The sequence below is a fragment of the Priestia sp. JV24 genome, from assembly GCF_025910025.1.
Taxonomy (GTDB): Bacteria; Bacillota; Bacilli; order Bacillales; family Bacillaceae_H; genus Priestia; species Priestia megaterium.
The window spans coordinates 57,672-115,342 of sequence record NZ_JAPCIN010000007.1; the positions used below are offsets into that span (position 1 = coordinate 57,672).

Sequence of the window (57,671 nt, forward strand, 5' to 3'; positions counted from 1 at the left end):
TTTTTCATTAACAACTAAAGTTCCTAGCTTCAGAGTATCTGCTTCTTTTTCAACAGGAGGCGCTGATGCAGGATGGCGAAGCCATACGCGAATGCGTGCAAAAAGCTCCTCAATTTGAAAGGGCTTTGTAATGTAATCGTTCGCTCCTAAATCTAGTCCGCTTACCTTATCAGGAAGGGCGTCTCGAGCGGTTAATAAGATAACGGGCGTTTGATCATCATTTGCTCGAATGCGGCGCAATACTTCGAGTCCGCTCAGTTCAGGAAGCATCACATCTAAAAGCAGCAAATCCCAATCGTGTTCTTGAAACTCTGCCAATCCTTCTGTGCCCGTATAAGCCATGCCGGTTTCATAGCCTTCATGTTCAAGCTCGAGCTGAATTAAACGAGCAATTTTGCGCTCATCTTCTACAATTAAAATTCTGCCTTTACTCAAAAAAATTCCCCCTTGTGTCTATGTATAGTTGCGTACATTATAGCACGGAGAGATTCGGGGTGTATAAAAACAGCCGGAAGTTAAGCCGGCTGCTGATTTGTTGAAAGAGGAATGTCCAAGGTAATGGCAGTGCCTTTATGAAGAGCAGATTTCACTTCAATATGCCCTTTATGAAGCTCGCAAATGGCTTTTGCGATGCTCATGCCAAGTCCAGCACCCTCTGTTTTTTCGGTTGTATTTGTGCCGCGGTAATAGCGGTCAAATAAATTTTTCTGTGTTTCTTCATCCATTCCAATTCCATCATCTTGAATCGTAATCAAGACGCGGTCACTTTTTATCACGGTCGAAATTGTAATGGTAGTGTTCTTAGGGTTATGTTTAATAGCATTAAAAATTAAATTATCAAGCATTCGTTCAAACCAGCGCGGGTCAGCTTGAGTAAAAGGTTGAAGATGAGCGGGCACATAAGAGAAGTGAACATTTTCAATGGTTCGATCGTTAACGAATTTTAAAACAATATGCTGAAGTAATTGATGAACATCCACTTTTTTTGTTTCTAAAACAACCACGTTATTTTTAAGCTTAAAAGCCAGTGAAAAATCCTCTACAAGCTCCACCATGTATTCACTTTTATCACGGAGTGTTTGGCCAATTTCTTTTAACTCTTCTTCGTTCCAATTGTAATGGCCGCTTTCAAGCATATGCCCATATCCTTGAATCGTCGAAAGAGGTGTGCGCAAATCATGTGATATTCCCGTCATCCATTCTTCGCGAGTAGTTTCTAGCTGTTTTCGTTCTTTTTCAGCTAAGCTAAGCTGCTCCGCCATCTCATAAAAAGCTGTGATTACTTCTGAATACAGGCGATATTGAAAACGTACTTTTCCATTCTTCCGAAAGACGCGCTTCCGCTCTTTTTCTGTTAGCACTTCTGAATAGTTTCCGCTTCCCATACGTCCGAGCCAGCTGGTGAAGAGAAGTAAGGGCCCGCCGTAGCGAAAAGCGTTCCAGATGGAGAAGGTGATAGTTGCTATAAGAACAGAAACAGCCACGATAATGGAGATCATCCAAGCTTTTCGAATAATAGATTCATCAGTTATACTGTGGTGATTATTGGGAGTGTAAAAAATCCATGAAATTTTCTTCTTCGAGTCATGGAATACAGTAGCTGTTGAATCATATTTATCTTGTTCAATTTTTCGGGAAATAATTTCTAAAGGATCGTAACTTGTTTTTTCTTTAGACATTCTAATTGAAGCTAAGATATCACCTTTATCATTTAAAATTTGAAGCGAAGCATTTTTTTCTTTTAATGCCTTCTTGATAAGAGGAATATCGCTTTTTGGAGGCACACCTTCCTTATTATAGTTAGCATACATAGCATATAGCTGGTCTTTTAAATCACTTTTATAGCCCAAAATATAATAAGTAGGTGTAGTCAAAAAGGTATCAAGTTCTGTTACTACATTATAGTCTTTAAACTTTTTGGTTTTATCCATTTCTAATAGCTCTGAAAGACCGTAGTGCTTGGGTAAGTCTTTTGGGGAGTTGACTTCTCCAATTACTTTTCCTTGTTTGTTCAGTACTTGGTACCATAGTCCTTCTTGTTTAAGCTGTTTTGCTAAATCATCTGAAACGGTTGCTTTTCCACCTTCAACTGTTGTATCCCCGGTTAACACGCTAAGTGATCCAGAGGGTAAGTCTCTTTTGATATCTTGCTTTGAAAGGTAATAAGCTAGAAACATTAAAGCGCAAAAAAGAACGCAGCAAACACATGCAATAATCGCAATAAACTGAAATGAAAAATGAAAGGTCAACCTTCTTTTAATGGATTTCATAGCGCTTTTCCGTTCACTAATTTATACCCAAGCCCTCGTACCGTAACTAAATGTTTTGGGTTGCTAGGATTATCTTCAATTCGTTCTCGAATTCTTCGAATATGCACGGTTACTGTATTATCGTCTACAAACTGATTATATCCCCAGACGGCTTCAAGAAGCTGTGATTTAGAAAGAACAATATTCATATTTTTACAAAAGTGAAGAAGCAATAAAAACACTTGGGCGGGGCAAGAAACCGTTTGACCATCCACAATGAGTTCTCCTGCCGATTCATCTACAGTAAAACGATCAAACTCATAGCGATTTGACGATTGTGGTTCCGTTCTTATAAAAGTTCCTTCAGTCAGCACTTGCTTTCTGCGCAGTCGTGCTTTAATTCGTGCCGCAATTTCTAAAGGATTAAACGGCTTAGTTACGTAGTCGTCTCCTCCCATGGCGAAACCCGTTAGTACGTCCAGGTCGGATACTTTGGCTGTTATGAATAAAATATACGCGTTTGAGAGCTCACGAATTTTAGGACAGATATCAAATCCGCTTTGATCGGGAAGCATTACGTCCAACAAAATAATATCAATTGTTTGATTATGTAAAACATCCAGCGCTTCTTGAGCGGTGTGAGCTTTATAAATTTGGTTGAATCCTTCTTTTTTTAATACTGTCTCCAGCATTTTGACGATGGCAACTTCATCATCAACTAGCAATATAGACGCATCTTCCAACGTAAATCACCTCTGTTTCATTTCATACGTATTCGATTTTAGCATAAGAACATTACGAAAAGATTAACAAAATTGGAAAATGTTAAGGAAAAGATAATCTCCTGGTTATTTTCTTGAAAACTTCATTTCATATACTAAATGCACAGACACATAGTAAAGGAGTTAAAAGGATGAGTAATGATTTTAGGCGGGTTAAAGTAATTGATAGTATGAGAGGATTCAGCTTGTTTGGTATTTTACTAGCGAATATGCTGATTTTTCAATATGGCATTTACGGAAAGGATATGATTCATCTCTTCTCGCTATCACCAAGTGATTCAGCAGCCTATGTCTTTTTAAAAGTCGCGGTAGAGGAAAGTTTTATGCCGATTTTCACCTTTTTATTTGGCTATTCAATGGTGAAGATGAAAGAAAGCTTAGAAAGAAGGAAGCTAGGCGTAAAAAGGCATTTCTTTCGCCGTTTTCTTCTGCTTCTAGGGTTTGGCTTACTGCATGGAGTGTTTTTATGGGAAGGAGATATTCTTACGTTTTACGGAATGATGGGAGTATTTTTACTACTTTTCTTTTTAAAGCGTAAAGCCAAAACACTTTTGGTGTGGGTATCGATTTTGCTGGTCCTTACAGGAGCAGCCGGATACGGTTCATTAAACGATAATATGTATCTTCTTAGCGATAAACAAACGCTTACGACATATGTAAAAGATACGATTCATGTGTATGGAAGTGGAACTTATGAACAGATTAAAGACCACCGCAACAATGTTGATCCGATGAATATAACAGGATATAAATTTGCTTTTGCCTTCTTGTTTACGCCATTTATAATGGGCGCTTTGTTTTTATTTGGTATGTATGCAGGAAAGAAAAAGTGGTTTTACGATGTTTCAGCTAATCAAAAACAGTATGGCCGTTGGGCAGCCGCGCTGATTCCGCTTGGCTTGCTGTTAAAAGGGACTATGTACGTATGGCCAGATGCTAATTGGGCTGGTTCTACACATATGTTAGGTGGAAGTCTTCTATCTCTTGGTTATATTGCAGGCTTTGCTTGGTTATATGCAAAATACGAGAAGTCATTTTTGATAAAGGCTTTTGAAAGTGTAGGCAGGATATCGCTTAGTAATTATTTAATGCAAACGGTCATATGCACGACGATTTTTTACGGTTATGGATTAGGTTATTTCGGAAAGCTCGGCATGATTGCAGGGATTTTTGTCTGTATAGGTATTTACGGAATTCAGCTTATCGGCAGCTATATGTACGTACAAAAATTTCAAACTGGACCGGTGGAGAAGCTACTGCGTATATGGACAAATTTTTCTTGGAGTGGAAAGCCCAAAGAAAAAAAAGCTTTACCGGCGGAAGTAAATCATCCTTTTGTTGGATGATAGCAGTCAAACTTATTTAAAAGGAGATTTTGGAAATGTGGGCTATTAGTTTAAAAGAGTTTCAAAGCTTATTTAAAAGTATTAAATCAATTATCGTTATCTTAATCGTATGCGGTGCTTCCTATGGAATAGCCCATATAGTTAGTCAACTTGGAGGTCAACTGACGAGTGCACAGATTCAAGATGGAGCCAACGGGGGAATTTTGGTGATGCTTCTCGGGTTCGGACCTTTATTTATTTCAAGTCTTTCTCATAATGTTATTAATCAAGAAATTAAGACAAGAACAGCAAGGTTTTTAGTTACCAAAACATCAAGAGAGCGTATTGTACTAGGGAAATTCTTAGGTATTTGCTGTTTCTGGCTTGTTTGTATCTCTATTTCATTTCTACTGATTGCGTTTATTTCGCATCATTTTTCTTTTTATATATTTTTAGAGTGCCTGCTATTCACCGTTTGTATCATTTCATTTGTTTTAATGCTTTCAGCTTTAATGCCAAGCCCAACTCATACTATGTTTTTATCAATTATTTTATCGTTTGTTCTACCGGTACTGAGCGTGTGGAGCATATTTTCATCAAAAGCGTACATTGCATGGTTTAAGTATGTGACACCCTACTACTATTTAAAGCTGGAGAAAGGGTATCTAACAGTTCTTCTTATTTTTGCAGCACTTTGTTTATGTACGGCACTTTGGAGTTTTAAAAGGAGAGAAGTATAATATGTATGCTATTGAAACAAGTAAATTAACTAAAAAATATGGATCTAAAACAGTTGTTAACGGTATTAATTTACAGGTATCACAAGGGGAAATTTACGGATTTTTAGGAAGAAACGGAGCAGGAAAGTCTACATTTATTAATATGCTTACCGGCGTTTCATTTCCTTCAGCAGGAGAATTTACGCTGCTGGGACAGAGTGATATTGATTTAGAGCTTCAGAAGAAAATAGGTGTGCTTCCTGACTATGCTAACTTTTATGATGAGATGACAGCGCTCAATCATTTGCGCTATTTTTTAAAGGTAAACGGCCATCGTTTTTCGAAAGAATACTGTAGTAATGTACTGAAGAAAGTAGGACTAGAAGGACATGAGCATCAGAAAGTTGGAAAGTTTTCATTTGGAATGAAAAAGAAGTTAGGAATTGCTCAAGCAATTGTAGCAGACCCAGATCTTATCTTTTTAGATGAACCAACTTCTGGAGTAGACGTTGAATCTGCTCTCCACATTCATGAACTAATAAGAGAACTCCAAAATCAAGGCAAGACAATTTTTATGACGTCTCATAATTTAAATGAAGTTGAGAAGATTTGTACACGTGTAGCGATTATGAAAAATGGGGTCATTTTAATAGAAGGTACAATGGAAGAGCTGCGCTTTCAATATCAAGCGAAAAAAACGGTGATGATCAAACATGATCCTTATCCAAACAGTCACAAAGAATACATTCAACAGTTTTTCCGTACGTTGAGTCCCGAAGTTGAATACCATCACATGTACACAAAAGTGATGCTTCAAAAAGAAAGAAATATTCCTCTTATTATTCGCGAATTGATTCAATGCGGCATCGACATTTATCAAGTTCACGTCGAAGAACCTTCTTTAGAAGAGATCTTTTTGCAAAAAAATATTGTGGATCACTCACAGGTGAGTTAATAGGCGAAAGGCGTTGATTTACTACTGAGCTTGAGTACATTATTTATAAATACCAGTTAGGAAGCTTCTGACAAAAACATGTTCATTTTCTCAAGAAACTGATAAGATAGCTAATGACATTTAAAAATAAGAAAGGATTTCGATTATGTTATCAGCTATTAATTCAGTAGATTATACCATCTTCCACGCGGTGAATCAGTATGCCTCACACGTAAAGCCTCTAGATTCGCTGATGGTATTCTTTGCAGATTATGCCCAGTATGTACTTATCGTTTTACTCGGCTTGTTTTTACTTATTAATAAAAACGGCAGCCGTGTTGTAGCATTTCAAGCTTTGTGTGCTTGTGCAACAGGAGTCATTATCAATAAAGTGATTAGTTTATTTGCTTATCGAGATCGTCCGTTTATCTCTCACCACGTGAATCAGCTCATTGATCACGCCGCGAATTCTTCATTTCCAAGCGATCATGCTACATCTGCATTAGTTATCACTTTTACCATTTGGCTGCATTTCAAACGCTCAGGACGCATGTGGGTTATAATAGGTGCACTTATTGCATTTTCACGCGTATGGGTTGGCGTTCACTATCCATTCGATGTGTTAACAGGAGCTATTTTAGGATGCGTGCTGGCGCTGTTTATTCATTATGTTATTTTTAATACGAAAATCATGAGAGCTATTACCAATCTGTCTATTTTTCGAAAATCAGCTTATGACAGGCAGTCTCAATATTATTAAGAAAAAGTCGCACATATGCGGCTTTTTTTATTGGGAAATTTTTAATGTATTTAATACTTGTTTTTTAAAATTAAATTGTGTACAATTAAATCACAGAAACGATAAATGAAAAACTTTTAATACAATTACTAAAAAAGAGGAGAGATTTATACATGAAAGCTTTATATGAAACAACAGTTGTTAACACAGGTGGAAGAACAGGAGAAGTTCACTCTTTAGATAACATCTTTAACTTAGACGTGGCAACACCGCCAGCGCTTGGTGGAGAAGCAACAACAGCAACAAACCCAGAGCAGCTATTTGCAGCTGGATACAGTGCTTGTTTCAACAGCGCGTTAGAATTTATGTTGAAAAAACATAACGTAGAAATCAAAAGAAGTGAAGTGAAAGCTACTGTTCAGCTGCTTCCTGATAAAGCTGATCAAGGAGTAAAAATTGGAGTAGCGCTTGAAGCTCATATCGAAGGCTTAGATTTAGAAACAGCTAAAAAATATGTAGACCTAGCCCATTCATACTGCCCGTATTCAAAAGCAATCAGCGGTAACGTAGACGTAATGGTAGAAGTAGTTTAATTGCTTTAAAAAGCCCTGCTAAGCATGTAAAGTTTAGCAGGGCTTTTCTATTTGAATTTTCTCTATTCATTTGTAAGCGGTACTAGTATAATGAAGAAGAAAATGAATTATTCGCACAGTTTAGGTGCTCTTACATAGCGTAAGAGGTAACAGGGAATCGAGTGCAAATCTCGAGCGGTCCAGCCACTGTAAGCAGGGAGTTTTCTATCTTATCGTCACTCAAAACGGGGAAGGCGGTAGAAAATGATGATCTCAAGCCAGGAGACCTACCTATTCTGTACACTTGACTCTTCTAGGAAAGAGGCGGTGTATCAAGGTACGCAGTGAGCAATTGCTGTTTATTTTCATATGCCGACACATCCTCAATTTCTATAGAATTGAGGCTTTTTTACGTTTTATTTTAAAAAAAGGAGTGTAGGAAATGGAAGGTTTATCAGTTTTTTTACTTGTCTTTTTATTAGGAATCAGGCACGGATTGGATGCAGATCACTTAGCTTTTATTGATGGCCAGACTCGATATAATTGGCGAATGGGCAGCCGTTTTGCCCCGTGGGTCGGAACGCTGTTTTCACTAGGTCACGGAGGAATGGTGGCCGTCACGGCCGGGATGCTGGGCGTGATGATGAAGAATTTTACGTTTCCATCGTATTTCGATCATTTTGCATCTTGGGTATCCATTATCTCTCTCTTTCTAATCGGGACATTAAACACATATCATTTGCTTCGAACCAAAAATAAAGAGGAAGAGTTTCAGCTGAGCGGGTTAAAAGGGAAGTTTATTCCGAAAATCGCAAAAGGAACAACGAATCCTTTTTTAATTATTCTTGTAGGAGCATTGTTCGCTTTAGCAGCCGAAACGGTCAGTCAAACGGCCGTGTGGTCTCTAGCTGTAGGGAACGCAGGCAAGTATACGCCGCTTTTGTTGGGACTAGTGTTTATGTTTGGTATGATGCTAACAGATACAATCGATTCATTGATTGTACATAAAATGGTGAATGAATCGAGTAAATTTGGACAATCTGCTTCTCGCTTGATGGGCTGGGTTATTGTTGTCCTCGCGTATGGTGTGTCGTTCTATTTAGCATTCACTTTCTTTAACCCATGGGCCGAAGTAAACTTTGAAATGGTTGGCATTATTCTGTTTGTTTTTTTAGTGTCTATGTTTGTTTTTGTGAGTGTGAAGTCAAAAGGGAAAAATATTAAAATAAATGTCAATTAGTCAAACGAAAGCTTTAATCTGTTGAAGATTGAAGCTTTTTTGTATGAATTTGTTGAAGTTTATGGCTATTTTCGGTCGGTTATGAATAAGTTAAAGTATTATCTGTATTTAAAGGATGGAAAATTGTCTGAAAACCATTATAATTAAGGATAATTTAAGATCGTTATGTGAAACGTAGAACATAGTTATACGTACGATAAATAAAAGCATTTAATGCAAGCAGCAGGGGTTGTTTGGAGGAGGAATTGATTTGAGTCAGGTAATGGTAGAACAAAGTGTATTTAGTTATTTAAAAGAACACGAACAAGAGATGCTTGAAGATTTAGTCGGATTTGTGAAAAAAGAATCACCGTCCTACAGCAAAGAGCTAGTAGATCAGTGTGGAATGTATTTAACGCAGCTATTTCAAAAGCGTTTAGGGGTAGGGTACGAAATCATAGAAGAAAAAGAAGTAGGAAACCATTTGAAATTTACGATTGGAGAAGGAGAAAAGCAGCTTTTAATTATCGGTCACTTTGACACGGTATGGGAAAAGGGAAGGCTGAGTCTAAGAACAGAGGGAAACAAGCTGTACGGTCCGGGAATTTTAGACATGAAAGGCGGCATTGTCCAATCTATATGGGCGATTAAAGCGATTCAAGAGCTTGGCTTATCGCTCGATAAAAAAATTGTGTTTTTCTGCAATTCGGATGAAGAGATTGGGTCAATTTCTTCTAAAAAATACATTGAAGAAGAAGCACAAAGAAGTGAAGCAGTGCTAGTAGCGGAACCGGCGGTGGCGGGTTCAGGTGCGTTAAAAACGTCGCGCAAAGGAGCGGGGATTTTCACCGTAAAAGTATGGGGACGAGCAGCACACGCGGGTAATCACCACAAAGAAGGAATCAATGCGATTGAAGAGCTGGCGCGCCAAGTGATTTTTCTGCAGAGCTTAACTGATTATGAAAAAGGTACAACGGTAAACGTTGGGACGTTTACCGGCGGCAGCGGTACAAATGTAGTGCCGGAATATGCAGAAGCGCACGTGGATTTACGTGTTTCTACAGAAGAAGAAGCAAAACGCATGACGGATATTATTTTGAATTTAACACCCATTTTAAAAGGGATTAAGCTCGAAGTAACGGGAGGTATGAATCGTCCTCCGATGGTCAAGTCTAAACAAACGGAAGAGCTATTTGAATGCGCTCAGTCAATCGCGGCGAAACTGGGTATGAAATTGGAAGAAGCAGCTGTGGGCGGGGGAAGTGATGGCAATTTTACAGCGGCCATTGGCGTTCCCACGTTGGATGGATTAGGAGCATGCGGAAAAGGAATACATGCGGAATATGAACATATTCAAATTGATACGTTGTCCGAGCGTTCTTCTTTATTTGCGAATTTGCTGCTGCAAATATAAAAAAAGCCCGCCTCAAACGGCGGGGACTAATCTCAAAGCTTATATTGGGAGAGTATAAGCGTTCTTTTTTTATTTACTGCTTTCTTCTTGAAGAGAAAAGGCAGTTTCTTTCTTTTTGAATACCACTGCATCAAGAGCAAGGAACTGGCTTCCTGCAAGAAATAAGTGAGCAGACATGGCAATTAAGGCAATATCAAACTCAAACCCGCCAACAAATCCGCTTTTAAGCTTGGCTGTAAAAATGGCGCCAAGCATAACTGCCACAAATAAAGCAGATACGACTCTTGTTGCTAGGCCAAGAATAATAAGAATCCCACCTACGAGTTCAATGGTTGCAACAATATATGCCATGAAACCAGGGATTCCTAAGCTATCGAAGAACCCTACTGTATTTTCAATCCCGCCTTGCCATTTTTGAAAGCCGTGTACTAAAAATGTAAAACCTAATACTAAACGAATAATAAGTGAACCAATTTCGACGTTTTTATTCAATTTACTTCCTCCTTTAAGTGTATTTGAAAAACACTACATTATGTAGTGTAAAAGCCCGAAAAAAGAAATGTAGCAATTAAATCAGAAAGTCTTTCTTATTTGGATAATTTTACAACATTATGAACATCACACTACAAATTGTAGTGTGATGTTTGTCCTCAGTCAAGTGAAAATATAAAATTAGACCATTTGGCATACGAAAATTTTCTGAAGAGCACTTGAAAAATCCTTTAATTATGTACAATTTAGTCCCTTATTTTCAATCTTATTCTCCAACATGCTATACTGATGGCGGAGGTGTGACGATGCGTTTAGAAAATAAAAGAGTTATTGCGCTTGTTAGTGCAGACTTTGAAGATCTAGAACTATGGTATCCAGTGATGCGTCTTCGAGAAGAAGGAGCAGAAGTACATTTAGTTGGAGAAAAAGCAAACGAAACGTACATGGGGAAATACGGTGTTCCAGCCGTATCGGACTACGCGTTTAAAGATGTTGATCCAGCTGAATATGACGCTATTTTAGTACCTGGGGGCTGGGCGCCGGATAAACTGCGCCGCTATCCTGAAGTAATTGAAATGGTTCGTCATATGGATGAACAGCAAAAGCCAATCGGCCAAATCTGCCATGCAGGATGGGTATTAATTTCTGCAAAAATCTTAGATGGTCGAAACGTAACAAGTACGCCAGGAATCAAAGATGATATGGAAAATGCGGGAGCTATTTGGCATGATGAAGCAGTCGTAATCGACGGCCACATTATTTCAAGCCGCCGTCCGCCAGACCTTCCTCCTTATGCAAAAGCATTTGCTGATGTACTAGCAGAGCAATAAGAAAAAAGCCGAAACCACATTGGTTTTGGCTTTTTTATAAGATCCGCTAAAAAAAGAAATGATAAAGTAAATAAAAAAGTATCATTAAAAAAGCGAGCAGATGCATCTGCTCGCTTTTGTTCGTGTTTCTTATCAGTAACTTGCTTTTGCAAGTGTAAAAACAAAATGATTACTTTCTTTATAAAATCCATGATTACGGTTTTTGTATGTTTCGTTGTTGTTAGGGCACAATTAGCATTGATTGTGCTTGCATGGATTTCATCCATTGCCGCGGTTTGTTTTTCCACATGATCGATTAACCTAAACGACGCAAGCCCTACCTCTCTTGCATCCTTACGGCTCCGAAGCCGATCCAGTGTGAATAAGTTTTGTTCAAAGACATGTGTCGAATGCCAGTATTTTTACCTTGCATTGTACGATACATCCTTTCAAGTTACTTTCACTATGTCCAGCTCTTAAAGAAAAGCCAGAAATATAAATATAACACCTCAGTTGATCTATGTCAAATAGAAAATGTGATTTTTTCACGTGAAACAATTGCAGCTAAAACATGGTTAAATAAAGGGATATCTTTTTTATATGGAAGAGTTTTTTGATACGATAAGTTAGAGGAATCCTAGAGGAGGATGAAAAATGAATAAAAATGAACAGTTTCGAAATGATGTATTGAGAAGTGTAGAATCATTAACATATGAACAATTAAATCAACAGCCAGCATCTAATACATGGAGCGTTATGCAAGTATTAGAACATTTATATTTGATGGAGCGCATGATTGTTTCACGTGTAAAGGATCAGTTAGAAAACGGTGTGGATCAGCCGACTGAAGATAAGCCGTTTCATTTAGCGGTAGACCGTTCGCGAAAAGTAGATGCACCGGCTCAAGTTACGCCTTCTAATGAAAAGCAGACATTAGAAGAAATGAAGAGTAAGCTGGCAGAATCAAGAGCAGCTTTAATAGAGCTAGAGGAAACAGCAAGTGAAGACAAGCTAAAGCAAAAATCATTTCCACACCCTGTGTTTGGGTTAATGGATTTAAAGCAGTGGATTGATTTTATTGGCTATCATGAAAAGCGTCATCAAAAACAAATAGAAGAAATCAAAACAGCAATTGGTGCATAAAAAAACAGGCAGTCCGCCTGTTTTTTTATTTTTGGACCAAAATAGGATAGTCCGACATCATCCAAATACCAACACTATATGTTTGGGGATTATGATTCCCTACGGTAGAGCCTGTTTGAATCGTAAACGAGAGTTGCAGAGGATCTTGATCGTAATAAATAGTTTGCTTGGTGGAAGGGGAATAAAGGCGCTTCGGAGGGATTTTAGGAACCGTATCCGTCGTGTTAACAAAACAGCGGCTATTTGAAACAAGATTTGTGTATGTTTGAACGAATTGAGGATCACCTACTCGAGGAGCTCCGTAGTTGTACATTGTAACTTCCGGAAAAGATGCGTTTGTGGCGACATCTAAGGCATGAAGAGCAGCGAGTGCACCACCTAGGCTATGCCCTGTTATATAAAGTGGCTTGGGGGTAAGGGACTGATATGTTTCAAAAATTTCATCACGGCATGATTCGTAAACGGCTAAAAAACCTTCGTGGACGAGACCGGCTTGTTGATTGTATGGATAAGGGCGCTGCCGAATGCGAGCATCAGCAATCCAGTCTGCCTCAGATTGAGTTCCTCGAAATGCAATTACGATAGAGTCATCAGATTCTAAAATAAAACCAAACCATTCTTGCACCCCTACGGCAGAAGCTTTAAACGATTTAATAAGCCGGTAGCCTTCAGGTACATCAAATGTGCCTCCCTGTGCGTATTGCTTATAAGCTAAGACGCACGCATAAAGAAGGTCTAGAGCTAAAGGACGATAAAATAAAGGCTCTATTCTCATCATTGTTTTTCACACCTTCTAATAGAAAATAACTCCTATAGCCTATGTGTTCCTGAGAAGAAAGGTGCAGATACCTCTCTTTTGAAAGCGATAATTACGGAATGTAAACGGTTTATCGTTGGATGTTTTTGAGGATTTTACAAGTTTTTTTGTATATTTTAACTAAAAATTAGTTTTAATTTAGAGTTTTATTGTTAAAATTTATAATTTAACTTATAATTTAAAATAGTCTGAATCTAAAATAAGGGGGTTATCGTTTGGAGCAATTTGTAACGAGTTTGAATAATGTGCTATGGAGCACGCCTGTTATTTATGGGTGTCTTGCGATTGGCCTGTTTTTCTCAATTTTAACGAGGTTTTTGCAGGTGAGACACTTAAAAGACATGATTATGCTGATGTTTCAAGGTAAAAGTTCAGAAGCAGGAGTTTCTTCCTTCCAAGCCCTGTCTCTAGCGCTGTCGGGACGAGTCGGAACAGGAAACATTGCTGGAGTTGCGACAGCTATCGCGTTTGGAGGTCCAGGGGCTGTATTTTGGATGTGGGCTGTTGCTTTTATTGGTGCTTCTAGTGCATTCATCGAATCAACACTTGCTCAAATTTATAAAGTTAAACAAGATGGCCAATATCGAGGTGGTCCAGCGTACTACATTGAAAAAGGAACAGGTATGAAATGGTATGGCATTTTATTTGCTATTGCAGCACTTGTTGCGATGAGTATCTTAATGCCGGGTGTTCAGTCTAACTCCATCGCGCTTGGAATCGACAACGCATTTGGCGTTAGTCCAACGGTTACAGCAGTAGGATTAGTTATTATTCTTGCTTTTATTATCTTTGGAGGCGTTAAGCGTATTGCAGGAGTGGCCCAATTCGTTGTACCTTTTATGGCACTTGGGTATATTATTTTAGCTCTTATTATTATTGCCATGAACATTTCCGAGTTGCCGGGAGTTATCGCTCTTATTTTTAAAAGTGCTTTTGCATTAGATTCTGCTTTTGGAGGAATTGTTGGTTTAGCTGTTTCTTGGGGAGTTAAGCGAGGCATCTATTCAAACGAAGCAGGACAAGGTACAGGGCCTCACGCAGCAGCTGCAGCAGAAGTTTCACATCCGGCGAAACAAGGTCTCGTACAAGCTTTTTCGGTTTATATTGATACACTGTTCGTTTGTTCAGCAACAGCGTTTATGATTTTATTCACAGGCATGTACAACACGGAAGGACCAGGCGGTTCATTTATTATTTCAAATTTACCGGGTGTAGAAGCAGGACCTGGATTTACACAAGCTGCTATTGAAACAGTGTTGCCGGGGTTCGGAGCTGGGTTCGTGGCAGTGGCTCTATTTTTCTTCGCGTTTACAACGATTATGGCTTATTATTACATTGCTGAAACAAATATTGCTTATCTAACTCGCGGAAAGAACGGAAAGTGGGCTATGTTTGCATTAAAGCTTGTCCTGCTGGGAGCTACGTTCTACGGGTCAGTTAAACAAGCATCACTAGCTTGGGCGTTAGGTGATGCGGGACTTGGTATCATGGTATGGCTAAATTTAATTGCTATCTTAATTTTAGCTAAGCCTGCGTTAGTTGCATTAAAAGACTATGAAGCTCAGAAAAAACAAGGGGTAGACCCTGTGTTTGATCCCGTTAAACTAGGAATTAAAAATGCAGACTACTGGGAGAAAGAATATAAGAAAGATGAGTCACAAGTTTCGTAAACAAGAAAATCCTCACATATGTGAGGATTTTTTTATGAAGAAAGCGAGACAGATGAGTTATTTAAGTTATATCGATCCTTCAAACAATGAATACGGTGTAGTTCTTCAAGCAGATGGTGAATTGCAAGCAGTTCGTAAAGCATTGTTGTTTCTGTTGAAAAAGGGTGATCCCCTCTGTTTTCTTCCTGCTTATGTGCCCAAAACCTTTGTTTTAAAGTCAAAACAAGCGTTTGATGATGCAAAGAGCTTTTATATTGTTCATTTTGTAAGACGTTATGAAAGGAAATGAATGTATCCCATATTACTTGATGTCTTGCACTTTGCAGCTGATGAGCAGGCAAGTAAATTAAATTACCAATATGGTAGACAAGCTGCCTCATAAGAGAAAGTTTCTTATATTCATAGTGGAATTTTCTCATAGCTGTACGAGTGAAATGATGAAACTTCCATTCTTTCCGCTGATACTCACAAAGAGTCTCAATTTTTTCAATTTCAGCGGAAAGCTGCTGAAATTGAAGCTTTGTTTGTTTATGACAAGCATGTACTTGGGAAAGTTCGCTTCCTCTTTGCTGTAGAACGCTGCTCATTTGTTTTGAGAGATTTTGAATTTTCCTCGTAATAATCGGTGTATAATTAGGAGGAAGAACGATGATATTCACAAGTGAAGAAGTAAGCAGCCCAATACTGGTGGTCGCTAAGCGAATTAAAAACGAGATAAAATAATGGTCGTGCACAATCGTCAGCATAGCCACTCCTGTTAGCGTAGCAACGAGTGTTCCTGCATGCAAACGCAATTTAGAACAGGATATAATAGTAGAAACAGCAACAAGCATATAGGTAAGCGGCGTCACTCCTAATAGGAATGTGTAAAGCATGGCAAAAGCAGCTCCGATTGCTGAAGCAGGAAAGCGGATGAACGCTTTTTTAATAGAATCGGCAGCTGTTGGTTCAATCGTAACAATAGCTGTAATAACAGCGAGCATATATGGCCAGCCGATAGACTGGCAAATGAGTGCAGTCAAAAAAACGGCAATGCCTGTTTTAATAATACGACCGCCTAAAAAATTGAATTTTTTTATGTAAATCATTATACATACCTTCTTTAAAACAGTTAGTAGTTTAATTATAAGGCATATTAAGGTGATAGGAAAACACGTCTTAAAAACTAGCTTTTAAAAAACGAATAAATATACTATAATTTGTTTAAATATTTAAAAGAGGAGTACGACTAATGAAACAATTAATAAATGAAGCAATTAATAAATTACAGGATACATTTTATGATGTAAGCAAATATATTGGACACAACCCTGAGCTTGGTCACGAAGAATTCAAAGCGTGCAAAGCATTAACGGATGTTTTAAAAGAACAAGGGTTCACAGTTGAAATTGGTACATGTGACTTGCCAACGGCTTTTACTGCTGTTTATGACAGTCAAAAGCCAGGTCCGTCGATTGGGTTTATGGCTGAGTACGATGCTTTGCCGGATCTCGGACATGCATGCGGACATAACTTAATTGGAACCATGTCGATTGCAGCTGGTATTGGTCTTAGTAAAGCAGTTGCAGAAACAGGCGGTAAAGTATACGTATATGGAACGCCTGCAGAGGAAACACGAGGCGGCAAGGTAACGATGGCTGAACAAGGCATTTTTAATCATTTAGACGTAGCTATGATGGTACATCCTTATTACTGTCACCAAAAAAGCGGACGTTCTCTTGCGATGGATGCCATTCAGTTTGAGTTCTTCGGAAAATCCGCGCACGCAGCTGCTGCTCCTCATGAAGGAATCAACGCGTTAGACGGCGTATTACAAACGTTCAACAGCATTAATGCGCTTCGCCAGCATGTGAAGCCGGATGTACGTATTCACGGAGTGATTACAGAGGGAGGCAAGGCGGCCAACGTTGTACCGGATTATGCAGTAGCACAATTTTATGTCCGCGCTTCAACTCGTGCATATGTAGATGAAGTGACAGAGAAGGTGAAGGCATGTGCAAACGGCGCTGCTCTAGCCACGGGAGCAAAATTAAAAATCTCAAACTATGAGTTTTCGTATGATGATATGCAAACGAATCAAACATTATCCGATGTCTATACAAATAATCTCATCTCATTAGGCGTGAGCGAACAAAGCATTACAGAAGACCAAGGCGATCATGGATCTTTAGATATGGGAAATGTAAGTCAGGTTGTTCCAGCTATTCATCCGTATCTTCAAATTTGTGATGATTATTTTGTTTGTCATACGCACGAATTTAGAGAAGCAGCTTTAAGTGAGCAAGGAAGAGAAGCAATGATACTCGGGGCACAAACAATGGCATTAACAGGGTATGACGTATTAACAAATCAAACGCTGCTCCAAAAAATCAAAGAAGAATTTAATGCTACAAAGTCAAAGTAAGAGGTAATGATAAAACCATACCAAATAATACGCTTGCGACTGCAAGCGTATTATTTAGTATGAGAAGTGGGACTGAATGGTTCGGAAAATTTGACCGTGGCGCTGTTCATCGCTCGCGGCTCGAACAATGCGGCTTTGAATTCGAGCATTTGTGATTCTTCTAGCGATTGATTGATAAAATGGAACGGTTTCTACTTCATCTTTAATGGATTCAGACACCCCTTCTTGAAAAGTATTTGGCAGTTTTATGTTTAATGAAATTTGTGGGTAGCTGCCTGATAAATCATAATAGGCCTTAGAAAACCAGTCAAAGTGTTTAATTTCATCCTGCCGAATACCTAATATAGCTTGTTGAACCTGATTATTAGGAGCCAGTTCTGCTAAGCGTGTATAGTAGTGAATAGCGGAAAACTCATCGTTTACAGCTTTGTTTATATCTCTTAGAAGCTGTTCGTCTAGCCTTGTATCATCTTCCCAATATTCTTCATGCCGGGAGTAAAATTCATACATATGGATATACCTCCTCACCGTTTTGTTCTCTTGTCGTCACCATCATCGTATGTATAGACGAGAAAAGACGTACATTAAAAGAAAAAAGTTTAACAAAATGGTAAAAAGGGTATGTGCAGAGAATAGTATCAAAAAAGACAGAGGTTATCTTATGATTAAAATTGTAGCTAAAACCAAAGAAGGAGCTATTAAAGAAATAGAAATGAATGAGATTCGTTCAAGCCATGACTTTCAATGGTATTGGGTTGATTTTTACAATCCCACCGAGGAAGAAAAAAAGCAGCTTGAACAATTTAATTTTCATCCTTTAGCAGTTGAGGACTGTTTAAATCAAGGTCAGCGCGCTAAATTTGAGTTGTATGATGAGCATTATTTTTTAGTCTATTATGCCCTTCATAAAGAAGAGCTTGAGCACTTAGAAGTATCTGCGTTTGTAGGGGATAACTTTTTAGTCACTTACCATATGGATAAGCTAACGAGCGTGGCTAGGGTATGGGAGCTTATCAAAAAAGACCCTGAGGCTACCGAAGATGGAACATGGGATATCATGTATGAACTCTTAGATCATACCGTTGACGAATACTTCCCCGTGCTTTATAAATTTGAAGATCACATAGACGACATTGAAGACAATGCAAAAGACGAACCTATGGATGAATTAATGAGGCAGCTTTATGACATCCGAAGTGATTTGTCACGAATGCGCCGCATTTTAAACCCCATGAGAGATTTAATGTATCGTATTATGTCAACTAATGCGTTAAAAGCAAAAGAGCAGGTTCACTATTTTAATGACATTTATGACCACTTATTAAATATGATTGAAATTATGCAAGCAAGCAGGGATTTGTCAAATGACATTCGAGAAAGCTTTATGTCCATTAACTCGGATCGTATGAATTCAATCATGTTTACGCTAACGCTTATGTCAGCTATTTTCTTACCGTTGACGTTTATTGCTGGCCTCTATGGCATGAACTTTTCATATATGCCGGAACTGACGGGGAAATATAATTATTTTATTGTACTTGGCATTATGATTGGGCTTGTAGGCCTAATGGTCTTTGCCTTTTATAAAATGGGATGGTTTAAATATCGAAAAGGACCGAAACTATAAAGTAGATTGTTAACCTTCCTGTATAAATGTTAATCAACTCAGTAAAAATGAAATTAAATAAGCGAAGATCTTATCTGACTCTAGATAAGATCTTTTTCTTGTGCTATAAACAAGAAAAGCAGGGAAGCGAGGGAAGAATGTGAAACACGGAAGAATGGGTCTGCGAAGCATCACGGTGCTGCTTGTATGCATGGTGGTGATTCTATCGCTATTGTTAACCGATTTATTAGTTAGCAGTTCAATTGGAAAAAATATTCGGGATCAACAGGCTGAAAAAGCTCGGACTATTGCTGCGATTATTTCAGAATCCACGAACGTGAAAGAAGGACTAGAGACAAAAACACCTCAGTCAATTCAAGAATTCACTAAACGAATTCGTAAAAAATCAAGCGTCTTGTTTATCGTTGTTATGGATATGAATGGAATTCGGCAATCTCACCCAGATCCTAAAAAGATAGGAAAGAGGTTTGCCGGAGGCGATGAGCAAAAATCATTGCACGGGAAATCTTATGTATCTGTATCAAAAGGAACGCTCGATAAATCTCTGCGCGCTTTTGCACCTATTTATAATGAAAAAAATCAACAAATTGGCGCAGTAGCTGTGGGGATTTCTTTGAATAATGTAAATGAAGCAATTAGAGATGGGCATCGTCGAATTGTTTTAGGTTCATTAATTGGTTTACTTGTAGGCATTCTTGGTGCTATTTTATTAGCGAATTACATAAAGAAAATTTTATTTGGCTTGGAACCCTCTGAAATTGCTAAAATTCTAGAAGAGAGAAGTACCATGCTGCAGTCGGTTCGTGAAGGAGTGATAGCTGTTGATAAAGAAGGTAATATTACACTTGCTAATCGTTCTGCACGCCGCTTATTTGTTAAAGCAGGGTTAGCACCAGAGCCAATCGGTTTGTCTATTCAAGAATATATGCCCACCTCCAGGCTGGACGACGTTTTGTCTACGGGGGAATCTCATTACGATGAAGAGCAATTCATAAATGGAGTAGCCATTGTGGTTAACAGGGTTCCGCTAGTAGTAAACGAAGAGATTGTAGGGGCACTCTCTACGTTTCGGGATAAAACAGAAGTTAACATCTTAGCAGAACAGCTAACAGGTGTTAAAATGTATGTGGAAGCGCTTCGAGCACAATCGCATGAATTTATGAATAAACTTCATGTGATTTTAGGAATGGTACAGATGAATTATTATGATGAGCTAAAAACGTATATTCATCAGCTTGTTAATCATCGTGTCGATGAATCTAGTTCAGTAACTAAATCTATTAAAGATCATGCGTTGGCAGGGTTCCTCATGGGCAAAATGAGTTATGCTAGAGAGGAAAGCGTAGAACTGACGTTTTCCGCTGATGAAGTTATTCCAGAACCTTCAGATCCACACGTTACTCATCATCTGATTACCATTATTGGAAATTTAATTGATAATGCAATTGATTCAGTTCGTCATCAAGCCTCTAAAAAAGTGTCCGTTATGCTTGTGTATAAAAACAATAAACTTACAATTCAAGTCACGGATACAGGCTGCGGCATTCCTTCCGATACAATGAATCAGATTTTCAAGAAAGGCTTTTCTACAAAAGGCACGAGCAGAGGGTTTGGGCTGCATTTAGTGAAGCAAACGATTGATGAACTAGGTGGCCAAATCGTCATTGACTCATTTATAAATAGCGGTACCACATTCTATATTGATATTCCGTACGAAACAAGGAGAGATCAAGTTGATTAAAGTATTAATTGTTGAAGATGACCCAATGGTTGCTCAGTTTAATCAAAAGTACATTGAAGAGATAGAGGGGTTTACAGTGGTCGCTGTTGCTCATTCGGGTCATGAAGCCTTGGTGAAGGTAAATGAATATCAAGTTGATTTAGTGCTGCTTGATGTCTTTATGCCTGGACAAAATGGTTTGAAAGTTTTAGAAGAGATTCGAACAAAACAAGAGGAAATAGATGTCATTTTTATCACCGCTGCTTCGGATGCCCAAACGATTCAGCAAGCTCTACGCTACGGAGCGATTGATTATTTGATTAAGCCTTTTACATTTGAACGCTTTTATCAAGCACTTTCGGCTTACAAACAAACATTTCGTACGTTAAAACAGCAACCTCAGCTTAACCAACAGGAATTAGACGGGCTGCTGTCTAATAAAAAAATAAAAGAAGCTCGGGTAGAGCCGTTGCCTAAGGGTTTAACGACAGGAACATTAGAAGTTATCGTAGAAGCCATTGAGCATCTTAAAGATCATCCTTTTTCGACTGATGATGTAGCTGAAAAAACGGGAATTTCAAGAGTGTCTATTCGGAAATATTTAAAATTTCTAACAGATATAGGTCTTCTTGGAGAAAGAATGACTTACGGCACAATAGGACGACCTGTGTATGCGTACTTATACAATGAACAAAACCGTCACTTGCTGCATCACTACCTCGTTGACTTTGAAAAATAAAGAGATTGACCTGTCAGAGACGTCCGGTGCTATCTTGTCAGTGTGAGAATATTTTACTGTAGAGTGCGGGTGAGTTAAGTGGTATGGTTGATAATAACAAAGGAAAAAACAAGTCGTTTGACTGAAAAAGAGGTGGTTTCTTGATTGAAAGCATAGAACGCTTGACTGAATTACTGTTATCAGGGAATCAAGATGAAGCTTGGAATATTGTGTGGAAAAAAAGACAGCAGGGTTTCGATACATTTTATATTTTTCAGCAATTCATTTCAGTGTCAATGGCTCAAATCGGTATGATGTGGGAAGAAGATGAAATTTCAGTGGCTGATGAACATTTAGCTACTACTACCTGTGACTATGTTTTGTCACGCTATCAATTGTGTATAAGACAAGAAGTTATTAAAAATGAAAAAAAAGGTCTGTTTTTGTGTATAGAAAATGAACAGCATTTTTTAGGTTTAAAAATGATTTCCATTCTCTTTGAAGAGCACGGATGGCAGACGAAACTTTTAGGGGCAGATTCTCCGCTTTTACATGCAACACACGCTGTTGAACAGTGGAAACCTGATTTAGTAGGAATCTCGTTCAGTTTAACTCATCATATAGAAAAAGCAAGCGAATATATAGAAGGATTACAAAAGACAAAACATCAGCCGCTTATTTTAGTTGGAGGCCGAGTAGTTTCAAACTATAAGTTTCCTCTTGTTCAAACAAATCAAGTTCGATTTATTGCACAGTTAGAGGAGTTGAAAGAGTTTTTTCATTATCAATCAATTAGGGGGATTAAGGTTGTCGACTATTAAATATTCTCCGCTTCCTGTTTTTATTATGGATGAGGAAATGAATATTCTAGCGCAATCTGATGAAGCAGCCGCTTTATTCGGAGAGGTTCAACATTTTTTAGAAATTGTTGACGAAGATAGTCAGATCAAAGCTAGAAAACGATTAGGGCAGAAGAAAAAAATAAAAACAGAATTAGTCATGCATTCGCGCAAAGCTAAAATGTCTCTTTATACGGTGAATTGCAAATGGGAGCAAGGTAAGGCGCATGTAATATGTGTAGAGGAAGATTCTCAAATTAGAATTCTTTCAGAAAAAATCCAACAACATACAGCGCGTTTATCTGAAACAGACTTAGAACTGCTGCTGCAAAAAGAACGATTAGAAAAAGCAATGAACCGAGTTATAGAACTGTCGGGACCGTTTATTCATTTATCGAACAACATGGTGCTTATACCTCTGTTTGGTGATTTATTTGAGGAAGTCATCATGAAAAATGAACATCGGCTGCTCAGACAAATAGATGAAGAAACGGTTGATCGAGTTATCATTGACTTTAATGGAATAGGTCAAATTGATGAACGAGGTGTTGCAGCCCTAGAACATTTAATATGGGAATTTCAGCTAATGGGTGTACAGATTTATTTAACAGGTGTGACACCCGATCATAGTCAATGGCTTCACCAGTATCATTTTCAAGCAAATGTAAAATCTATTAGTAACTTAGGTCAGGCCATTCATCAATTTTTTACAACGGCATGAAATGGCTACAAAAAGTGAACACTTCATATAAAGACAATAAGACAGGGGATCAATATTGATAAACAGGTGATTAAAATTTGGTGAAACACGCGCGTAAAGTAGCTTTAAGAATTTCAATTATATATATCATTATTGGCGCTGTATGGATCTTGATATCTGATAATATATCTAGAACATTAGCGCAAGGTCGTTTTGAAGTATATATTTTTTTTCAACAATACAAAGGTTGGCTTTTTATTTTAGCTACGGGGATTATTTTGTATGGGTTGGTATATAGGAGAGCTTATAAACTAGTGGAGTCCCAGCAAGAGCTCGTAGTAAAAGAACACGAACTTCAAACGAGCAATCAGCACTATCAATCTTTATTTAAACATAATCCCGATGGCGTTTTTGAAATCAGTAAAACGGGTGAAGTTCTTCTTGCTAATCCAGAAGGTGAAGCAATCGTTGGATACTCCAGTGAAGAATTGCAAAAGATGAAACCTTCAGCTCTTATCGCAGCTGAAGAGTTTGATATGTGTAAAGAGTATTTTAAAGAAGTGCTGAATGGAAAAGGTGCTAAGTTCGAAATGAATGTGATCAATAGAAAGCGAGAAAGACGGTTGCTTAGGTGTTCTTTGCTTCCCATCATCGTTCATAAGCAGGTAGTAGGTGTATTTATGATTGCACGCGATATTACTACATACCGTCAAGATGAAGAGCTTATGATAACCTCGGAAAAAATGTCCGTTATTGGACAAATGGCAGGTGCCGTCGCACATGAAATTAGAAACCCGCTTACTTCTTTAAAAGGCTTTGTACAGGTTATGCAAGCCTCTAAGGAAACAAATGACACATATTTAGATATTATGATGTCTGAAATCGACCGCATCAACTTAATCTCCAGTGAAATGCTCATTCTTGGAAAAAAGCAGCATGTATCTTTTGAAAAGACCAATTTATGCGAAATTTTAAAACAAGTTGTTACGCTAATGGAAGCGCAGGCAAATTTAAATAATGTTTCTATTTTATTGAAAGAAACAGCCAAAAGGCCTATTTATGTTTCTGCTGATTCAAATCAGTTGAAACAAGTTTTCATCAATGTGATTAAAAACGGTGTAGAAGCTATTATGGAGAAAGGTCATATTACAATAACAGTTGAAGAAAAAGATACACGAGCATTGATTCACTTTGAAGACAATGGAATCGGAATGAGTCAAGAGAGGATTGAACAAGTAGGAACGCCGTTTTATTCTACAAAAGAAGCTGGCACTGGCTTAGGGCTGGCCGTGTGTTACAAAATCATGGAGCGTCATCAAGGTACCATGCATTTTAAAAGCGGTAAAGGAAAAGGGACAACGGTTATTATTGATATGCCAATTATAGAACGAAACAGCCGCCTCTCGTAGCTCAGAGAGGCGGCTGTTTTCTTGAAAAAGAGGAAGTAAGCAGCTGAACCCTTTGCGTCTAGATCCATATAGGACATAAAACCTCCTTCTTATACAAGTTTTCGTCCATAATAAAGAGGATCATATTGTTTTCTATAGAAGCAATAGTGTATCATAGTTGAAGCTATGTTTATTGATGTAGAAAAGTTAAGGTAACAACCGATTTTTCTACTGACGCATTGACAGGGTCCCTTGGGATAAGAAAGGTTTATTTATAAATAGAAATTAAGGTCAGTATTAACGCACATGGCCACTGATACATTTGTTTAATTGAAATGAAAAAAATCGTTTATAATATCGAGAAAAGCATGGAAAAGGAGATAGATATGAGTCAGTTTATAGAGACTTTACAGCCTTTTTTACAAGAGGCGTGGAAAAAAGCAGGGTTCAATGAGCCTACTGTTATTCAAACGAAAGCTATTTCAGAGATTTTAGCTAATAAAGATGTAATAGGAGAATCCCCAACGGGAACAGGAAAGACGCTGGCATATTTGTTGCCTGTCTTACATCGCATTCAGCCGGGACCATCTCATATTCAAGCTGTTATTTTAGCATCTTCCCATGAATTGGTTATGCAAATTCACGGTGAAATTCAAACTTGGTCGCAGGGAAGCGGTATTTCAAGCGCTGCGTTTATTGGCGGAGCAAATATGAAACGGCAATTAGAAAAACTCAAAAAACGTCCCAATATCATTGTTGGTACCCCAGGACGTTTGAACGAGCTAATTAAAATGAAGAAATTAAAAATGCACGAAGTCAAAACAATTGTGATTGATGAAGCGGATCAATTGTTTGTACCTGAGCATGTTCAAACGGTTCAACAGATTGTAAAAATGGCGTTAAGTGATCGTCAAATCCTAGTCTTCTCAGCTACTGTATCAGAACGTACCAAATCGCTAGCGAAAGATATGATGAACCACCCTCTTGAAATAGAGGTAGGAAGAGATGAACTTCCGGCTTCAAAGGTAGAGCATGTATACATCAAAAGTGAAGCTAGAGATAAAGTGGACGTGCTTAGAAAACTAGTTCGTCAAGAACAAATGAAAGCTTTAGCCTTTTTTAAAGGAATTGATACTCTAATCGAGTTTGAAGAAAAATTAACATTTAAGCGTGTAGAAGCAGGGTCTTTACACAGTGAAACGAAAAAAGAAGATCGTGCTACGACGATTAAAGGGTTTCGAAAAGGAGATTTCCCTGTCCTATTAGCAACGGATGTCGCAGCTAGAGGATTAGACATTAAGGGGTTGACGCATGTAATTCACATCGATGTTCCTCAAGATGCAGATCAATACGTCCATCGCTCAGGTAGAACAGGCAGATCGGGAGCAGAAGGTACAGTCATTTCTCTTGTGACTGAACGTGAAGAGCGAAATTTAAAACAAATCGCACGTGAACTTCAACTTTCATTAGTGAAAAAAGAGCTTTATATGGGTGAAATCGTGGATGAAGGAACAAAAGAGCAGTCCCGTACAGCTAAAAAACCTTCAAAAAAGCCATTTAACAAGAAAAAGAAACAAAAAGGTCGAATGTAAACTAGGTATTCTTCCTTTTATAACAGCAGTGTCACAACCTAAAAAGCAACGTCTACTGCTTTATTACAGCAGCCTGGCGTTGTTTATTTTCTCTATTTTACCTGTATAAATAAGTAAAAAAAGAGAAATGTAGATATTTTTTCCTAGGTATGAAAATAGTTTGAATGATGGATTTTGTTTTTTGTAACCTTATTTTAACATTACTTTAAGAGACTTCTAATAAAAGAGGAAGAAGGACGTGGGGACATTTTATGGATGCAATTGATGATCTCTTTGACGACATAGAGCGAAGAAGAAAAAGTAAAGAATATAGTCGAGATGCAGATCAATTAGAATCATATTTACATGAAGTTCAACGTATCATGGAATTTCTTGAAGAGGGTATCTATCTGTTTCAAAATTCGCACCAACAATATGCGTCAGATTGGTCAGGGCGTTCTAAGAGCTCATATGAGGATATTTATAATGATATTACGCAATCTACTTTTCATCTGTACGACGTAAGGGATGAATTGTTTCAAACTTTACGCTTAGAAATTTCACGATTAAGAGAGTTAGCATCGGCGTAATAAATAACATTATCGACTCACTCCTTTAGAAAGTGAGTCTTTCCGTATAGGCTTAAAAAATGTTTGGATGATGACTGAAGGCTTACAAGAGATAGGGGGACGGACATACATGGAGATAAAAGTAAATCCAGAGGTGCTGCGGACATTTGCAGAGCGAATTCAGCACTCTCATTCACAGACGGCTGATGCACTTCAAAAACTAAGCTGGGAAGCTACAAATCTACATTTCTTGTCTGTTGCAGATATTGATAAAGTGCTGGACTTGCAGGAAGAGTTACAGCATATGATTCGCAAACTTGATTCGCTAACGGAAAACGCACATTTATTAGTAAAAGACACTGCAGAACAAATGAGAAAAGCAGATGGAGAGCTAGAAGGCTCTTCAGGCTGGACGGAGTTTTGGTCGAGCGTGTGGAGCAATGGGGGCACACATTCACAAGATACGTGGAATGACATAAAGAACTTAAAAGAATGGAATACGTATGACAATATGCATAGAACGATTGAAAAACCTTTAGGTACTCTTAATGTTATGTGGAATTCGCTTTCTATGTCTTGGGAAGAAAAAGTAGTGAATGGTTCTACATGCAGTCGAACCGAATTTTTTACTTATGGCGTTATTCAAATGGGGTTGGGCATTTTAAGTCAGGAAATGAATCCTTCAAACATTATGTTTAGTGACAGCACAGAGGAAGTGAAGAGAGAATGAATGAAGTATATGATGGCGCTGGAAGTGAAATGGTACAGTTCCTTACAGGGTTGTCTCGGCAATGAAATATACATTTAACTTATTAGAAAAATCATTAATTGAAGCAATGAAAGATAATAAGAAGATTGCTCAATTTTATAAGACTTTAATGAATAGCAATTTATGGCTAGTTGTTAGTTCAGAGCATGGAGCATCAGATATATTAATTGCAGAGCACTACGTTCAGACGATGAAAAGCGCAGCGTACCGATATTTACCTGTTTTTTCGTCAAAATATCCGATTGAACAGATGCTGAAAGATGAAAAGACCGTATGCGTATCATTTAAGGATATGCTGCCTGTATTAAATGAAGAAATAGCGATATTACTTAACCCTGACACGCCTCTCTCAAAATTATTCATCCCCGAAGAAATAAGGATGTTAAAAGAAGATCAAAATTATTTTAAGCAGTAGCCAAAAAATAAAAAGCGCATGTGCTTTTCCCAAGCATGTCTGAATCTTAAATAAATAGAAGATATATAAAGGGGCAGGGCCTTAAATAGGCTGCTGCTTTTTTATTACTAGTAAATAGTTCTATAGATAATGAACAAAAATGTAATTTAATAGACTTATAGTTTTTATTTTCCTTTAAATAGGTACCTATAGATCATATGGAAAAGATTTAAATGAGAATAAAATCTTGGTTGTTTAGGTTTTATTTGCATTTTTTAGGGGTATTTGTAGATACATATTCTCATTTTTGGAGGCTTTTGCAAGTAACCTTTGACCTTATCATTAGAGTTTCTTACAATAATAGTAAATATATAAACCGAAGGAGAGATATGTATGTCAGGAATTATTCGCGTAACACCAGCAGAGCTTCGCGACATGGCAGGTCGTTATACTAACGAAAGCGGTCAAGTTCAAGAATTAGTAAGTCGTCTTGATACAATGAAAAATCAACTTCAAGACATGTGGGAAGGTGCTTCAAGCGAAGCGTTTGCTGCTCAATACGAAGAATTAAAGCCTTCTTTCGTTGAAATGTCTAACCTACTTACAAAGATTGCTAAGCAATTAGATGACTCTGCAAACGTTCTTGAAGATACAGATAACCAAATCGCTAGCCAAATCCGCGGTTAACTTCATCTAATAATCTAAGTGAAGTAATAAAAGGAGCGCCCTATTCTCAAAAGATGAAGGCGCTTTTTCTATGTTTTGAGGTGATGAAACCCTATGTATATAGAAGTAACAGTAGACTTAAAGCACTATACAGGTGATCGGTTCGATTTGCGACTATCAAACTATCATTCACTCAAAAAAGTAGTCGAGATCGTTTGGCAAGCTAAAAAGATTACTCAATCACCAAAGGACGGTGCGTGGATACGTGTTTCAAATAAAAATCTTATTTTCTCGGGAAATGAGACGATGATTAACTGCGGAATTACCACAGGTGATTGTATCGAAATTCTCTAAAGGAGTCTATTAGAATGTCAGAGAAGAAACCGACTTACTTAGAAGAACAGCTCGAAGCTGTAATGACACGTCATAATAATGAATATACATTTGTTTTTCAAAAAGAAAAAATTCGACTTAATCGTTCTGTTGAAATTGAAATGTTAAAGGATGTAAACACGGCTTTTCAAAAAGAAATCATGATGAGCGATAATGAACTTAAAATAACAATTAAGCCTACCTCTGAATTTCAACCTTTTACAGCATTAAGAGGAAAAGAAGAACAGCAAAAGTGGCTGTTTGCAGATCAGTTTATCAAACAGGTAAAGCAGCATTCTTTTTCAAGGCTGCATTTGTTGATTTGTCCAGAAAATATCATTTTTGATAAAAGTTTAAGTCCGGCTTTTTTACATTATGGAGTCAAAGAAAGTTTACCTCCTTATGAGTCTAACGGGGAACAAAGTTTTCAAGAGTTAAAGGCTACGATAGCAGCGGCCGTTGACTCATCGCATACATTTGAACAGTATTTTAAGTTATATGAGACCTTGCAATTAAAAGAAGACGCTAAAAAAATAATGCATATCAGCAATGAGGAAGAGTTGAGTCAATTTGTTCAGCATAAGCTAACTCAAATTGAAAAGCATCAAAAGACACTGGTTCAACTTCCTCAAAAACGCTGGACCATTTTTAAGTTTTCATCTGTAGGTATACTTGTCTTATTAATTCCAGCTCTTATTTATACTTTTTACTCTTACTTTTTTGCTCAGCCGAAACAAGAAGCATTTGTAGAAAGCAACGAATACTTTCTTGAAAAAAACTACAGCAAAGTAGTCGACACACTTGAAGATTACGACATTGAAAGCATGCCTAAAATTGTGCAATACGAAATAGCAACTTCCTATCTTGTTAATGAAAAGTTAGGGGAGGAGCAAAAAGCAAATGCTTTAAAGACTATTACGCTTCAGTCAGATCCTCAGTATTTTGCCTATTGGTTTTACATTGGCCGAGGAGACAACAAAAAAGCGCTAGAAGTCAGCAGGTTGTTAGAAGAACGTTCGTTAATTATCTATGCACTAATGAAATACGAAGGTCAGCTAAAGACAGACAACGATTTAGCGGCTGATAAAAAGCAAGAGGAGCTTGATAAAGTAGCGAACGAACTTGAAGAATTTAAGAAAGAAAATGATCAGCAAGAAGCTGAAGCAGCCAAGCAGCAAGAAGAGAAACAAGCTGAGGAGGCACAGGCGGCCAAACAGCAGGAAGAAGAACAGAAAGCTGCAGAAGCCGAGAAAAAGAAACAAGAAGAGCAGAAAAAACAGCAGGAAGATCAATTGAAGTAGGGAGGTAGTTGTATGAATATGCTTTGGGTAGTTAGTGGGCAAACGTATCAGCAGCTGCCTGTAGATTTTAAAACCTTTCGCCAAGCAACGGTAGGAAACACTCAGCATCAAACTTTTACGTTTTCCTATCCGTTTGAGAAAGGACAAATGACTCTGTCATCTGAAAAGAACGGCCGGCTCTTGATTTCCTACGGAGAAAAAAGGATAGCAGAGCTATCTGTTTCTGAGTCGTTTGTATGGCGAGAACAAGGACATGCTTTAACCTTTGTCCTTACAGACACGGCTGTTAAAGAAGCTGTCTATTATATTGATTACGGATCAGAAGTCTCGTTTTCCACAAGTGATGAAACAGCTGATGTGTATCAGCAGAAAGAAAAGTGTGTAGTAGAGCCAAAAGAAGGATTTTACCTATCAAAGATAAACGGGAAGTGGAAGGTCTTTTATAACCAAGAACCGCTTTATCTTAACGGACACCGACTAGAAGAGAATACGAACCTTCAGCCCGGAGATCTTATTTTATGGTCTTCTATGACGATTCAATTGATCGAAAAAGATTTGCTGAAGATTCAAAGCTGCTATGATTATGCATCTAAGCTTCCAACTACGGCACAGCCTATTTCTGAAATGAAAAAGAAGTACCCGGTTTATAGACGGACACCGCGCATGATATATGATTTGCCTAATGATAAGGTGAGCTTGTCCTTTCCGTCTCAAGACAATGATGAAAATAACCGAAGCTTGTGGCTTACCATTTTACCGCCATTAGTCATGCTTTTAGTCATGGGTACGGTCTCGATTATTCAGCCTAGGGGAATTTTTATTATTATATCTGTCATGATGTTTACGACCACGCTGATTGTATCTACCGTTCAATACTTCAAAGATAAAAAACAGCGCAAGAAGCGGCAGGAGCGTCGTCGTCGAATTTATACCAAGTATTTAGAGAATAAGCGCGAGGAATTACAAGAACTAGTATCAGTTCAACGAGATGTATTATCTTATCATTTTCCGACGTTTGAACGAATGAAATATTTAACAGAACAGATTTCTGATCGAATTTGGGAACGAACTGTAGAAAGCAGTGATTTTTTACAGGTGCGCCTTGGAACAGGAACAGTTCCGGGAAGCTACCAAATTTCTTTGAATAGCGGAGATATGGCTAATCGAGAAATTGATGATTTGCTTGAGCAGTCTCAGCACATGGAAAAGGTCTATCGAGAAGTGAAAAATGCCCCTGTTACCGCTCATTTAGGTTTAGGCTCTATCGGTCTGGTAGGAAAGATGAAAACGGTGAAGAATGAACTGCATCAGCTTGTAGGACAGCTGGCATTTTCCCACAGTTATCATGACGTAAGATTCGTATTCATTTTTGATGAAGAAGAATATAAAGAGTGGGAATGGATGAAATGGCTTCCGCATTTTCAGCTTCCGCATTCTTTTGCGAAAGGTTTCATCTATAATGAACAAACGAGAGATCAGCTTTTATCTTCTATTTATGAAATGCTGAGAGAACGCGATTTAGATGAAGCAAAAGGAGAAGGGGTTTTCTTGCCTCACTTTGTTTTTATTATTACGAATCAGCAGTTAATTGCAGATCACGTTATCTTAGAGTATTTAGAAGGATATCACCCTCACCTTGGGTTTTCTGCGATATTTGCGGTAGAGACAAAGGAAAGCTTAACGGAGCATGTTCATACACTCGTCCGTTATATTAACGAATCCGAGGGGGATATATTAATTCAAAAGCAAAAAGCTGTGAATATTCCATTTCAGCTTGATAAACACACGCTTGATTATAATGAAAGATTTGCAAGGATGCTGCGGACATTGGATCACCAAGTTGGTATGACCAACTCAATTCCAAATAGCGTTTCATTCTTAGAATTATTTAAAGCAAGAGAAATTGGTGAGTTGGATATCGTGCAAAGGTGGCAAAGCAATGAATCAGCTAAGTCGCTAGCAGTTCCCATTGGTTTAAAAGGAAAAGAAGATATTGTTGAACTAAATCTTCATGAAAAAGCTCACGGCCCTCATGGATTACTTGCAGGTACGACGGGGTCAGGGAAAAGTGAATTCTTACAAACGTACATTCTTTCTCTAGCGGTGAATTTCCACCCCCATGAAGTCGCGTTTTTATTGATTGACTATAAGGGCGGAGGAATGGCTCAGCCGTTTAAAAATATGCCTCATCTGCTTGGAACTATTACAAACATTGAAGGAAGTAAGAATTTTAGTACAAGAGCCCTAGCTTCTATTAAAAGTGAATTAAAGCGACGCCAGCGCTTGTTTGATAGATATGAAGTCAATCACATTAATGATTATACAGATTTATATAAGCAAGGTATGGCAGAAGAACCTCTGCCTCATTTATTCTTAATCTCGGATGAATTTGCCGAGTTAAAAAGTGAAGAACCAGAGTTCATTCGGGAATTAGTCAGCGCGGCGCGCATTGGACGTAGTCTGGGCGTTCATTTAATTTTAGCGACGCAAAAGCCAGGCGGTGTTATTGACGATCAAATTTGGAGTAATGCGCGCTTTAAAGTAGCTTTAAAAGTCCAAGATGCCGCTGACAGTAAAGAAATCTTAAAAAATGCGGACGCTGCTTCTATTACGGTGACGGGTCGAGGCTATCTGCAGGTTGGAAATAATGAAGTGTATGAACTGTTTCAGTCAGCTTGGAGCGGCGCGCCGTACATGGAAGATACGTATGGGGCGGAAGATGAAGTCGCCATTGTCACAGATCTCGGGTTGATTCCTTTATCTGATGTATCTACTCAGCAGACTTCATCTAAACAAGCGGAAGCAGAAATTGATGTTGTGGTGCAAAAAATTGAAAAAACGCAGCAGGAACTAGCTATCAAAAAATTAAATAGTCCATGGCTGCCGCCTCTTAAAGAGAGATTGCTTCGCAGTGAGTACACAGAGAAGCGAGACGGCGTATTCCCAATTGGCTTGATTGATGAACCGGAAAAGCAAAGTCAAACGGTATACAACTATCAGCTGATGGACGATGGAAACATTGGTATATTTGGTTCGTCAGGATACGGTAAATCGTTTACAGTCATGATGTTGCTTCTTAATCTAGCTGAAAGAAAGAGCCCGGAGCAGCTTCATTATTACATTTTTGACTTTGGAAACGGCACGCTGCTGCCGCTTCGTCAGCTGCCTCATACGGCGGATTATTTCTTAATGGATCAAATGCGTAAAATTGAAAAATTCATGACGATTATCAAACAAGAAATCGCAAGGCGAAAGCAGTTATTTCAACAGCGGGAAGTTAGCAATATCAAAATGTATAATGCTCTAAGTTCAGAAGAGCTTCCTCTAATTTTTATCACGATTGATAATTTTGATCTTGTCAAAGAAGAAATGCAAGATCTAGAAATGCAGTTCACACAGCTCGTGCGTGACGGTCAGTCTTTAGGAATTTATATGATCTTTACCGCGACGCGCGTGAATTCTATTCGTCAGTCGCTTATGAATAACTTGAAAACGAAAGTTGTTCATTATTTAATGGATCATTCAGAAGCGTATTCTATTTTAGGACGTACGCCGTATGCGCTAGAGTCTATTCCAGGCCGGGCTATTATTAAAACGGATCAACCTTATTTTGCGCAGCTGTTTTTACCTGCGGAAGGAAAAGATGATTTTGAAATCTTTGATGCAGTTAAGCTGCATATTCAACGATTAAAGAATCAATATGCTGATGCTATTGTTCCGGAGCCTGTACCAATGCTGTCATCGAAACTTGTACTTGTCGAGTTTATGACGGACAGAAGGGTTATTAGGGAAAAAGGAGTCATTCCTCTTGGATTAGATGAAGAGTTTGTTCGACCGGTGCATATGAACTTTACGAAAAATAAGCATTGCATCGTCATGGGGCAGACGCAAAAAGGAAAGACAAATGTAGTGAAGGTCATACTGCAAACAGCGCTTGAACAAGGCGTGAAGCAAATCGGACTATTTGATTCGGTTGACCGCGGTTTATCAAGCTATGCAGCTGAAGAGCAAGTTGTGTACATGGAAACAAAAGAACAGATTATCGACTGGCTTGATTTAACTGAAGAACGATTGCAGCGACGTGAAATTAAGTATTTGGAAGCAGTGCAGGAAGGAACGGTACACAGTCTTTCATTTGCCCCGATCATGCTTGTAGTAGACGGATTTGTACGATTCCAGCAAAACTTAGATAGCGTCCTGCAGGATCGTATTACAAAATTGATGAAAAATTATAGTCACCTGGGCTTTAACTTGATTGTTGCAGGGAACAACAATGAGTTTTCAAAAGGATTTGACGCGTTAACAACAGAAGTGAAGCAAATTAGCCAAGCTGTGTTGCTGATGAAGAAAACAGAGCAAAGCTTATTTACACTTCCTTATGACCGAAAAGAAGCCGACATTAACCCTGGCTTCGGTTATTATATTAAAAGTGGAAAAGAAACAAGAATTCAAATCCCGCTATGTGTAAGTGAAAGGAAGATCTTAACATGACCGAACAGCGTAAGTATACACTTAAAGTCATATTAGCTGTTGTTTTAATTTTGGCTCTTCCTTCTTTCTTTTTCCAGTATATTGGAGACAACCCGCTGCAAGTCACAGAAAACTCAACAAGAACGATTGCAGTGGTTAACGAAGATAATGGAGTAAAAGAAAATAGTGAAAAAGCGATAGAGTTTGGAGAAAAAGTGACTCCTCTTTTACAGGAGGGGTCGGATTATCAATGGACCGTGCTTGGACGAAGCGCAGCTACAAGCGGTTTACAGAATGGAAAATATGATGCGGTTATCTATATTCCCTCGACCTTCTCACAAAATATTTTATCGTATCAGGAAAAAAAGCCAGAAAAAGCTACTTTGGAATACAAAGTTCAAAGTCAGCTTAACGCAGTTAATAAGGAAAAAGTAGTAGGGGAATTAGAAGATGCTACTACAAAGGTTAATAATGAAATGTCCTCTTTGTACTGGAGTTATGTATCACAGGAAGTGGATAAGGTACGCGGACAGTTCGATAAAATTCTAAATAAAGAAATAGCCTTTCAAAAAACAATGGTCGCTTTTTATAAACCGAATTCAAAAGATTTAGCAGGTGAATTAAATGATCAAAAGAAAATTCTTCAGCAAATCCAAGATAATGTAAATAAAGCGGAAAAAGGTTCGAGTGACAGACAAGGCGACGTAGAACAGGTTGAAAAGAATTTAAACAGCTTTATTGAATATGTAAATCAATATCAAACATATCAAGAAACACAGAAACAAATGCTTGAAAAAACGCAGGCTCAAAGCGTCACTGCGATTCAAGAAGGGCTGTCTTCCCTTGAATCTAATCAGCCAAGCTCTAAGCAAAATTTTAATGAGCAGGCCAATCAAGTGTTTAGTGGCTTATCTTCCATTCAACAGCAGTTGGATCAAAATCAAAAAGCCGTCGGAGAACTTGGAGACCAACAAGCGGATAACGTCAGTGAACAAGAAAAAGCTCTGCAAGATTTGAACGGCCAAATAGTCAGTTCATATAAACAGCAGTCTGAGCAAACAACCCTAAATCAAATTGAAAGTAAGCTAAAGCCGCTTCGTGCGCAGCTAGAGGCAGCTTCATCAAATGAGGGTGGCGGAGGCTCAACGGATCCAGGAGAAGACGGCGAAACTCAGCCAGATCCGAATCAAGGTGGAGAGACGCCAACGGACCCTGGGGAAGGTGACGGAACTCAGCCAGATCCGAATCAAGGTGGAGAGACGCCAACGGATCCTGGAGAAGATGATGGAACTCAGCCAGATTCCGGTCAAGGTGAAGGAACGTCAGAACCAATTAAAGTGGATTTATCTCAGCAAACAGCAAAGCTTGATGATATATCAAAAGGGCTTGAAGACTTAGAACAGCAGCTCCAAGGAATGGTGAACGAAACACCTGAAGCGCCTGAAGTACCTGAGACATCTGAGGGAACGGAAACGCCTGAAACGCCTGAAACGCCTGAAACACCGGACACATCCGATGCATCAGGTACATCCAATGCTGTGAAAAGTGCGCTTGAAAAAGTGGCTAATCTGAAAACACAGGTACAAGCAGTCAAAGATGAGCTGCAAAATGTAACAGTTCAGCCGGAAGCTTCAGGAGAAAATACGGATGAGCTGAAGCAGAAAATTGCCAGTTTGGAAGCAGACGTTAAGTCTTTGACAGCACAGAAAAACAAAGCAGAGAAAGACTTAGAAGAAGCGACCAAGTCGTCGAGCAGTCAAATTGCTAAGCTTCAAGAAGAAAATGAACGATTAAAAAAAGAGAATGAAAAGTTGAAAGAAGACGGCAAAAAGCCTTCTAAAGGTAGTGTGAATGTAGACAATCTCATTACGATGATTACAAACAAAGAAGATAAAATTTTATCTTCTCCAAACCTTTCAGCTTCTCGCAAGGAAAAGTTGAGCAATACATTCTCAGGTAAGATTCAAAGCAGCAGTGCAGAAGATCTGCTAAAGTACTACGGTGATTTATCGCAGTATGATTTGACTTTAGCTCAGGTAGGAAATACAGACATACAGAATAGCGTCCTTAACAATGACTCTATTAAAGGAAGTTTGCAGCAGGCGTTAGCTGGCACCGTCTCTTCTCAAGATGCACGTAAGCAAATCCAACAAAACCTGTCTCTAACAAAAGAAGAGTTAGCACAGTTCCAAAGTTCAGTGCAAGATTTTGCTGATCAATATGGACAAACAGTTGATGCTGAACAAGCATCTATTATGGAAGAGCTATCAGCTATTCAAGAAAAAGCAAATGCAATGAATCAAGAGCTTCAATCTAGCGCAGGTGAAGATCAAGCATTAGAAAAGAAAGAAGCTCCGGACGTAACGGGCTTAATGACGTTGCAGCAAAGTATGGGTCAAGAGTTGAAGGGAATGAACGAACTCATTTCATCTTTAGGTGAAAGACAAGCAAATGTTGTCACATACACAGATGAATTGCAGAAGCGTGTAAATGAAGTCCAGGATAAAGCTGACACGCTTAACAGCAAGTGGGCCCAAAACGTGGATTCAACGAAGTTGGTTCGCGGCCAGGTATACCGTTTGTTAAATAATACATTAATAGATGGACAGAATAATGATTACGTTTATCATTATTTAGCTAATCCTCTTCAAGTAAGCGGTGAAGTGCCGGCTGAAAAAGTAAAAGAGGTTCCACCAGTTGTCATTTTGGTTATTATCTTAATCAGCAGCTTACTAATTGGCTATTTCAGTCAATACTACCGACATGCACCTATGCTTGTGAAAGGTACGCTGTTTGGGTTATTGAATTTGATTGTAGGGTTAATGGTAAGTATCTTTAGCCTTAATATTTATTCGTTATCGGGAGACCGGGCAATGGAATGGTCAATCTTTACGATCGTCTTATTGCTTGCTACATCTACACTCGTACGTATTGCTTTCTTATTAGGAAGCTTCGCTGGATGGGTGACGACAGTAGGGTTGATTTTATTTTATATTACCCCGCTTCTTAACTTATCTATGCCAAACTTTAATTACGAAGATCCAGTATCTAAAGTATATATGTCAATTCAATATGATACGCAGTCTCTGTTTGGACAGGCGCTTATTGTATTACTGGGAATGACTGCCGTTTTAAGTGTTCTGCCATCTATTATTCGTGCTTTAAAGACGACTAAAGAGGTTGAAAATGATGAAACCTATAGTGCTTAATAAGAAGATTGGAAGTATTGTTCTTATTTTTTCACTTCTTTATTTCCCTATAGCAGCAGCGGCTGAAGCTGATGACGGAAACGTTGAAGAGATTAAACCAAATGTATATAAGGATGATCCGATTAACTTGGACCCCGAATCTTTGCTAGAAAATAAAAAAGAAGTAGGAAATATTCCGGAGGAAATAAAGGGTCTTACATTTGAAAAAGAGGAAGATGTAGAGAAAGAGAGCTTAAAAGAAAGTCTTTTTGCGAACGCATCAGCTGAAGATAATACGATTTCTGCGAAAGCAAAAGAATATAACTTGTTTTCTTCTAAAAACACTTCCTACAAGAAAGATCGAACAGAACAAACTGCTTCTGAAAAGTCATCAGACCTACAATGGTTTTATTTATTATTGATTGGTGTGGGGGTTGTTGTATTATTTGCGGTTTTAATACCGCGCATTAGCCCTCAGCCTTCTGTGAAAAAATGAAAAAACCTCGCTGTTAATCAACAGCGAGGTTTTTGCGTATAGACGCAAGCTTATAGGCGGCGGAAGCCTTCTTCAAACAAATAATCTTCTGCTTCTTCGTAAGATAGAAATGCTGCCTCTAAATTCAAGCCAGAATAAACATTCCACAGATCATCTTCATGAACAAGTAAAAGCGTTGCATTGTCTGGGCCGTTCCAGCGCTGTTCATTTCCATTCCCTACAATAGCTTCTTCTCTAGCTGTATCAGGAAGGGTTGACAAAGATTCAATAGAAGCTTCAATAATTGAGCGAAGCTCTTCTTCTGTATAATCACGGATATTTACAAGACCTTTGTCATTTGTTTCATATCCTTTTAAAAACCCTCCATATACAAATCCATTTCCGTTAGGATGCAGATGATGCACAACAACCGTTTTATCGTACACGCTTTCTTCATAATGAAAATTCACGCGTCCTAAAGATACATCTTTTCGATGCAGCTCTGGAAACGATGAAATAATAGCTAATTTTTCGTCAAAACTAAGCATACACAATCCTCATTTCTATTTAAATCATTTCATTTTCTGAAATGGTATAAGCTCTTTTACGATTCGGTTGATTATACCATATATAAAGAAAGACACATAATGCTTTTTCCAATGTGGACTTTTAAAAATATAACCCTTCGCATAAAGTGGCCGTCACTGTAAAGAAGAATACATCTTTTTCACTATAAAACTTAACAAAAAAGAGGCAGGGAATTCACAGTGAAAAAATAATATAAAGAGGTAGAAGAAAACTAGTTTTCAAACCTATCATATAGGAGGAATAAAAAAGTGAAATTATACGCTCTGTGTAAAAAAACATGGGCAATATCCCTGCTTGTTTTTGTTCTTTTAGTGAGCTTAACTCCTGTTAGTCAAGCAGCCGCATTTTTATCTGTTGCACAAGCTCTTGAGAATCAAAACAATAGTGTACAAACGGTCAAAGGATATGTAGTAGGTCAACCTACAGGCACATCTACAGTTATTACGAACAATTACCCAAACGATTATGCACTTGCTCTTGCTGACAGCTCAAATGAAACCAATACAGACAAGATGGTGTACGTTCAAATTCCTTCAAATTTGCGAAGTACATTTGGACTTCAAAGTCACTCGGAGTTAAGAGGGAAAAGTCTTACTGTTACGGGCACACTCACTCCTTATTTTTCACACCCAGGAATAAAATCAGTTACTTCTATCATTACAGAAACAGGAGGAACTGATCCGGCTCCAGATCCCACAGAGCCAACCGTTCCAGTAGAAGACTACTATCGTACTGCAGCTGAAAAAACAGGAAACAGCTTAAAGACAGAGCTTCATAACATTATTGATCATCACACAGAACTGTCGTATTCAGCCGTATGGGAAGCTTTAAAGAAAACGGATGAAGATCCAGCTAACGCAAATAACGTTATTTTGCTCTACACAGGGCGTTCACAGGCTAAGAGTACAAATGGAGGCGGAGTGGACGATTGGAACCGTGAGCACGTCTGGGCAAAGTCTCACGGGGATTTTGGAACAGCTATGGGACCTGGAACAGATCTTCATCACTTACGTCCAACCGATGTATCTGTAAACAGTACGAGAGGAAACTTAGATTTTGATAACGGAGGGACGGAACATAGCGAAGCACTCGGAAATTATTTTGACAGTGATTCATGGGAACCTCGAGATGAAGTAAAAGGCGACGTGGCTCGTATGTTGTTTTATATGGCCGTGCGCTATGAAGGCGATGTAAGTGATGAGCCTGACTTAGAACTTAATAACACAGTGAATAATGGCACTGCTCCTTATCACGGGAAATTATCTGTGCTTCTTCAATGGAATGCCCAAGACCCAGTAGATGATCGAGAACGACGTAGAAATGACATTATTTATTCAGACTATCAGCATAACCGCAATCCTTTTATTGACCATCCTGAATGGGTGAATGAGATTTGGAACTAATGAAGAAGGCGTCCTGGCGGGGCGTCTTTTTTTATAAAAGAAAAAGGAAAAAACTAAAATCCGCCGAATACCTATAGGTGATTTTGAAAAAATGGAGGGAAGATATGAAACAGCTATGTAAAAAAGGGTTGGCTTTCGTTTTGATGTTTATTTTTATTAACGCTTTCATTTTGAGTCCAATTAACGGAGCGGCTGCCGTAGATGGAAAATCAATGAATCCAGGTTACAAAACCTATTTAATGGCGCCTTTAAAAAAGGTAACAGACTATACAACATGGGAAGCGTTTGAGAACGATTTACGCAAAGCGAAACAAAATGGATTTTATGCAGTGACAGTAGACTTCTGGTGGGGAGATATGGAGAAAAACGGCGATCAGCAGTTCGATTTTTCCTATGCGCAGCGCTTTGCTCAAGCAGCTCGTAATGCAGGTATAAAGATCGTTCCTATTATTTCTACTCATCAGTGTGGAGGCAATGTAGGAGATGATTGTAACGTTCCGCTTCCATCTTGGGTATGGAACTTAAAAAGTGATGACAGCCTTTACTTTGAATCTGAAACAGGTACGACAAATAAAGAAACGCTAAGCCCGCTTGCAACGGACGTTATTTCTAAGCAATACGGAGAGCTCTACACTGCATTTGCGCAAGCGTTAGCACCTTATAAAGACGTGATTGCTAAAATCTATTTATCAGGAGGCCCTGCAGGTGAAATTCGTTATCCGTCTTATACAGCAGCAGACGGAACCGGCTATCCGTCTAGAGGGAAATTTCAAGTGTATACGAACTTCGCCAAAAGCAAGTTTCAATCATATGCTTTGACTAAATACGGTTCACTCGCCGGCATTAATCAAGCATGGGGAACCAATTTAACGTCTGCATCGCAAATTTTACCGCCATCAGATGGCTATCAGTTCTTAAAAGATGGTTATTCAACAGCTTATGGAAAAGATTTCTTAGCATGGTATCAAGGAGCTTTGGAAGATCATACAAAACGTATTGGACAGTTAGCTCATCAGGCTTTTGATTCCACCTTTAACGTACCAATCGGTGCAAAAGTGGCAGGAATTCATTGGCAGTATAACAATCCCACGATTCCTCATGCTGCAGAAAAACCTGCTGGATATAATGATTACAACGCGCTTTTAGATGCGTTTAAAATAGCTAAATTAGATATAACGTTTACGTGCTTAGAAATGACGGACAGCGGAAATTATCCGGAATATTCTATGCCAAAGACGCTTGTACGCCAGGTAGCAGGTATTGCGAATGCAAAAGGAGTTGTTTTAAACGGGGAAAATGCTTTAACTATAGGCAGTGAAGATCAATATAAAAAAGCAGCTGAAATGGCCTTTAACTATAATTTTGCAGGATTTACTTTGCTTCGTTTCTACGATGTTATTAACAATGATACGCTGATGGGGCAATTTAAAAATACGTTGGGCGTTACACCACTTGCGCAAACGGTTGTAGTAAAAAATGCGCCAACTGCATTAGGAGAAACGGTTTATATTGTTGGAGACAGAGCTGAGCTAGGTCAGTGGGATACGTCCATTTATCCAATTAAATTAACATATAATTCATCTACAGCTGATTGGAGAGGCACCGTCCATTTTCCTGCGAGTCAAAATGTTCAATTTAAAGCAATTGTGAAGAGAGCTGATGGATCGTTAAAAGCATGGCAGCCTTCGCAGCAATATTGGAGCGTGCCGTCAACAACAACGACTTATACAGATAATTGGTAAAACAAAGCCGCATAGCAAACGCTATGCGGCTTTGTTTTGAACACAAGAATTATTTCCAGTTCGTTTCAATAAATTCATCTCGACCAGACTTAGCGCGGTCTTCTTTATAATGCTTTGGATTTTTCTTGTGAAAATCTTGGTGATACTCTTCGGCTTCATAAAACGTAGAGGCAGGAAGAATGCTTGTTACGATTGGTTTTTTAAAACGTCCGCTTTCTGCGACCTCTAGCTTCGTCTCTTCAGCTGCTTGTTTTTGGCTGTCGTTATGGTAAAAAATTGCTGTTCGATATTGCGAGCCGCGATCTTGAAATTGACCTCCGTCATCTGTTGGATCAATTTGCGGCCAATAAAGATCTAATAAACGTTTATACGGAAACACTTCGGGGTCAAATGTGATTTGAACCACTTCGTAGTAACCGCTTGTTCCAGATTTTACTTGCTCATAAGTAGGGTTATCCACAGTTCCCCCCATATATCCTGATACAATGCCGTGAATACCTTCTAGCTCTTCAAAAGGTGTAACCATACACCAGAAACATCCACCTGCAAATGTAGCTTTTTCCATACGTAATCCCTCACTTAATCCGTTGTTATGAAGGGTATTATAACAAATTTATATTAAAACAGCTAGAAAAGGGTTTGTAGTCTGTGTAAAAGCTGTGGATAAAGGTGAATATCCACAGCTTTTACACAATAAACTCGACTGTTTTGAAGATTGAAAAATGAAGGAGAGAATAAAGAAAAAATGATAGAATAGATAAGATGTATATATCGTTTTAGAAGAAATTGCATAACAGAAGTACAATCTACGGACTGGACTTTGGGGTGCTGATGGCATCTAGATAAATAAAGTTAGTACGTTAGTAACAAGAGGTAAGAAACAGCATATTCGCGCTGTTAAATAAATATACAAAGATAATAGGAGAGTTGAATATGTTACAAGATAATCTCATCCTAGAGCACTATGGATTAAACGAATTAAATTTTGATACGATCAAAAGCTATCGGGATCGGTTTGCTGAAGTAAAACCAGCTCATCCTTGGAATGCGCTTGAAACAAAGGAGTTTTTATACAAAGTAGGAGCTTGGGGAAAGGTTAGAGATACCCATAAAGAAGGAGTCACACTCGCAGGCCTGCTTTTATTCAGTGAAGAACGGATTATCACAGAAGTTTTACCACAATACTTTTTAGAATACCGGGAAAGTAAAGGGAACGAAGAATGGACAGAGCGCTTTACCTCTCAAGACGGGACGTGGTCAGGAAATATTTTTGATTTTTATTTTCATATTCATGAAATTGTTCGTAATAGCGAACCTCAGCCGTCAATCGCTTCCTCTTTAACAGAAGTTTTGATTAATATGCTTATTCATGCAGATTATAATGGCGAGGGCGGCGTTATTTTAGAAAAGCAACCTTCTCATTACGTTTTTTCTAATCCAGGTCTTTTGTTAGTACCTACAGATTCAGTTTTTAGCAATACCGTTAGTCAGCTTCGAAATCCAAATATCGTTAAGCTATTCAGTTTACTAGGGCTATGTGAACGTTCGGGCTCTGGTTTGAAAAAAGTAAAGCAAAATTGGAGCCTGCATCATTATAAAACGCCAGCTATTGATCAAGATGTTTCTATGCATCGTACAGTGGTCACGTTATCTTTGTCCACTCAAGAAAGACAGGTAAGTTCTTCTGAAAAAGACACTTATCATACGTCTGCAACTGATTCGGGAAATAATTTTAAAGATGTCGAAAAATATCAAAATACACCTGAAAACAATGTCGAAATTGACTCCTATAATAAAAATAAGTACTCCTATAATAAAGGATTAATAGAGGAGTTTAAGTCATATAATAACGATGTTAACTCCTTTAATAAGGAAGATAACTACTATAATAATGAGAGTAACTTATATAATAACGATGTTAACTCCTACATTAATAACCACAACTCCTATAATAATGAGCAAGAAGAGGATTCTTCTAATTTGGTAAATGTAGAGAATATTGATACGAAGCTATGGGATATTGCAGCGCTGGCTCGTGAAAAAAAACGGCTTTCGCCGAATCAGATGGAACATATTATTCTTGAGTTATGTAAAGAAAAACCGCTCATGCTTAAAGAGTTTGCTTATTTACTAGAAAGAACGCCGGATGGAGTACGTAATAATTATTTAACAAAGCTATTACGAAAAGGACAATTACAGTTGAAATATCCAAATCAGCCAAACCATCCAAAACAGGCATATTTATTTAATAAGAAAGATATAGAGAAATAAATCAAGCAACCGATAGAACATATAGAGATTAAGCTGCAAAAAATTGATAAGGAGGAGTTTGTTAAAAGCTACAGATTTAAGGGGGAAATTCAGCATAAAGTTGTGCCAAGCTGTCAGACTCTCTTTATATGAGTTCTGGCTCGTATAAAGGAGGAAAAAGAGTGTGAAAAGCAAGTGCGTTCTTATTTTTCTGGTGGTTGTATGGCTGTTTAATATGGGGAAAGGAATAGGATGTGGATCAAAGGTGAATGCAGAGATAAATATACCGCTGTCGACGTGGGTGTGGGATACAAAGAAATGGATGCTGAACCAAGAAGCTATCCTCGAAAAGCTTCAAGAAAAAAAGGTGACAAACGTTTATTTACAAATTGATACTCATCTTTCACCTTCCGTATATCGGCATTTTATCCAACAAGCACAAGCCCAGGGCATAAGTGTTTACGCACTTGATGGCGCTCCTTATTGGATAGGGCCTTCTGGTATAGAAGAGCAGGAAGCATTTTTTAATTGGATAACAGCTTACCAAGCACAAGCAGACGAGCCACAGCAATTTTTAGGGGTTCATTTGGATGTAGAGCCTTATTTGTATAAAAGTTGGGAAAATAATCGAGCGAAAAGTATTCTGCAGTATCAATATGTTATTTCTCAAGCCGCTGTACAGTCTCATGAGTTACACTTGCCGCTTGCTGTAGATATACCGTTTTGGTTTGACGAAGTTCCATTCAAAAATAGCAACGGTTCCGGTTTGCTGGGGCGGTGGATTATTCAGTACGCTGATGAAGTCACAATTATGGCGTACCGAAACCACGCAGATAAAGAAAACGGTATTGCTGAAATAACAGAAAATGAACGCAAGTGGGGACGTGTACTATCTACTCCGATTGAAATAGGGGTGGAAACGATGGCTTCAGATGAAGGAGAATACATTTCTTTTTCTGCTAAAGGAGAAGAAAAGATGATGCAAGAGCTGGATATGTTGCTTACGGAGTGTCAAGCTGAAAATCCTCCAAGCAGTATAGCTGTTCATCATTTTGATAGCTGGCTACAGATGAAGCCATGACAACGAAAAGACCGCTGCATCGCTGCAGCGGCCTTTTTGGGTTTAGGGAGTATAGATACAATATAGCCATTTTCTTAAAGGACTATACATAAAAAAAGTAACCATTTAAAAAATGGCTACTCACACAAAGGGGGGGAACTTAATCTTATCATTCCCACTTTTTCTAAAAGATATGCCTCTTTTAACCCGTTTTTTTAAAATAATTTAGTCGTCCAAGATTCGCAGTTCCACACGTCTGTGACAACATCTTGATAAAATTCAGGTTCGTGGCAAATAATTAAGATACTTCCTTTGTATTCTTTTAAAGCTCGTTTTAATTCATCTTTCGCATCTACATCTAAGTGGTTTGTAGGCTCATCCAGTACAAGAATGTTGGTTTCATTGTTAATTAGCTTACATAGACGAACTTTTGCTTTTTCTCCACCGCTTAGAACTTCTACTTTACTTTCAATATGTTTTGTTGTTAAGCCGCATTTAGCTAAAGCTGCACGAATCTCGTATTGGGTAAAGTGAGAAAACTCATTCCATACTTCTTCAATACACGTATTGTAATTAGCGGTTTTGATTTCTTGTTCAAAATAGCCAATATGCTGGTAATCTCCTTTTTCTACAGAGCCTGAAATCGGTTTGATTTCTCCTAAAATACTTTTTAAAAGAGTTGTTTTCCCGATTCCATTTGCTCCTACAAGGGCAATCTTTTGACCTCGCTCCATTTTTAAATTCAGTGGCTTAGAAAGCGGCTCTTCGTATCCAATGACTAAATCAGATGTTTCAAAAATTAATTTGCTTGAAGTACGAGCACCCTTAAAGTTAAACTCTGGTTTTGGACGCTCCTGAGCTAGTTCAATTACTTCCATTTTATCGAGCTTTTTTTGACGGGACATGGCCATATTTCGTGTCGACACACGGGCTTTGTTTCTCGCTACGAAATCTTTTAAATCTGCCATTTCTTGCTGTTGTTTTTTATACGCTGCTTCAAGCTGCTGTTTTTTCATCTCATATACTTTCATAAAATCGTCGTAGTCTCCTACATAGCGATTTAACTCTTGGTTTTCCATATGATAAATTAAATTGATCACGCTATTTAAAAATGGAAGATCGTGAGAAATTAAAATAAAGGCATTTTCATATTCTTGCAAGTAGCGTCGCAGCCACTCAATATGCTGTTCATCCAAGTAGTTTGTAGGCTCATCAAGTAAAAGAATTTCTGGTTTTTCAAGCAGCAGTTTGGCTAATAATACTTTCGTACGCTGTCCGCCGCTTAAATCCTGTACATCGCGATCTAAGCCGATATCTTCTAATCCTAATCCGCGTGCAATTTCTTCGACTTTCGCATCGATAACATAAAAGTCATTGTTTGTTAAGAGGTCTTGAAGCGTACCGACTTCTTCTAATAGTTTTTCGAGTTCTTCTGGTGATACCTCCGCCATTTTCTCGTAGAGGCCATTCATTTGAGCTTCTAAATCAAATAAGTATTGAAAAGCACTTTTTAGTACATCACGAATAGAAAGGCCGCGCTCTAATGCTGTGTGCTGATCTAAATAGCCAACGCGCACTTTTTTAGACCATTCTACTTTTCCAGCATCCGGTTCTAGCTTGCCTGTAATGATGTTCATAAATGTTGATTTACCTTCGCCGTTTGCTCCAATTAAGCCGACGTGTTCACCTTTTAACAATCGAAATGATACATCGTTAAAAATCGCACGGTCACCAAAACCGTGGCTTAGATTTTTTACGTTTAATACACTCATGCTGACACACCTTTTCTTTTAAAATATCTATCGTACGTTTCGTTATAAACAAATTGATTCATAACGATTATAGCGAACTTATATACATAAATCCATATGAGTTTTCCAGCCTTGAAAGTCATATAAAATTCACTCGCGTCTTCCTTTCACTTCATTCATACTATATATATCAATGTAGAAAATCCTTCATGACGAAGGGACGGTTATATCGAATCATTCAAATAAAGTATATAAAAGAATAAAAAGGCAGGGGGAAAAGAAATGAACATTCATACGATACTAGTGGCAGGAAGAATGCATAAAGAGCTGGAGGAGATAATCAAACAAAAGCAGCTGCCTCAGACGTTTCGATTTATGGAAGAGCAAGACGTGACAATTGAAGATTTAAACTGGGCTGACGCGCTTTTATCCTTCGGTCCAACGAATTGCTTTGAAGATCATAGCTTTAAATGGATTCATTCTCTCGGCGCAGGAGTCGATCGGTTCTTAGAAAGCGGTAATTGGAAAAAGAGTGTGATGTTAACACGTACGGTTTGTTCATTCGGTCAGCGAATCAGTGAATATTGTCTTAGCTATATGCTAGCTGAACTTCAGCACCACGCACAGTTTCAGCATCAGCAAAAACAAAAGCAGTGGAAAGTGATAGAGCCTAAGCAGCTTTCTACTCAAACGGTCATAATTTACGGAACAGGTGAAATCGGCGGGCGTCTTGCAGCCGTTTTAAAATCTTTTGGTGTACGAGTAATGGGTGTATCTAAAAGTGGAAATGAAAAGCCGTCATTTGATCAAGTGGTCTCGATTTCGAAGGAAAAAGAATTGCTAAAAGAAGCCGATTGGATTATTAGTACAATGCCGCTAACACATGAAACAAAAAGCTACTTTGATCCAAAATGGATGAATGTAGTTGAAAGTGCATACTTTATAAATGTTGGACGAGGAGCAACTGTAGATGAAAATGCGTTAGTAGAGGCTATTGAGCAAAAACGTATTCGAAAAGCATACATAGACGTGTTTGAGCATGAGCCGTTAACGAAAGAATCGTCTTGGTGGGATCATTCAAACATCATCATAACACCTCATATTTCAGCGGTGACTACGCCTGAAGAAGCCGTCAGGTGCTTTGTTGAAACGCTGCAAAAAGTTGAGCAAGGCGGATTGCCTTCTAACTTGGTTAATATTGAAAGAGGCTATTAAAGCATTATGATGCGCGTTTCCGCTATGAGAATGGTATACTGAAACTTGCTTTTCTTGAACGAAAAGAATGAAATCTGTTCTTCTAGGGGGGAACAAACGTTGAAGCAAGAAGAATTATTTGAACAAGCACGTGTATTTATAGAGACGTGTTACGCTGAACTTGAAAAAAGCGAAGCGGATAAAAACAAGCGGTTAAAAGAAATCCATCAGCAAATTATGTCACTCGGACATTATGATCATACATTTGAAGAGTTAGAGCACGGAGCTCGTATGGCTTGGAGAAACAGCAATAAATGTATCGGCCGACTATTTTGGCACTCGCTCAATGTATTTGATAAGCGAGATGCGAACACAGTTGAAGAGATAAGAGACGCCCTGTTTCACCATATTGAATATGCAACAAATGACGGGAAAATCCGGCCTACTATTACGGTGTTTAAACCGAAAATGAAAGCAAAAGAGCCGGTTAGAATATGGAATCATCAGCTAATCCGCTATGCGGGGTATGAGACTGAAGACGGTACGATAGGAGATCCTGATTCTGTTGCGTTCACGGAGGTTTGCCGAAATTTGGGGTGGGAAGGTGAGAAAACTCACTTCGATGTTCTTCCTCTAGTCCTGCAAGTGAACGAAGGGTCGCCTCGATGTTTTGATATTCCAAAACATTTAGTGAAAGAAGTAGCTATTACGCATCCAGAACTTCCTGAATTTGAAGACTTACAGTTAAAATGGTACGCTGTCCCGATGATTTCAGATATGAAGCTAGAAATTGGAGGGATTGATTACGTCGCAGCACCGTTTAATGGATGGTACATGGGGACTGAGATTGGGGCGCGAAATTTAGCGGATACGTATCGTTATAACCAACTTCCCAAAATAGCTTCTATGATGGAATTGAACATGGATTACAACGCGACGCTTTGGAAGGACAAAGCTCTTGTTGAATTAAACGTTGCAGTGCTTTCTTCTTTTAAACGAGAAGGCGTTAGCATTGTAGACCATCACACCGCTGCTCAGCAATTTCACTTGTTTGAAGAAAGAGAGCAAAAAAATGGCCGCGAAGTGACTGGGAACTGGACGTGGTTGATTCCGCCGGTTTCGCCAGCTACCACGCATATTTTTCATAAGCCTTATAAAAATAAAGTATTATCACCAAATTATTTTTATCAAGACGCTGCTTATTAAATGAACAAAAAAGAGAGTACGCATTTGTACTCTCTTATTACACGTTAATTAATTTTTGTGTTTATCAAGCAAGTTAGCAAGTACATAGGTTTTGTACTTTTCTACTTTGCGGCCTTCGTGGTTGCGAACTCCTCGTTTCTTAAGTTTCTCAACATACCAACCTTTGCTTCCTACGTGCATACTCAAACACCCTTTCGTCATTTTTTAGGATGAACAGAATGAGGTTCATTGTCTGCTCGAATGGAGACATCTTGTCTTTCCAATACGTGCCTCATTGTAACATCTTTTATTTTATGATGAAAGGGAAAAAGGTTAAAAAAATGAGAATGATTTCAAGTGAATTTTAGTTTACTCATTCCTCGTTTTTTTGAGATAGAAGGAGGAGGTTTAAATCATCTTTATTTTGAATTAGATCTTCTAGCGTATATTGATCTAACACCTTAATGAAGGCTTGCATGGCTTCATGTAAAACATTTTTTAACTTACAGACGGGGCTAATAATGCAGAAGTTTCCTTCACGGTCAAAACATTCAACGATATGAAAATCTTCTTCTGTTTGACGTACCACTTTTCCAATATTAATGTCTTTTGGAAGCTGAGCTAAACGAATGCCGCCGTTTCGTCCTCGGATCGTTTCAATTAAGCCAAGTTTTCCAAGCTCGTGAATGATTTTCATAAGATGGTTTTTTGAAATATTATACGCTTCAGCAATTTCTTTTATATTGCTTAGTTTATTATTATCGCGAACGCCTAAATATAATAAAACTCGCAGTGAGTAATCTGTATATTGTGTGAGCCTCATCTTTTTACCTCTTCTCTTATCAGCAGCTGATATATCTATAATAGCATGTCTATATCTAAGAAATACAGAAAGAATGCTCTCATTTTTGACAGGGTGAATTTGTGAACATTTCTTTAAATATGTATATAAAATATATCTTTTTAAGCAGGGTATGAGTATTATAAAGATGTATTAAAAATATATCTTTTAAAATGAATCTTTCGGAGGCGAAAGTTATGAAACAAACAACTATTTCTATTGTAAAAAGTACAGTTCCTGTTTTAGAACAGCATGGTCAAGCAATTACAACTCGTTTTTATGAGATGCTTTTTGAACAGTATCCTTCTTTAAAAAATGTATTCAACCAAACAAATCAAAAAACAGGCCGTCAGCAAATGGCGTTAGCTAATACAGTTTATGCCGCTGCGCAGTACATCGATCGGCTTGAAACGCTGCTTCCAGTTGTAAAGCAAATCGCTCATAAACACCGCAGTATTGGCGTAAAAGCAGAGCACTATCCAATTGTCGGAGAGTTCTTATTAAAAGCAATTAAAGATGTTTTAAAAGAAGCTGCGACCGATGAGATTATGGAAGCTTGGAAAGAAGCATACGGTGCCATTGCGGACGTGTTCATAAGTGTGGAGCAAGAATTATATGAAGAAGCCGAAGAAAAAGGATGGAAAGATTATAAAAAACTAATGGTTCATAAAAAAGTAATAGAAGCAGAAGACGTGTACTCGTTTTATTTAGTATCACCTGATCAAAAAGCGCTGCCTGCTTTTCTGCCAGGTCAGTATGTCAGTGTACGAATTCCTGGTCAAGAGTATTTATCCATTCGTCAGTACAGCTTATCTGGCTATCCAAACCAACCATACTATAAAATTACGGTGAAAAAAGAAAAGCAAATGGAAGACGGGGTCGTGTCAACTTATTTACATGACCAATTGAAAGAAGGAGACTTGCTTGAAGTCAGCGTTCCAGCAGGAGATTTTGTCTTAAAAGAAAATAGTAAATCAGTATTTATCAGCGGAGGTGTAGGAATTACTCCAATGATGTCAATGCTTCATCAAGCACTGGAAAACAATCAAGAAGTAACATTTATTCACAGTGCTAAAAATGAGCAGTTTCATGCAATGAAACAAGAGCTTCAATTGTTGTCAGAGACATATAAGTTTGAACAACACGTTTTTTATAGTCAAGCGCAAACAGACCAGCATGATGAACATATAACGTATGGTCGCTTAACTAAAAAAGAGCTAGCTAAATATGCCGGCGATAAACATGCATATTATTATGTTTGTGGATCTTCTTCATTTACACAAATGGTGTTAGAAGGCCTAGCTGAAATGGGTATTTCCCAAGAAAATATCATGTATGAATCGTTTGGCCCGAAAATGAGTATGACTCCTTCCGCATAAATGTATGGAAAAAGGGTAAAAAGCTAACAGTAGACAATACTGTTAGCTTTTTTTATGAAAGGGAGTTTAAAGATGACAAATAAGCAGTATGACATGGTGGGAATAGGAATAGGACCTTTTAATTTAGGCTTAGCGGCCCTTGCTGAGCCTATTGATGAAATTGATGCCGTCTTCTTTGATAAAGAAGAGAAATTCGAATGGCATCCGGGCATGTTAATTGACGGCACGGACTTGCAGATTCCGTTTCTAGCAGACTTAGTTACATTTGCGGATCCAACAAGCCCCTATTCTTTTCTAAATTATATTCATAAGCAAAAACGCTTGTATCCGTTCTTTTTCTTTAATCGTTTTGATATTCCGCGTCAAGAATACAACGAATACGCAAAATGGGTAGCAGAGCAGCTATCTTCCTGCCACTTTTCTTCAAAAGTTGTGGACGTGATACCGAAAAATGAAGAAGAGTATTATGAAGTAAAGGTAGAAACACCTGAGGGAATTCAAACGGTAAATGCTAAACACGTTGTAATGGGAACAGGAAGCATTCCACTTGTACCTCCGGCTTTTGAAGAAAAGCTTAATGAGCATATCTTACACAGCAGCGGCTATTTACATAAAAAAGAAGAGATTCAAAAAGGAAAGCATGTAACGATCGTTGGTTCAGGGCAAAGTGCTGCAGAGATTTTTCTTGATTTACTAGAAGAACAGACTGAACATCATTACCACCTTACATGGTTTACAAGATCTTCTAATTTTTTTCAGCTTGATCAATCCAAGCTTGCTCAAGAGTTATTTTCGCCAGACTATGTAGATTACTTTCATTCGCTGCCTTTTGAGGAACGTACAAGCACGGTAGAAGATTTAAATCCTTTACGTCATGGAATTGAATCTTCTACCTTAACGAAAATCTATGATTTACTTTATCATCGTTCACTTAAAGGAAAAGTACCCGTTACGATTCAAGCTTCGACTGAAGTAAGTGATATTCATAAAAAAGGGAATGGATATGAGCTGGAGTGCAAACAATTAAAGGCTGAACGCTCTTTTCAATACGAAGCGGATCGTTTGATATTGTCCACGGGCTATAAGCCAAAAATTTCGCCGTTCATCGAACGAATAAAAGATGATATCGAATGGGAAGATGACAAGCGTTTTAAAGTCACAAAAGATTACCGGCTTGTCTTTAAACAACCTCGTAACCACCACTTTTTTACGTTAACCAATATTGAACATTCACATGGATCTGGTGCAACAAATCTTGGTTTATCCGTTCAGCGCAATCAGCGTATTCTGAACGTGATTGCAGGGAGAGACGTGTACCCAGTTCCAGAAGAGACGACGTTCCAGACATTTAATTTGTTTTGAATTTCTTCTTTATAAAAATCTTCAATGTGGTTTTTGATTATTGTAGAAAAGTTTTTTACCCATAAACTATGTTTAAAAGAATAGTGTACGGGTATTTTATTTATAGAACATTAGTACACAAATCAATTAAGGAGTTGCTTAGAATGAGTAAGAAGATTGCAGTATTAGTAACAGATTTATTTGAAGATGTGGAATATACAGATCCAGCCAAAGCCTTTGAAGAAGAAGGCCATACGCTAACAAAAATCGATGTTAAAACAGGTGAAGTAACAGGTAAACAAGGCGAAACAACATTAACAATTGATAAAGCAATTGCGGATGTAAAACCAGAAGATTTTGACGCATTGTTTTTACCGGGAGGTTTCTCACCAGATATCTTACGTGCGGACGATCAAGTCGTAGCTTTCACAAAATCATTTATGGATGAAGGCAAACCGGTTATGGCTATCTGTCACGGACCACAGTTGCTAATTAATGCTGAAACGTTAAAAGGACGTGACGTAACTGGTTTCAAATCAATTGCTATTGATTTGAAAAATGCAGGTGCAAACTTCCATGATAAAGAAGTGGTGGTATGCGGTAATCAACTAGTTACAAGCCGTACACCAGACGATATGGAAGCATTCGTACGTGAATCAGTAAATGTCTTAAAATAAGTAAATAATATTAGTAAAACTTTCTGTAAAAGGCGATAACAGGGTGGTTTACCACTCTGCTGTCGCCTTTTTTGTATGTAACGATTTTGACGAGGAATTTACAGTTATATTACTGCATTGGATGAAACGGTTTCTAAAAGGATATGAAAACCTTTTACTATCAATAGATAGAAGCCACGTAACACAATCGAAATATTTTTTACATAAATGAAAGTATAATTTTGGTAGCTTAAAAGACGTTGCGAGTTTCATAGTTTTCATGCAACAATGAGGGTGCATCACGAGATTGGCTTGCTACAAGCTTAGATGCGTTGCGGTTTTACAAAAAAACTTTATTATCACATAGGAGGATTTCAAACATGAAGAAAAGGTTTCGTATTGCCACTGTCGCAGGTGCCGTATCATTAGGATTACTAACAGCAGGACAAGCAAATGCAGCAGCTCCTGATTGCAACACTCCAAAACAAATCACTATTAAAGATGCTCAAGCAGCACAAAATATAAATGTAGATGAGCTATTAAAGAAATTTAACGCTCAAGGACAATCTGCTCAAGCAGCAGCTCCACAACAAGAAACACAAGCACCAGAGCAAGCTGAAGCAGCTCCACAGGAACAAGCACAAGCACCAGAGAAAAGTGAAGAAGCAAAAGCTCCAGAGCAAACACAGCAAAACACAAAAGCTCAACAATCAGAAAATACTGATAAAGCAGAACAAACAAAAGATGCTAGTCAATTCGAACAAAAGGTCGTAGATTTAGTGAACCAAGAGCGTGAAAAACAAGGTTTAAAACCTCTAACACTTAACAAAAAATTAAGTGACGTTGCACGCACTAAATCAAAAGATATGATGGACAAAGGGTACTTTGACCACAATTCACCAACATATGGTTCACCATTTGATATGATGAAACAATTCGGCATTGAATATACAACTGCAGGTGAAAACATTGCAAAAGGTCAGCAATCTCCTGAAGATGTAATGAATGCTTGGATGAATAGTGACGGTCACCGCAAAAACATTCTAAACCCTGATTTCACTGAAATTGGTGTTGGATACGTAAAAGGTGATACTACGTACTGGACTCAACAATTTATCGGTAAGTAATACAAAAAGAGCAGGATATACCTGCTCTTTTTTGCGTTTTTAGCTGTCCAATTTGGGTATAGTAAAGTAAGAACACGTAAAGGAGTGCCTTAAATTGGGACGTATATTAAAAAAAATTCTAGTCGCTGTTTTTCCTATCCTTTTAAAAGAAGGATATCGTCATTATAAAAATCGTAAAACTCGAACTGCGCCGTCTAAAGGATATAAATAAAAAGGACTCGAAAGAGTCCTTTTTATTTTATGCTTGAACGGTGATATGCTTAAATTCTTTTACGTTAAATAATCCTTTGTCGGTTAATTTTAGACATGGGATAACAGGCAAGCTTAAGAAAGATAATGTCAGCAGCGGGTTGAATTTCTGTGAAATATCAAGCTCATGAAGAGCCCCGTGAAGCTGCTTAAGTAAGCTGTTTACTTCATTGTAAGGGTGAGGTGACATTAATCCTCCAATGGAAAGAGGGAGGGAGCCAATCACTTCATTGCCTTTTACAATAACAATACCTCCGCCGATTTCTTCAATTGCCGCAATTGCTTTTGCTAAATCTTCATCATTTGTTCCTACGGCTACGATATTATGTGAATCATGAGCAATCGTGGTAGCAATCGCTCCGTCTTTTAACTGAAAACCTTTTACAATCCCAAGACCAATATTCCCTGTTAGATGATGACGCTCAACAACAGCCATTTTCAGCTGATCGTTTTCTACAGAAGACTGAAATTCGTTTTGCTTCACTTGAACTTCTTCTACAATATGATTTGTAATCAGGCTGTTTGGATTAATTTCAATAATATTAGCGTGATTGTGCTGAAGTGGTATCGTAAGGTTTTTAATGGAAAAATTTTTGAGATGAACAGAATTCATTAGTTCTGTTGGAAGATCAATTTGTTCTTCTTGAACAGAAAGCATCTCTCCATTTTCAGCAATAAGCTCTCCGTTTTGATAGACATGTGCTGCAGATATATCGGTTAAGTCGTCTAATAGAATAAAATCCGCTTTGTAACCAGGAGCAACCGCACCTCTATCTTTTAACCCGTAGCATTCAGCGGCATTTAACGAAGCCATTTGAATCGCAATTAACGGATCCAGCCCGAGTTCAATAGCAAAACGAACATTGTAATCAATAGAACCTTCCGTTAATAAATCATCTAGGTGTTTGTCATCGGTACAGAATAAAAATCTGCGCGCGTTGCGTTCATTTACAGCAGGTAATAGTTGTTTCAAATCTTTAGCGACAGAACCTTGGCGGATCAGAACATACATCCCGCGCTGAATACGCTCAATTGCTTCTTCTGCTGTTACGCATTCATGATCTGTTGAAATGTCAGCGGTACGATAAATATTAACGCCCGTAGCATCTAGCCCCGAGCCGTGCCCATCAATTACGCCGTTTGCATCGTTAGCTGCTTGTAATTTATCGAGCATATCGTCATCGCCATCTCGCACAGCAGGGAAATCCATCACTTCTGCTAATCCAAGCACGCGAGGGTGAGAGAAAAATGGCGCTAAGTCAGTTGCTTTTAAGACGGCTCCAGAGCTTTCAAAAGGAGTTGCTGGCACGCTTGAAGGTAAGTTCACAAATACGTCTAAAGGAATGGAATCCGAGTTTTGAAGCATAAACTCAATGCCAGATTTCCCTGACACATTCGCAATTTCATGAGGGTCCGTTACGACAGTTGTCACGCCTCTAGGTACAAGAAGTTTTGAGAACTCTTTAGGTGTAACCATTGATGATTCAATGTGAACGTGTCCATCAATGAATGTAGGAGAAATGTATTTTCCTTTTGCATCCACGACGTTATTCCCATCGTATTGACCTATTCCAACAATCACTCCATCAGCAATCGCAATATCGGCTTCAATGATGGAAAGCGTAAAGACATCGATAATTTTCCCGTTTTTCACTACAAGATCTGCAGGTATTTTTTTATTGGCAACAGCAAGCTGTTTTTTTAAGGTTGTTTTTGTATTTGACATGAATGTGACTCCTCTCATTGTATAACTGAATAACAATGAAGGACTATGTAAGGGAGAACATAAAGAAGAATAAAAATGCAGTATGAATGATGTTCAACCCTCGTAGTCCAACTATTTACGGTAGTTCGGTAGAAACTCTTGGACCCTATTTCCAAGACTATACGAGCTTTAGGTATTTCGGTACATTCTATAGACAAATAATAAAAACGTCAATTCCTAATAAAAAAGAAAGATTTTTGGGAATATTTCATCTATGTGTATGTAAACGATTTAACTCTTATTTGCTCGCTAAAAGGCGCAGCATTCATGTATAGAAAAAAATGTAGAAAAAACCGTCAATGGCTATTAGTCATTGACGGAGTTGTCATTAAGCTTGTTTACGCAGTGTACCTAATTCTTCCGCGATCGCTTGCATTTCACTTGGGCTAAAAGAATCTTTTCTCATTACCATATCGTATAAGTACTTTAAGTCTTCATACATTTCTTCGTCAAAAGCTTCAGCTTTAATTGCTCCGATATTTAGCATGCGCAGTTTTTCACTAATGCTATCGACCATATGTTTAATATTCTCTGGAGATTTTACTGATAAATCCACTTTGTTCATCCTTCCAGTTGCGTTTTTTTTTATTGTAACATGTTTTTATCGTGTGAACACTTTTATGTCAGGTTCTTATCCACAGAAGAGTGAAAACGATATAAATAAAAGAAAACTATTTTTTAGTTTAAAAATGATTGTATATAATGTTTGTAATAAGGGAAAGGAGTCGAGACTATGATTAACGTATTATTCGTTTGTTTGGGAAATATTTGTCGTTCACCCATGGCAGAAGCGGTCTTTAAAGATATGGTGAAGAAAAAAGGGCTAGAAGGACAAATTCACGTAGATTCTGCAGGCACAGGAGGCTGGCACAAAGGCAATCCTCCTCATGAAGGAACGCAATCTATTTTAACGAAAAACAACATTGATTTTAAAGGGCAAACAGCAAGACAAGTGATTCAAGAGGATGTAGCTAAATTCCATTATATTATTGGAATGGATGTCGAAAATGTAGGAAACCTGAGAAGGATGGCTGGACATACTAAAACAGGTTATATTGCAAGGCTTTTGGATTTTGTGCCCGATT

53 protein-coding genes, 1 pseudogene and 2 riboswitches (2 of these 56 cut by a window edge) are annotated in these 57,671 nt (G+C 38.2%); of the genes and pseudogenes, 38 read left to right on the plus strand and 16 right to left on the minus strand.

The annotated features are described in order from the left end of the window. The 3 genes from OK414_RS01390 to OK414_RS01400 form a co-directional block, all read right to left on the minus strand. Positions 1-435, minus strand: partial view of a response regulator transcription factor gene (locus OK414_RS01390; protein WP_095380359.1) — the 5' portion only. Its footprint begins 258 nt before the window's first position; the window shows 435 of its 693 coding nt (coding positions 1-435); the start codon lies at positions 433-435; its stop codon lies beyond the left edge, outside the window. An 80-nt stretch (positions 436-515) separates the two neighbouring features. Beyond that, complete coding sequence (locus OK414_RS01395) at positions 516-2,270, minus strand: sensor histidine kinase (protein WP_095380360.1); 1,755 nt, start codon at positions 2,268-2,270, stop codon at positions 516-518. Then, the gene (locus OK414_RS01400) at positions 2,267-2,992 is read right to left on the minus strand and encodes a response regulator transcription factor (protein ID WP_047931866.1); all 726 of its coding nucleotides are present in this window, start codon (positions 2,990-2,992) and stop codon (positions 2,267-2,269) included. Before OK414_RS01400 ends, OK414_RS01395 begins: the two co-directional genes overlap by 4 nt. 170 nt (positions 2,993-3,162) lie before the next feature. Between OK414_RS01400 and OK414_RS01405 the strand changes: the two genes are divergently transcribed. The 7 genes from OK414_RS01405 to OK414_RS01435 all read left to right on the plus strand — a co-directional run bounded on the left by OK414_RS01405 (position 3,163) and on the right by OK414_RS01435 (position 9,953). After that, positions 3,163-4,377: a DUF418 domain-containing protein gene (locus OK414_RS01405; RefSeq protein WP_034654721.1), complete on the plus strand. Its 1,215-nt coding sequence runs from the start codon at positions 3,163-3,165 to the stop codon at positions 4,375-4,377. Between the two features lie 35 nt (positions 4,378-4,412). Next, positions 4,413-5,096, plus strand: coding sequence for an ABC transporter permease (locus OK414_RS01410; protein WP_034654723.1), 684 nt, complete (start codon positions 4,413-4,415; stop codon positions 5,094-5,096). 1 nt (position 5,097) lies between these two features. Next, the gene (locus OK414_RS01415; RefSeq protein WP_034654726.1) at positions 5,098-6,030 is read left to right on the plus strand and encodes an ATP-binding cassette domain-containing protein; all 933 of its coding nucleotides are present in this window, start codon (positions 5,098-5,100) and stop codon (positions 6,028-6,030) included. Between the two features lie 145 nt (positions 6,031-6,175). Beyond that, on the plus strand, positions 6,176-6,769 hold the full coding sequence (locus OK414_RS01420) for an undecaprenyl-diphosphatase (protein ID WP_216876240.1): 594 nt from the start codon (positions 6,176-6,178) through the stop codon (positions 6,767-6,769). A 152-nt stretch (positions 6,770-6,921) separates the two neighbouring features. After that, positions 6,922-7,341, plus strand: coding sequence for an organic hydroperoxide resistance protein (locus OK414_RS01425; RefSeq protein ID WP_095380362.1), 420 nt, complete (start codon positions 6,922-6,924; stop codon positions 7,339-7,341). A gap of 105 nt (positions 7,342-7,446) precedes the next feature. Continuing rightward, positions 7,447-7,630, plus strand: a riboswitch (cobalamin riboswitch). Between the two features lie 132 nt (positions 7,631-7,762). After that, positions 7,763-8,560: a sodium:proton antiporter gene (locus OK414_RS01430; protein WP_263045954.1), complete on the plus strand. Its 798-nt coding sequence runs from the start codon at positions 7,763-7,765 to the stop codon at positions 8,558-8,560. Positions 8,561-8,789: 229 nt separating this feature from the next. Further along, a complete protein-coding gene (locus OK414_RS01435) occupies positions 8,790-9,953 on the plus strand; it encodes a M20 family metallopeptidase (RefSeq protein WP_034654731.1) in 1,164 nt (387 codons plus the stop codon). A 69-nt stretch (positions 9,954-10,022) separates the two neighbouring features. On the opposite strand, the gene OK414_RS01440 is transcribed toward OK414_RS01435, so the two are convergent. After that, positions 10,023-10,445: a DoxX family protein gene (locus OK414_RS01440; protein WP_016762814.1), complete on the minus strand. Its 423-nt coding sequence runs from the start codon at positions 10,443-10,445 to the stop codon at positions 10,023-10,025. A 305-nt stretch (positions 10,446-10,750) separates the two neighbouring features. Between OK414_RS01440 and OK414_RS01445 the strand changes: the two genes are divergently transcribed. Then, positions 10,751-11,275: a type 1 glutamine amidotransferase domain-containing protein gene (locus tag OK414_RS01445; RefSeq protein WP_013055087.1), complete on the plus strand. Its 525-nt coding sequence runs from the start codon at positions 10,751-10,753 to the stop codon at positions 11,273-11,275. Here OK414_RS01445 and OK414_RS01450 read toward each other — a convergent pair. Further along, positions 11,236-11,562 carry a hypothetical protein gene (locus OK414_RS01450; protein WP_013081486.1) on the minus strand — a complete coding sequence of 109 codons (327 nt, stop codon included), beginning with the start codon at positions 11,560-11,562 and terminating at the stop codon, positions 11,236-11,238. The genes OK414_RS01445 and OK414_RS01450 overlap by 40 nt on opposite strands. A gap of 346 nt (positions 11,563-11,908) precedes the next feature. On the opposite strand from OK414_RS01450, the gene OK414_RS01455 reads away from it, so the two are divergent. Beyond that, complete coding sequence (locus OK414_RS01455; RefSeq protein WP_263045955.1) at positions 11,909-12,397, plus strand: DinB family protein; 489 nt, start codon at positions 11,909-11,911, stop codon at positions 12,395-12,397. A gap of 25 nt (positions 12,398-12,422) precedes the next feature. Here OK414_RS01455 and OK414_RS01460 read toward each other — a convergent pair whose 3' ends face one another. Continuing rightward, entirely contained in the window at positions 12,423-13,175 is a 753-nt protein-coding gene (locus OK414_RS01460; protein WP_013081488.1) for a lipase family protein, read from the minus strand. Positions 13,176-13,429: 254 nt separating this feature from the next. Between OK414_RS01460 and OK414_RS01465 the strand changes: the two genes are divergently transcribed. Then, positions 13,430-14,884: an alanine/glycine:cation symporter family protein gene (locus OK414_RS01465; RefSeq protein WP_116078130.1), complete on the plus strand. Its 1,455-nt coding sequence runs from the start codon at positions 13,430-13,432 to the stop codon at positions 14,882-14,884. A 32-nt stretch (positions 14,885-14,916) separates the two neighbouring features. Here OK414_RS01465 and OK414_RS01470 read toward each other — a convergent pair whose 3' ends face one another. Next, a complete protein-coding gene (locus tag OK414_RS01470) occupies positions 14,917-15,972 on the minus strand; it encodes an aromatic acid exporter family protein (RefSeq protein ID WP_095380365.1) in 1,056 nt (351 codons plus the stop codon). 143 nt (positions 15,973-16,115) lie between these two features. Here OK414_RS01470 and OK414_RS01475 point away from each other — a divergent pair, with 143 nt between their 5' ends. After that, complete coding sequence (locus OK414_RS01475; protein ID WP_205662143.1) at positions 16,116-17,288, plus strand: M20 family metallopeptidase; 1,173 nt, start codon at positions 16,116-16,118, stop codon at positions 17,286-17,288. A 54-nt stretch (positions 17,289-17,342) separates the two neighbouring features. Here the strand turns inward: OK414_RS01475 and OK414_RS01480 are convergent, their stop codons facing one another. Beyond that, positions 17,343-17,798: a ferritin-like domain-containing protein gene (locus OK414_RS01480; RefSeq protein WP_016762818.1), complete on the minus strand. Its 456-nt coding sequence runs from the start codon at positions 17,796-17,798 to the stop codon at positions 17,343-17,345. 151 nt (positions 17,799-17,949) lie between these two features. Here OK414_RS01480 and corA point away from each other — a divergent pair, with 151 nt between their 5' ends. From corA to OK414_RS29945, 3 genes and pseudogenes are all read left to right on the plus strand, one after another. Continuing rightward, positions 17,950-18,915 carry a magnesium/cobalt transporter CorA gene (gene corA, locus OK414_RS01485; protein WP_205662145.1) on the plus strand — a complete coding sequence of 322 codons (966 nt, stop codon included), beginning with the start codon at positions 17,950-17,952 and terminating at the stop codon, positions 18,913-18,915. 154 nt (positions 18,916-19,069) lie between these two features. Further along, the gene (gene dcuS, locus OK414_RS01490) at positions 19,070-20,656 is read left to right on the plus strand and encodes a DcuS/MalK family sensor histidine kinase (RefSeq protein WP_034655324.1); all 1,587 of its coding nucleotides are present in this window, start codon (positions 19,070-19,072) and stop codon (positions 20,654-20,656) included. Next, positions 20,649-20,981 (plus strand): annotated as a pseudogene (locus OK414_RS29945) (response regulator); the annotation flags it as partial. The gene dcuS and the pseudogene OK414_RS29945, both read left to right, overlap by 8 nt. 241 nt (positions 20,982-21,222) lie before the next feature. On the opposite strand, the gene OK414_RS29950 reads toward OK414_RS29945, so the two are convergent. Continuing rightward, positions 21,223-21,372: a DUF952 domain-containing protein gene (locus OK414_RS29950; protein WP_350494489.1), complete on the minus strand. Its 150-nt coding sequence runs from the start codon at positions 21,370-21,372 to the stop codon at positions 21,223-21,225. A 142-nt stretch (positions 21,373-21,514) separates the two neighbouring features. On the opposite strand from OK414_RS29950, the gene OK414_RS01500 reads away from it, so the two are divergent. From OK414_RS01500 to essA, 13 genes are all read left to right on the plus strand, one after another. After that, a complete protein-coding gene (locus OK414_RS01500) occupies positions 21,515-22,174 on the plus strand; it encodes a B12-binding domain-containing protein (protein ID WP_013055098.1) in 660 nt (219 codons plus the stop codon). After that, complete coding sequence (locus OK414_RS01505; RefSeq protein WP_034654746.1) at positions 22,161-22,913, plus strand: STAS domain-containing protein; 753 nt, start codon at positions 22,161-22,163, stop codon at positions 22,911-22,913. Before OK414_RS01500 ends, OK414_RS01505 begins: the two co-directional genes overlap by 14 nt. Before the next feature lie 80 nt (positions 22,914-22,993). Then, complete coding sequence (locus OK414_RS01510) at positions 22,994-24,301, plus strand: ATP-binding protein (RefSeq protein ID WP_013081497.1); 1,308 nt, start codon at positions 22,994-22,996, stop codon at positions 24,299-24,301. Between the two features lie 365 nt (positions 24,302-24,666). After that, complete coding sequence (locus tag OK414_RS01515; protein WP_034654749.1) at positions 24,667-25,872, plus strand: DEAD/DEAH box helicase; 1,206 nt, start codon at positions 24,667-24,669, stop codon at positions 25,870-25,872. A 251-nt stretch (positions 25,873-26,123) separates the two neighbouring features. Then, positions 26,124-26,441, plus strand: a complete 318-nt coding sequence (locus OK414_RS01520; RefSeq protein ID WP_013055102.1) for a hypothetical protein — start codon at positions 26,124-26,126, stop codon at positions 26,439-26,441. A 109-nt stretch (positions 26,442-26,550) separates the two neighbouring features. After that, the gene (locus OK414_RS01525) at positions 26,551-27,150 is read left to right on the plus strand and encodes a WXG100 family type VII secretion target (RefSeq protein WP_013081499.1); all 600 of its coding nucleotides are present in this window, start codon (positions 26,551-26,553) and stop codon (positions 27,148-27,150) included. Between the two features lie 61 nt (positions 27,151-27,211). After that, entirely contained in the window at positions 27,212-27,604 is a 393-nt protein-coding gene (locus OK414_RS01530) for an SseB family protein (RefSeq protein ID WP_013055104.1), read from the plus strand. Between the two features lie 372 nt (positions 27,605-27,976). Beyond that, positions 27,977-28,270, plus strand: coding sequence for a WXG100 family type VII secretion target (locus OK414_RS01535; RefSeq protein WP_013055105.1), 294 nt, complete (start codon positions 27,977-27,979; stop codon positions 28,268-28,270). A gap of 93 nt (positions 28,271-28,363) precedes the next feature. Next, the gene (locus OK414_RS01540) at positions 28,364-28,603 is read left to right on the plus strand and encodes an EsaB/YukD family protein (protein WP_013055106.1); all 240 of its coding nucleotides are present in this window, start codon (positions 28,364-28,366) and stop codon (positions 28,601-28,603) included. Between the two features lie 14 nt (positions 28,604-28,617). After that, positions 28,618-29,922, plus strand: coding sequence for a type VII secretion protein EssB (gene essB / locus OK414_RS01545; protein WP_263045956.1), 1,305 nt, complete (start codon positions 28,618-28,620; stop codon positions 29,920-29,922). A gap of 12 nt (positions 29,923-29,934) precedes the next feature. After that, the gene (gene essC, locus OK414_RS01550) at positions 29,935-34,413 is read left to right on the plus strand and encodes a type VII secretion protein EssC (protein WP_263045957.1); all 4,479 of its coding nucleotides are present in this window, start codon (positions 29,935-29,937) and stop codon (positions 34,411-34,413) included. Next, positions 34,410-37,601: a type VII secretion protein EsaA gene (gene esaA, locus OK414_RS01555; RefSeq protein ID WP_263045958.1), complete on the plus strand. Its 3,192-nt coding sequence runs from the start codon at positions 34,410-34,412 to the stop codon at positions 37,599-37,601. Before essC ends, esaA begins: the two co-directional genes overlap by 4 nt. After that, positions 37,579-38,076: a type VII secretion protein EssA gene (essA, locus tag OK414_RS01560; protein WP_095380370.1), complete on the plus strand. Its 498-nt coding sequence runs from the start codon at positions 37,579-37,581 to the stop codon at positions 38,074-38,076. Before esaA ends, essA begins: the two co-directional genes overlap by 23 nt. A gap of 50 nt (positions 38,077-38,126) precedes the next feature. On the opposite strand, the gene OK414_RS01565 is transcribed toward essA, so the two are convergent. Next, a complete protein-coding gene (locus tag OK414_RS01565) occupies positions 38,127-38,603 on the minus strand; it encodes a hypothetical protein (protein ID WP_013081504.1) in 477 nt (158 codons plus the stop codon). A 288-nt stretch (positions 38,604-38,891) separates the two neighbouring features. Between OK414_RS01565 and OK414_RS01570 the strand changes: the two genes are divergently transcribed. Continuing rightward, a complete protein-coding gene (locus OK414_RS01570; RefSeq protein WP_263045959.1) occupies positions 38,892-40,046 on the plus strand; it encodes an endonuclease in 1,155 nt (384 codons plus the stop codon). 104 nt (positions 40,047-40,150) lie between these two features. After that, positions 40,151-41,788 carry a family 14 glycosylhydrolase gene (locus tag OK414_RS01575; protein WP_263045960.1) on the plus strand — a complete coding sequence of 546 codons (1,638 nt, stop codon included), beginning with the start codon at positions 40,151-40,153 and terminating at the stop codon, positions 41,786-41,788. A gap of 49 nt (positions 41,789-41,837) precedes the next feature. Here the strand turns inward: OK414_RS01575 and msrA are convergent, their stop codons facing one another. After that, on the minus strand, positions 41,838-42,353 hold the full coding sequence (gene msrA, locus OK414_RS01580) for a peptide-methionine (S)-S-oxide reductase MsrA (protein WP_016762833.1): 516 nt from the start codon (positions 42,351-42,353) through the stop codon (positions 41,838-41,840). Positions 42,354-42,721: 368 nt separating this feature from the next. Between msrA and OK414_RS01585 the strand changes: the two genes are divergently transcribed. Together OK414_RS01585 and OK414_RS01590 are read left to right on the plus strand one after the other, a co-directional pair. Continuing rightward, the gene (locus tag OK414_RS01585) at positions 42,722-44,059 is read left to right on the plus strand and encodes an ATP-binding protein (RefSeq protein WP_095380371.1); all 1,338 of its coding nucleotides are present in this window, start codon (positions 42,722-42,724) and stop codon (positions 44,057-44,059) included. A gap of 163 nt (positions 44,060-44,222) precedes the next feature. After that, a complete protein-coding gene (locus tag OK414_RS01590) occupies positions 44,223-45,119 on the plus strand; it encodes an amidase (protein WP_128821326.1) in 897 nt (298 codons plus the stop codon). A 194-nt stretch (positions 45,120-45,313) separates the two neighbouring features. On the opposite strand, the gene OK414_RS01595 is transcribed toward OK414_RS01590, so the two are convergent. Continuing rightward, on the minus strand, positions 45,314-46,870 hold the full coding sequence (locus tag OK414_RS01595; protein ID WP_034654765.1) for an ABC-F family ATP-binding cassette domain-containing protein: 1,557 nt from the start codon (positions 46,868-46,870) through the stop codon (positions 45,314-45,316). 261 nt (positions 46,871-47,131) lie between these two features. Here OK414_RS01595 and OK414_RS01600 point away from each other — a divergent pair, with 261 nt between their 5' ends. Then, positions 47,132-48,064, plus strand: coding sequence for a D-2-hydroxyacid dehydrogenase (locus OK414_RS01600; protein WP_034654767.1), 933 nt, complete (start codon positions 47,132-47,134; stop codon positions 48,062-48,064). 99 nt (positions 48,065-48,163) lie between these two features. Then, positions 48,164-49,249, plus strand: a complete 1,086-nt coding sequence (locus tag OK414_RS01605; RefSeq protein ID WP_013081512.1) for a nitric oxide synthase oxygenase — start codon at positions 48,164-48,166, stop codon at positions 49,247-49,249. Positions 49,250-49,297: 48 nt separating this feature from the next. Here OK414_RS01605 and OK414_RS01610 read toward each other — a convergent pair whose 3' ends face one another. Both OK414_RS01610 and OK414_RS01615 read right to left on the minus strand, forming a co-directional pair. Continuing rightward, complete coding sequence (locus OK414_RS01610) at positions 49,298-49,429, minus strand: YflJ family protein (RefSeq protein ID WP_211078872.1); 132 nt, start codon at positions 49,427-49,429, stop codon at positions 49,298-49,300. A gap of 172 nt (positions 49,430-49,601) precedes the next feature. Then, positions 49,602-50,051, minus strand: a complete 450-nt coding sequence (locus OK414_RS01615; protein WP_034654771.1) for an RrF2 family transcriptional regulator — start codon at positions 50,049-50,051, stop codon at positions 49,602-49,604. A 215-nt stretch (positions 50,052-50,266) separates the two neighbouring features. Here OK414_RS01615 and hmpA point away from each other — a divergent pair, with 215 nt between their 5' ends. From hmpA to OK414_RS01635, 4 genes are all read left to right on the plus strand, one after another. Beyond that, entirely contained in the window at positions 50,267-51,448 is a 1,182-nt protein-coding gene (gene hmpA / locus OK414_RS01620) for an NO-inducible flavohemoprotein (protein WP_034654773.1), read from the plus strand. Positions 51,449-51,520: 72 nt separating this feature from the next. After that, entirely contained in the window at positions 51,521-52,810 is a 1,290-nt protein-coding gene (locus tag OK414_RS01625; protein WP_013081516.1) for a lysine N(6)-hydroxylase/L-ornithine N(5)-oxygenase family protein, read from the plus strand. 143 nt (positions 52,811-52,953) lie between these two features. Next, positions 52,954-53,466, plus strand: coding sequence for a type 1 glutamine amidotransferase domain-containing protein (locus OK414_RS01630; RefSeq protein ID WP_013081517.1), 513 nt, complete (start codon positions 52,954-52,956; stop codon positions 53,464-53,466). 359 nt (positions 53,467-53,825) lie between these two features. Further along, on the plus strand, positions 53,826-54,572 hold the full coding sequence (locus OK414_RS01635) for a CAP domain-containing protein (RefSeq protein ID WP_034654774.1): 747 nt from the start codon (positions 53,826-53,828) through the stop codon (positions 54,570-54,572). A 238-nt stretch (positions 54,573-54,810) separates the two neighbouring features. Here OK414_RS01635 and ade read toward each other — a convergent pair whose 3' ends face one another. Beyond that, complete coding sequence (gene ade / locus OK414_RS01640) at positions 54,811-56,547, minus strand: adenine deaminase (RefSeq protein ID WP_171777749.1); 1,737 nt, start codon at positions 56,545-56,547, stop codon at positions 54,811-54,813. A gap of 83 nt (positions 56,548-56,630) precedes the next feature. Continuing rightward, a riboswitch (purine riboswitch) is annotated at positions 56,631-56,732 on the minus strand. 182 nt (positions 56,733-56,914) lie between these two features. Then, positions 56,915-57,142 carry a DUF1128 domain-containing protein gene (locus tag OK414_RS01645; protein WP_013055127.1) on the minus strand — a complete coding sequence of 76 codons (228 nt, stop codon included), beginning with the start codon at positions 57,140-57,142 and terminating at the stop codon, positions 56,915-56,917. Between the two features lie 177 nt (positions 57,143-57,319). Here OK414_RS01645 and OK414_RS01650 point away from each other — a divergent pair, with 177 nt between their 5' ends. After that, positions 57,320-57,671: the 5' portion of a low molecular weight protein-tyrosine-phosphatase gene (locus OK414_RS01650; RefSeq protein ID WP_013055128.1), read on the plus strand. The gene runs 122 nt beyond the window's last position; only the first 352 of its 474 coding nucleotides appear in the window; its start codon is at positions 57,320-57,322; the stop codon falls past the right edge of the window.

Excerpts from the sequence above, each read along its gene's own strand:
- OK414_RS01415 (WP_034654726.1), top strand. The coding sequence starts at position 5,098 with ATGTATGCTATTGAAACAAGTAAATTAACTAAAAAATATGGATCTAAA.
- OK414_RS01480 (WP_016762818.1), bottom strand. The coding sequence starts at position 17,798 with ATGTATGAATTTTACTCCCGGCATGAAGAATATTGGGAAGATGATACA.
- OK414_RS01395 (WP_095380360.1), bottom strand. The coding sequence starts at position 2,270 with ATGAAATCCATTAAAAGAAGGTTGACCTTTCATTTTTCATTTCAGTTT.
- essB (WP_263045956.1), top strand. The coding sequence starts at position 28,618 with ATGTCAGAGAAGAAACCGACTTACTTAGAAGAACAGCTCGAAGCTGTA.
- OK414_RS01565 (WP_013081504.1), bottom strand. The coding sequence starts at position 38,603 with ATGCTTAGTTTTGACGAAAAATTAGCTATTATTTCATCGTTTCCAGAG.
- dcuS (WP_034655324.1), top strand. The coding sequence starts at position 19,070 with ATGGGTCTGCGAAGCATCACGGTGCTGCTTGTATGCATGGTGGTGATT.
- OK414_RS01430 (WP_263045954.1), top strand. The coding sequence starts at position 7,763 with ATGGAAGGTTTATCAGTTTTTTTACTTGTCTTTTTATTAGGAATCAGG.
- OK414_RS01595 (WP_034654765.1), bottom strand. The coding sequence starts at position 46,870 with ATGAGTGTATTAAACGTAAAAAATCTAAGCCACGGTTTTGGTGACCGT.
- OK414_RS01425 (WP_095380362.1), top strand. The coding sequence starts at position 6,922 with ATGAAAGCTTTATATGAAACAACAGTTGTTAACACAGGTGGAAGAACA.
- OK414_RS01520 (WP_013055102.1), top strand. The coding sequence starts at position 26,124 with ATGGATGCAATTGATGATCTCTTTGACGACATAGAGCGAAGAAGAAAA.
- OK414_RS01470 (WP_095380365.1), bottom strand. The coding sequence starts at position 15,972 with ATGATTTACATAAAAAAATTCAATTTTTTAGGCGGTCGTATTATTAAA.
- esaA (WP_263045958.1), top strand. The coding sequence starts at position 34,410 with ATGACCGAACAGCGTAAGTATACACTTAAAGTCATATTAGCTGTTGTT.
- OK414_RS01420 (WP_216876240.1), top strand. The coding sequence starts at position 6,176 with ATGTTATCAGCTATTAATTCAGTAGATTATACCATCTTCCACGCGGTG.
- OK414_RS01530 (WP_013055104.1), top strand. The coding sequence starts at position 27,212 with ATGAAATATACATTTAACTTATTAGAAAAATCATTAATTGAAGCAATG.
- msrA (WP_016762833.1), bottom strand. The coding sequence starts at position 42,353 with ATGGAAAAAGCTACATTTGCAGGTGGATGTTTCTGGTGTATGGTTACA.
- OK414_RS01460 (WP_013081488.1), bottom strand. The coding sequence starts at position 13,175 with ATGATGAGAATAGAGCCTTTATTTTATCGTCCTTTAGCTCTAGACCTT.
- OK414_RS01635 (WP_034654774.1), top strand. The coding sequence starts at position 53,826 with ATGAAGAAAAGGTTTCGTATTGCCACTGTCGCAGGTGCCGTATCATTA.
- ade (WP_171777749.1), bottom strand. The coding sequence starts at position 56,547 with ATGTCAAATACAAAAACAACCTTAAAAAAACAGCTTGCTGTTGCCAAT.
- OK414_RS01625 (WP_013081516.1), top strand. The coding sequence starts at position 51,521 with ATGACAAATAAGCAGTATGACATGGTGGGAATAGGAATAGGACCTTTT.
- OK414_RS01575 (WP_263045960.1), top strand. The coding sequence starts at position 40,151 with ATGAAACAGCTATGTAAAAAAGGGTTGGCTTTCGTTTTGATGTTTATT.
- OK414_RS01585 (WP_095380371.1), top strand. The coding sequence starts at position 42,722 with ATGTTACAAGATAATCTCATCCTAGAGCACTATGGATTAAACGAATTA.
- corA (WP_205662145.1), top strand. The coding sequence starts at position 17,950 with ATGATTAAAATTGTAGCTAAAACCAAAGAAGGAGCTATTAAAGAAATA.
- OK414_RS01615 (WP_034654771.1), bottom strand. The coding sequence starts at position 50,051 with ATGAGGCTCACACAATATACAGATTACTCACTGCGAGTTTTATTATAT.
- essA (WP_095380370.1), top strand. The coding sequence starts at position 37,579 with ATGATGAAACCTATAGTGCTTAATAAGAAGATTGGAAGTATTGTTCTT.
- OK414_RS01410 (WP_034654723.1), top strand. The coding sequence starts at position 4,413 with ATGTGGGCTATTAGTTTAAAAGAGTTTCAAAGCTTATTTAAAAGTATT.
- hmpA (WP_034654773.1), top strand. The coding sequence starts at position 50,267 with ATGAAACAAACAACTATTTCTATTGTAAAAAGTACAGTTCCTGTTTTA.
- OK414_RS01445 (WP_013055087.1), top strand. The coding sequence starts at position 10,751 with ATGCGTTTAGAAAATAAAAGAGTTATTGCGCTTGTTAGTGCAGACTTT.
- OK414_RS01475 (WP_205662143.1), top strand. The coding sequence starts at position 16,116 with ATGAAACAATTAATAAATGAAGCAATTAATAAATTACAGGATACATTT.
- OK414_RS01630 (WP_013081517.1), top strand. The coding sequence starts at position 52,954 with ATGAGTAAGAAGATTGCAGTATTAGTAACAGATTTATTTGAAGATGTG.
- OK414_RS01600 (WP_034654767.1), top strand. The coding sequence starts at position 47,132 with ATGAACATTCATACGATACTAGTGGCAGGAAGAATGCATAAAGAGCTG.
- essC (WP_263045957.1), top strand. The coding sequence starts at position 29,935 with ATGAATATGCTTTGGGTAGTTAGTGGGCAAACGTATCAGCAGCTGCCT.
- OK414_RS01515 (WP_034654749.1), top strand. The coding sequence starts at position 24,667 with ATGAGTCAGTTTATAGAGACTTTACAGCCTTTTTTACAAGAGGCGTGG.
- OK414_RS01540 (WP_013055106.1), top strand. The coding sequence starts at position 28,364 with ATGTATATAGAAGTAACAGTAGACTTAAAGCACTATACAGGTGATCGG.
- OK414_RS01455 (WP_263045955.1), top strand. The coding sequence starts at position 11,909 with ATGAATAAAAATGAACAGTTTCGAAATGATGTATTGAGAAGTGTAGAA.
- OK414_RS01535 (WP_013055105.1), top strand. The coding sequence starts at position 27,977 with ATGTCAGGAATTATTCGCGTAACACCAGCAGAGCTTCGCGACATGGCA.
- OK414_RS01610 (WP_211078872.1), bottom strand. The coding sequence starts at position 49,429 with ATGCACGTAGGAAGCAAAGGTTGGTATGTTGAGAAACTTAAGAAACGA.
- OK414_RS01405 (WP_034654721.1), top strand. The coding sequence starts at position 3,163 with ATGAGTAATGATTTTAGGCGGGTTAAAGTAATTGATAGTATGAGAGGA.
- OK414_RS01525 (WP_013081499.1), top strand. The coding sequence starts at position 26,551 with ATGGAGATAAAAGTAAATCCAGAGGTGCTGCGGACATTTGCAGAGCGA.